This window comes from Paraburkholderia sp. A1RI-2L (assembly GCF_048957375.1).
In the GTDB taxonomy this organism is placed as follows: domain Bacteria; phylum Pseudomonadota; class Gammaproteobacteria; order Burkholderiales; family Burkholderiaceae; genus Paraburkholderia.
The window spans coordinates 229293-285872 of record NZ_JARBTA010000004.1 but is presented as its reverse complement, the minus strand read 5'-3'; the positions used below and the strand labels follow the sequence as shown (position 1 = coordinate 285872).

Sequence of the window (56580 nt, the reverse complement as noted above, 5' to 3'; positions counted from 1 at the left end):
AATCTCGAAGGCGTGCTCACGGCGCTCATCGCGTGGGTTTGCTTTCGCGAGAACTTCGACGCGCAGATCGCGCTGGGCATGGTGGCCATCGTCGCGGGCGGCGTGCTGCTCTCGTGGAACGGGCCGCACGCGGGGCTCGCGCCGGGTGCGCTATTCGTGGCCGGAGCCTGCCTGTGCTGGGCCATCGACAATAACCTCACGCGCAAGGTCTCCGCCAACGACGCCATGACCATCGCCTGCCTCAAGGGCCTGGCGGCCGGCCCCGTGAATCTGGCCGTCGCGTTCTGGCTGGGCGCGCACTGGCCCGACGCCGCGAGCCTCGCCGGCACGCTGGCCGTGGGCTTCGCGGGCTACGGCGTAAGCCTCGTGCTGTTCGTGATCGCCCTGCGCAATCTGGGCACGGCGCGCACAGGTGCGTATTTTTCAGTGGCGCCGCTGTTCGGCGTCGCGCTTTCGCTGCTGCTCTGGCCGCAGCGTCCAGCGCTAACGTTCTGGGCCGCCCTCGCGCTCATGGCCCTGGGCGTCTGGCTGCACGTGCGCGAGCGCCACGAGCACACGCACACGCATGAGGCGCTCGACCATACGCACCGGCACCGCAACGACGCGCACCATCAGCACGAGCACGACTTCGACTGGGACGGCACCGAGCCGCACACGCATGCGCATCGCCATGTGCCGCTCGCGCACACGCATGCGCATTACCCGGATGTGCATCATCGGCATTCGCATTGACGGCACTGACGACGCCCGGAACGGCACAGCAATTTTCCCCAAGCGCGTGAACGAGCGGATGAGCACAATCGCCTGACGATCAACGCCTGAGGCATGGACGAAGGAGACAATGCGATGGTTTCTCTCTACCGTGAAGTTCCCCTCGAAACCGATGCGGCCCGTGCATGGGAAACGCTGCGCGATTCGCGCAACCTCGCGCGGGTGTTTGCGGGCGTGCTAACCGACGTGCGGGTGGAAGGCGACCTGCGCACCGTGACGTTTGCTAACGGCAGCGTGATCGAGGAACGAATCGTGGCCGTGGATGACGCGCACATGCGCGTGGCCTATGCCGTGCGCGGGCCGAACTTCGAGCAGCACGCTGCATCGATGCAAATCGTGGCCGAATCAGGCAGACGCTGCCGCCTCGTGTGGATCAGCGATTTCCTGCCCGACGACCGGCGCGCCGTGGTCGAGCCGCTGATGGACGCGGGCTGCGCCGCAGCCGCACGGAATTTGGCGCGATAAACGCCGCGCCCAAATAAAAACGCGAGCGCCATAGCGCTCGCGTTCCGTTATGTCTTGCGTCAGTGCTGGGCGCTCGCGGTAGCCGAGACGTCTTCTTCGGAGGCCTCGAAGCCCCAGTCGCCGTAATCGAGCCAGTCGTCGCCAAGCAATTCGATGGGGTGCTGGGTGCGCGACGAACCGTTTCCGCAACTGAGCGAACTGGCGGGGCAATAACGGTCGCAGCCCCAGCAGATGCGTTCAGGATGCTTCGGATGCAGCGGGATTTTCTTGGCCATGGTGGTGCGTAAGACGGCAAATTGGCAACGAAATTAATTCTAGGACACGCGTCCGAACGATCCAGAGACGCATTGCCGCATTGCCTCCCTATGCGCCCGCCCTGCAAGACACCTGAATCATCGCGCGCAAATAAAGTCCCGTTTCGTTTTCCCAATTTGCTGATGCCGCGGCGGATTGACAGTTAGTTGCACTTTATGGTGCACGCCGCGCACGCATCGCCATCAATTCGACAACTCGTCCAGCGACACGCCATTGGTGCGCGGGCCGAAAGCGCCTATCGAAACCATCACCACGAGCATGCAAATCGTGATGCCCGCGAACACGCCTTGCACGCCGAAGTCGCGCAGCAGCGCGGCGACAATGAAGCCCGACATCATGGCGCCCACGCGGCTCGCTGAATACACCACGCCGTTCGCGCGGCAGCGCACCGAGGTGGGAAAGAGCTCCGCCTGGTAAGCGTGGTAGCAGACCGAGATCATCTGCCCGGCGAGGCTGACCAGGATGCCGAGCACGATCAGCGCAGCGGTGCTGCGCGCCTGCGCAAAGCCCAGCCCGAAAACCACCACAGCCAGCGCCGAACCGACAATGAGCCATTTGCGCTCGATGCGGTCGGCCACCGGCATGGCGAGCAGCGGGCCGCACGGCAACGCGGTGGCGATCACGAAGGCATAGAGCAGGCTCTTCGTGACGGTCACGCCCTGCCCGATCAGGAGCGTCGGCACCCAGTTAGCGAACCCGTAGTAGCCGACGGCCTGGCACAGATTGAACGCGATCAGCATGACGAGCCGCGCACGGTACGGCGGCCGCCAGAGTTCGGCGAGCGACGCGCGCCGATGCGTGGGCAGCGCGGGCATGGCGGCGCTCGCCGGCAAGTCGCGTCCGCTCTCGCGCAGCGCAGCGCGCTCGAGCCTGGCGATGATCCGCTCGGCCTCCTCCGTGCGCCCGTGGCTGGCGAGCCAGCGCGGGCTTTCCGGCACCGCGCGGCGCACGAACCACACCAGCACGGCGCCCAGCGCGCCGGCCAGCACGACCCAGCGCCAGCCGTCGATGCCGAATGGCGCGCTGGGCACGAGCCACCACGAGAGCAAGGCCGAGGCCGGCGCAGCCGCGAACATGACCGCCTGGTTGAACGCCATGGCGCGCCCGCGCATCTGCTGAGGCACCATCTCCGTGACGTAACTGTCGATCGTGACAATCTCGATGCCCACGCCAATTCCCGTTATGAAGCGCCACAGAATCAGCCCCTCGGACGAATGCTGCATTGCCATCACCACCGAGCCGAGCGAATACCACAGCAGCGAGAATGTGAATACGCTTCGGCGTCCGAATTTATCGGGCAGCCAGCCGAAAAACAACGTGCCCACGAATAACCCGCCAAAGGTCGCGGCGACGAATGCGCCAATGCCATTGAAACCAAAGAAGCTCGCCGTGGTGGTGTGCAGCAGTCCGCTCTTCGCCAAACCCGGTGCGATGTAGCCCGTGAAAATGAGGTCGTAGACCTCGAAGAAACCGCCCAGCGAGATGAGCAGGACGAGCTTCCATATCTGCCTCGTGACGGGCAGCCGGTCGAGGCGCGCTGACAAGGCCTGTGCTGCCGTGTTTCCGGCAGCCAGTCCGTGAGCGGCCGCGTCAAGAGCCACGCTGGATGCCTCGTCCGTGGTGAGGGTGCGTTGCATGTCTGTCTCCATGTCTGCCTTGCGTGCGGCATCGCTCGGGCGATTGCCGCCGCAGGAATTTCGTTATGCAGGCTTGCGCGAGCCGCTGCGGCCCGCAAGATGTCACGGCGAGCCGGCGCGCTATGGCTTCGCTGCAATGCTGCCCAGCCGCGCGAGCACTTCCTCCGTGTGCTCGCCCACCTTCGCGAGCGGCTGGCGCACGCCTGGGCGGCGGCCATCCATCAGGAGCGGAAGGAGCACGACCTCGGTGTTCTCGCCGTCGTCGGTCTGCATCGGCGCGAGTCCGCCGCTTTCCCGCAGATGCGGGTCATCGAACAGCTGGTCGGGGCGCACGATCGGCGCATAGGGAATGCCGGCCGCTTCGAGGCGTGGCGTCAATTCGTTCGCGCGCACGCTCTTGAGCACTTCGCCGAGCCGTGCGAGCAATTCGGGCCGCACAGCCACGCGCGAAGCATTGGTGGCGTATTGCGGTTCATCGGCAAGATCCGGACAGCCCATGACCTCGCACAGCGTCACGAACTGCCTGTCGCTCACCGCGCCGATGAACAGCTGCTCGCCTTCGGCAAGCGTGAACACGTCGTACACGCTCCACGCCGAGACGCGCGACGGCATGGGCGGCGGCGCTTCGTGCGTCATCGCATATTGCTGCATGTGCTGGGCGCTCAGAAACACGCAGTTTTCGAAGAGCGCGCTCTGCACTTCCTGGCCGCGCCCGGTGGCATCGCGCTCGCGCAGCGCCGCCAGCACGCCAATCGCGCCGAACATCCCGCCCATGATGTCGTTGACCGAGGTGCCCGCGCGCAGCGGCCTGCCCGCCGGCCCCGTCATGTACGACAGCCCGCCCATCATCTGCACGACTTCGTCGAGCGCGAGGCGGTTCTCATAGGGGCCCGGAAGAAAGCCCTTGTGCGATACGTAGATGAGGCGCGCAAAGCGCTGCGAAAGCGTGGCGTAGTCGAGCCCGAGCTTGTGCATCAGGCCGGGCCGGAAGTTCTCGAGCATCACATCGCTCTGCCCGATCAACTCGATGGCGGCGGCGCGGCCCTCCTCCGTGTTGATGTCAAGCACGACGCTTTTCTTGTTGCGGTTGAACGACCGGAAAAAGCCGATACCGAGCCCAGGCAGATTGCGTGTCTTGTCGCCGCCTGGCGGTTCGATCTTGATCACCTCCGCGCCGAGATCGGCGAGGATCATGCCGCACGTGGGCCCCATGACCATGTGCGTGAATTCGATGACGCGCACGCCATCGAGCGGAAGCCGCTTTGCTGTGTTCACAATAACCTCAGGATGACGAATTAGTCTACGCAGGCCGCGCGAAAGATCTTCGGCAAGCCTGCTCGCCAAAGTGCGCCGTGCATCGTCTCGTGTTCGAGCCACTGCGCCACTTGTGCGCGCAATGCGAGCAGCGCCTCGATGTCGATGCCGGTCTGGATACCCATCGCGCCCAGCATGAACGCGAGATCCTCGCTCGCCGCATTGCCGCTCGCGCCCGGTGCGTGCGGGCAGCCGCCGATGCCCGCCAGCGAAGCGTCGAAGCGCGTGACACCGGTTTCCAGCGCGGCCACCACGTTGGCGAGCGCGAGGCCGCGCGTGTCGTGAAAGTGCGCACACCAGAGCCGCTCGCCCGCGATGGCGCGCGCGGCGCCGAACAGATCGCGCACGGCGGCAGGGTTCGCGTAACCGACCGTATCGGCGAGGCTCACGCGGTCGGCGCCTGCATCGAGCAACGCCTGCACGTAGTAGAGCACGTTCTGCGCTTGCACCTGCCCCTGCAACGTGCAGCCGAACGCCGTGCCGATGCCGCCTTCGATCAGCGTCTTCGCGCCGGCCGCGTCGCGCGCGGCGCGCATGCGCGCGACTTCGGCCACGACTTCGGCGGGCGTTCTGCGCAGGTTCGCGAGGCTGTGCGCCTCGCTCGCGGAGAGCGGCACGAGCATGAGATCGGCGCCCGCTTCGATCGCGCGTTCGGCGCCCTTGAGATTGGGCACCAGCACCGAGACGGACAGTCCCGGCAGCCGCCGCGCGAAGTCGACGAGTTCGGCCGTATCGGCCAGTTGCGGCAGCAAGCGCGCGGGCACGAACGAGCCCACCTCGATCTCTCGCAAGCCGGCCGCGTGCGCCGCACGCAACCATGCACATTTGCGCTCCGTGGGCAGCACGCTCGGGATGCTTTGCAGGCCGTCGCGCAAGCCGACTTCACGAATAACGGCGCGCTCGGGGAATGAGGGCATGAAGTGTCTCCATCAGCATTCGGGGGCGTTTTCCGGTTCATCCCCAGCTATATGGGGAACCGGCGTTGTGCTAACTTTAGTCATTCCTTGAGATACATAAAGCGGTATTTTGGAACCGTTGACATTCCGATCTGGAAACACTGTGGAGAGAGGCGGAGCAGCGCATGCACGACATCGACCTCAAGACCTTGCGATTGCTGGTGGCCGTGTGCGAGCACGGCAACATGGGCCGCGCGGCACGCGACGAGCACATCGAGCCCTCGGCGATCAGCAAGCGTATCGCGCAACTGGAAGCCAGCCTCGGGGTGCCGCTTCTCACGCGCTCGCGGCGCGGCGTGCAGCCCACGCCGGCGGGCGTCGCGCTCCTCGAGCACGCGCGCAGCGTGATCTTCACGCTAGAACGCGCGCTCGGCGACATCGCGGCGTTCGGCAGCGGCTTGCGCGGCAGCGTGAGCGTGTGCGCGTCAGCCTCGGCGATAGCGGAGGCGCTGCTCGACGACCTCGCCTCGTTCATGCGCATGCCGGCGCACCAGAACATTCGCGTGAACGTGGACGAGCGCACTTCCAGCGAACTGGTGCAGCGCGTGCGCGACGGCATGGCCGCAGTGGGCGTCTGCTGGGACAACGTCGAGCTAGCCGGCCTCGCGTCGCGGCCGTGGCGCGAAGACCGGCTCGCGCTCGCGGTGCATCCCGACCATCCGCTCGCGCGCCGCAAGTCCGTCGCGTTCGCCGATACGCTCGACTACGAACACGTGGGCCTGCCGCCCTCCACGGCGGTGCATACGCTACTGCAGCGCTCGGCGGCGCGCAGCGGGCGCACCATCGACTATCGCGCGACGGTGTCGAATTTCGACGCGGCGTTCCGGGTGGTGGCGGCGAATCTGGGCATTAGCGTCGTGCCGCAAGAGGTCGGCCAGACGTACACGCGCATCATGAACGTGCGCATGATCGCGCTCTCCGACGCCTGGGCGCGCCGGCGCTTTATCGTCTGCTTTCGCGAATTCGATGCCTTGCAGCCCGCCGCGCAGCGCATGGTCGAGCATCTCGTCAAGCGGGCGGGATCCGGTCAGAAGGCGCCGGAACGAAAAGCGCGCGATTCGTGAATGCAGCGCGTGGTTTACACTTCCGGCATTAACGACCCCACGACAGTCTTTCAATGAGGCATCTCCCGCCCCTGAACGCGCTGCAAATCTTCGAAACGGTCGCCCGCTACGGCAGCTTCACGCGCGCGGCGGAACACCTGTGCGTCACGCAAGGCGCGGTGAGCCGGCAGATTCTCGCGCTCGAGGAATACTACCGGCTGCCGCTGTTCCGCCGTTCGCCCAAGGGGCTCGTGCTCACGCCCGAGGGCGAGCAGCTGCTGCCTGCCGTGCGCGACGGCTTTACCCGCATCGAAGAAGCCTCGATGCGCCTCACGCGCCAGCGCACCGAACTGGCGTTGAAAGTCCCCACCTGCGTGATGCGCTGGATGCTGCCGCGCATCATGCGTTTCCAGGCCGAGCATCCCGATCTTCAGGTGCAGATCACGACGACCTGGCAACACGAAGCAGATTTCCAGGCCGAGCCGTTCGACGCCGCCATTGTCTATGCGCAGGCGCCCGGCGCGGGTGTTCACGCCGTTGCACTCTTCGACGAATACCTCACGCCCGTGTGCGCGCCCGAACTGCTGGAGAAGCACCGCTTCGCGCATGCCGATGACCTCGTGCATCAAACCCTGCTGCACCCGACGCGCGACCACCGCGACTGGAAGCTATGGCTCGCGCACGCGGGCGCGCGGCACGTGAATGCGCACGTGGGCCCCACGTTCGAGTCGCTCGATCTCGCCAGCAGCGCCGCGATGCAAGGGTTCGGCGTGGCCATTGGCGACCGTACGCTCGCAAGCGAGGATCTCGCCGCGAACCGGCTCGTGATGCCCTTCGAGCTGACCGTGGCGACGGGCTGGCGCTACTACTTCGTCTATCCCGAGTGCGTCGCCCGGCAACAGAAGGTGCAACGCTTCAGCGAGTGGATAGCGCACGATCGGGAACACCCGGGCGCAGGTTAATCCGCGCTCGAAACGAGGGAGCCGGATCGACGCGGCCCCTCGCCGAGGCGCGAGGCATTACTGCCCCTTCTTCTGCTGCAAGTACTGGCGCACGTCGCTCATGGAAACGCGGCCCGTGTGCGCCGCATCGATCTGATCGAAGTGCTGCGCGATATAGCCGAGACCATTGCTTTGCGCCTGCTCCTTCGTGATCGAAGCGCCGTTGCTCAGCACCGAATTCGCGCCGAGCCTCGCTTCAATGCGCTTTTGCGCCTCGTTCTGCAACTGCGTTCCGGTGGATGGCGTCACGGGCATCGGGCGGTTGGCGGGGAAAAACGGACCGTCCACGCCATGTCCGCCCTGCGGGAGCTTGACGGGCGCCACGGCCTGGGTGGTTCCGTTCGTGGTCGCCTGCGTAGTTGCCCCGCTAGTGGCCTGGGCAGCCGCCTGCGTGCTTCCCGCCACGACAGCGAGGACGACTAGCGGCGCGAGGCGCCGCAATTTATCGAATTCAGACATGATCGCTCGCATTCATTAGGTGTACATGAGGTCAATGCCGGTTACCGCGTGGCCGCGGCCTGTGCAGTGACCGTCGTGGGCGTGCCCGCCGGGCTCTCGTCGGACCACGGCGCCGGCAGCGTCCAGAGCGAAAGCGCCTGCGCAATCGGCTGCCCGGCGTAGTAGTTCACGAGATCGGCCTTCATCTTCGTCCGTGCCACATCGTCCAGATAGATCATGTGTCCGCCCTGGAAGAAGTTGACCTGCAGATCCGGAGCCAGCCCCTTCACCGTTTGCAACCGCGCAAGCTGCTTCTCCGTGTTGAAGAACGGCGTGGCAAGATCGTGATACCCATTCTCGGCCAGCACCTTCAACTGCGGATTCAGCTGAATGGCCGCCAGCAAATCCGGCAGTGTGTCCGGCAACGGCTGGCCGTCGTGCGAGAAGTCCCAGACGTTGATGATGTTGTCGTTCAGCGGCATGTAGGTCGCGTTCGGCGCCCGGTAGCCGAGGTAGCCCGGCAACTGCGTCGAGAGCGCCATCGTGAACGGCAGCGAGATCAGAATATCCGAGGGGTCCCCATCGTTCTGCAGGCGCGGGTCCGAATTGGGCAACGATACGCGTCCGTCGTAACGCCCAATGGTCGTCCCCGGAAGCAACTCGACATTGAAGGGATTCGCATTGAAGTAGCCCTGAAGCGCCTGCAAAGTCAGGCCCGATGGCCAGCGCCACGAGTCGAGCGTGCGCGCGGGCGGAAACACGGGTGTGCCGAGCGCATCGGGAATGCCAAGCTGGCTCAGCACCCACGATTGCGCGTACCGCCCGAAATGGTTGTACTGCCCGGTCGCGAAGACTTCCGACTGATACGCAAACAGCCCCTGATCGATCAGCGGCGGCGATACCTGATTGAAGTACGCGGCCACCTCGGCATAGCCGGGGTAATAGCCCGCGAGTGTATCGGTGTCGAGCGCCAGTCCCTCCGTGGAAGCCGTGATGGCGGTGGCCTCGATCGCATCGGCGAAGTAATTGAGGATCGAAGACTGGAGCACGATGCCGGTGAGCTTCACGCCAGCCGTTTCGAGCGCGAGTGCCAGCATGTCCGTGCGTGGCGTGCCGTACGATTCGCCATAGAGGTAAATAGGCGAGCCGCTACGATTGTTCGCCGCGAGATAGCGCATGATGAAATCGCGCATCACATTGACGTCTGCATCGCTGCCCCAGAAGTCCTGGTTCTTGTACGGCTGAATCGCTTCCGAAAGCCCCGTTCCCGGGGGATCGATAAAGACCATGTCGGTGGTGTCGATCAGGCTATCCGCATTGTCCACGAGCGGGAAATTCGGCCAGTTCGTCATCAGCGGATCGGGCGTGGCGACGCGAGTGGGCGCGAACGAACCCAGGCGCAGCCAGATCGATGACGAACCGGGGCCGCCGTTGTAGATGAACGTGACGGGCCGGGGCGCGCCATTCGCGGCCGGTGCGGTGTAGGCGACGTACGACATCGTCGCCTCAGGCGTGCCGTCTGGATTCGAGGCCGTCAAATGCCCCGTTGTCGTCGTATAGTTGATCGTCGTTTTACCCGCCGTCCACTGATAATGCATGATGGCCGCTTTCTCCGCGACTGTCTTTAGCGGCAGTGCATCGGCGGCATTGGGCGAGTATGCAATCGGGTCGACATAGCGCTGATTGCCGTTTTGCGCCTGCGTGCTGCTGTTTGGCGTCTGTTGATTCGCAGCCACCGCGTTCATCGCGCTCGCGCCGGAAACGCCGGTGCTGCTGTCGCCGCCACCGCATCCCGCGAGCATCAGCACGCCGGCGATCAGCGCGCCGGGCGAGGCCAGCCGCCCCAAACTGCGCCGGCGGCCATGGTTGAAGCTACTTTCTGGGTTCATTTTTGTGCCTGTGAATGGTGAAGTACCGCTACACAAAGGCCGCCTTTCGCCGCAGAGACGCATAGGAAAACGCACCGCACATGCCGGGATCGTCGACGCACAGCGGCTGACAATTAGCTTTCTTGATTCTGACTCTGTTAATCCGCCTGTTCGGAATGGCATTTATTTCGGATTACAAACTAAATAATGCTTAAAAACTCCGGAAATTTATACCGCACGCCTCAAACAGATGCCTGTGAAATATTTAGTAATTAATCTTGGCACAGGAAAAATAGGAGGTATTGCAGCGCGTTGTCAAGGCGGAGTTTCAAGCCTATGCGCCGTGGATCGGCAGTTGAAATAATTCCCGAATATCGGCGGATAAACCGCCGATATTCAGTTATAAATACCGGCCGATATGCGGTTGTATCTGGAAATTGTCGCGGCAAATTCGGCGCGCGCGCCGCGTGACGAAGCGGCGCGCGGCATTTCCTGCGCGTTCAGTGGCTGATATCTTCGAGCGAGAGGCCGCGCGTATTCGGCCCGAGCAGAATCATCACGATACCCACGAACATCGCTATGCCAATAAAGATCGCCACACCCGGCACGCCGTAGTGGTGCAGCAAGATGCCGATAGCGAGTCCCGCGAACGCCGCCGCAATCCGGCTCCACGAATACACGAAGCCCACCGCGCGAGCGCGCACGCGCGTGGGATAGAGCTCGGCCTGATAGCCGTGGTAGGCATAGGACATCACGTTCGATGCAAGCGTGAAGAGCACGCCCAGCACGATCAGCACCGAAGGCTGGGAGGCCTGCGAGAACAGCGCGATCACGACCGCCATGACGAACAGGCCGCCGACGATCTGCGTCTTGCGCTCGATCTTGTCGGCAAACCACACGCCAATCAACGGCCCGAACGGATTGGCGATGGCGATCACGAACGCATAGGCGAGGCTCTGCGTCACGTGAATGCCGCGGTCGATCAGCAGCGTCGGCACCCACGCCGCGAACCCGTAGAAGCCGATCACCTGCGCCATGTTGAAGATCGACAGAATCACGGTGCGACGCAAATAAGGCGGACGCAGCACTTCGCCCAGCGAGCCGCGGCCGCCCTTTTCGACTTGAATGGCGCCGGGCGGCGGCAGTTCGATCGACTTCTCGGCGGCCACGCGGCGCTCGATGTCGGCGACGATCCGCTCCGCTTCATCCACGTGCCCATGGCGCGCGAGCCAGCGCGGGCTTTCGGGAATCTTGCGGCGCAGGAACCACACCACCACCGCGCCCACCGAGCCGATGAGAATCACGACGCGCCAGTAGTCGAGCCCGAGCGGCTGCGTGTCCTTGAGGATGTAGGCGAGAAACGCCACCACCGGCACCACGCTGAAGGTGATGAACTGATTGACCGCGTAGGCCCGCCCGCGCTCTGCGCTTGGGATCAGTTCGGAGATGTACGTGTCGATCGTGACCAGTTCGATGCCGATGCCGATGCCGGCGATGAAGCGCCAGATATTGAGCCCGAGGCCGGTGGTCTGGAACGCCATGATGGCCGTGCACGCGATGTACCAGATCAGCGACCACGTAAAGATGATGCGGCGCCCGAACCGGTCGGCGACCTGGCCAAACACGAGCGCGCCCACCCACAGCCCCGCGAATGTCGAGAACACGAAAGTGCCGAAGCCGGCGACCTTGAGCGGCCCGAGCGCAGAAAAGAAGCCGAGTGATTCGGGCGTGAACAGGCCCGAATGCACCATGCCCGGCGCGACATAACCGGTGAAGAACAAATCATAAAACTCGAACACCCCGCCGAGCGAAAGCAGGACCACCATCGACCAGACCGTGCGCGACGGCGGCAGCCGGTCGAATCGGGCGGCGATTTCCGCGGATTTTTCTATCGACATCGGAATACCTCAACCATTTTTTGTAAGCACAAAGAAAGCAAAAGCCGGTGACTTGCGTGCACAACCATGGTTCACGCATTCTCCCCGGCACAGATCCTTGCGGCCTCTTCATTCTCGTGCCACGGCGCGCGCTCGCGTGAATACGCGGCACAGCATGAAGCTTATTGGCACCGGAGCATCGAGACACCTGGTTGAAACCCAAATTCGAACAGGCGTTTTTTAATTTTTTTCTAATTCACGCCTCACCGAGCAGTTGGCGCGACAGCCCGGATGCATCGAATTCCCTGACCCTGGCCGCGCCCGCCGCGCATTCGCGTTTTTCGAGCCGCTCGGCCAGCAGCCAGCAAAAGGTATCGAGCTCCGCGCTGCCTTGCGCTGCGACGAACTCTTGCATGACCTCACGCACGGCGGCGTCCAGCGTTTCGGCCGACAGCATGCTGGCGATATGCGACGCACCGCGCGCGAGTTCGAGCAACCAGACCGACTCGTAGTGACACCCGCCACCATGCGGCGGCTTTTTCGGATTTTTTTTCATTTTTCCCCGTCCTGCGCAGATCTCGCTGATCTCGCGAATGCCGGCAACTTTGCAGGTGGCGGCGCGCGGGCGCAACGAATGCGAGAGACCAACGGCAAAACCTGTCCATACGTCTCAAATACTTGTTGCGGCGTCTCACGCCAACCCTGCGCGATCCGCGCGATGTGTTCAACGCAGCAAGGTCATCCAGTAGCGCCAGTCGTCCACCGACGCGCCTTGCGCATGCGTGATGCCACCACCACCGCTGAGCGCCAGCATGCGCACCGCGCGTGGAGACAGCCCGATCGAGCGGCGAAATGCCCGCGCAAAATTCGCGGCGTTCGAGAACCCATGCTCCGCAGCAATATCGGCAATCGACACGCCGCTGCGCGCCGGATCGACGAGCAACTCGCGACAGCGGCGCAAGCGCCGCTCGCGCACGTACGTCGCGAAACCACCCTCCTTTTCGAACAGCCGATACAGCGTGGCGCGCGACATGCCGAACGCGAACGCCACCTGCTCCGCGCTCAATTGCCGGTCGCTCAAGTGCTGCTCCAGGTAGCGGCAGATCGAGACGAACACGCTTTGCTGAACCGCCGGAATGTGTTCCGGATTCACGCTCGCATTGATTGCGCACGCCGCGAGTTGCAAGGTCGCGGGCAGGACGGCATGGGCATCCGCCTGCGTCATTTGCGGCGCATGACGATAGAGTTCGCCCAGATGCTCGCGCAGCAGCGCGACCGTGGGCTGCGTGCCGCGCAACACGCGCATGCCGTGCTGATCGGGCGCATTGAGCAACGGAGCGAGCATGCGGCGCGGCACCGCCAGATTGAGGAATTCGCTGCGCGTGGTCTCGGTCGCGAGCGGCTGGGCCGCATCGACGATGAACATGTCGCCGGGCCGCGTGCACAACTCCGACCCGCCGTCGCGCACGCGGCAGCTACCGCCCAGATAAAACTGCAGGACGTACTGCTCGTGGCCGTCGCGCCCGATCTTCGCGTTCGAACGGTCGTAGCGCTGTGCACCGGTGCTGATCGATCCCAGTACCACGTCCGAAAACAGATACGCGTTCACGCGGCTCTGGAACCCTGCATCGCGCGCCTCGGTGGCCTGCGTGTCGAACACCACATTGATCGCCTCTCGCCACGCGGCGAATTGCTGGGAGCGAGGCAAACCGCTGGTATCGAATTGCGAATGTAGCAGCGCGTTCGGCGCCTGGTTCATGAGTCACCTCATGGATCGCCTCGGGTGGAGAAGCGATTTCTGGATTGACCGGGACCCTCCGCCTGGGACTGCCCGTCCGGGACTGCCCGCCTGGCACGAATTGTTCCACTCGACTACCGGGATATCGGCCACATAAAGCCGATACTTTAGATTTCGCCCATGCCGTTGATGACCTCGGCGAGGGCGAAATTCTTCTATAAGACTGGCCGGCTCACCCACTATTTTTGTAAGGGTATTCGCCATATTGACAAATATATTATTTAGTTATTCAAAAACACACGAGCCGCTCCGGGATAACCTTCTTCACCCGCCAAAGCCTTGCGCCACGGGCCTCCTGCGCGACAACGCTTTCAGCACGGGGCCGTGCTCGATGGCCAGATGCGCCTGCTTGAGCGCCAAATTATGTGGCGCAACGCATTTCCATAATATGAAATTGATGGACAGTAAGCCCCCAGGCGCTCCCGAATTGAGGCAAAATTCACGTGTTTCGCCGACTGCGTGCAGCCGGTGGTCTTATCACCCCGTTTTCGGACCCCGCCAAGAAAACCGATGAGCACCCAACCCACCATCATCTACACCCTGACCGACGAAGCCCCGCTGCTTGCCACCAGCGCGTTTTTGCCGATCATCCGTACCTTCACTGCGCCGGCCGGCGTCAATGTCGAAACTAGCGACATTTCCGTTGCGGGCCGCATCCTCGGCGAATTCCCCGAGTTCCTGACCGAAGCGCAGCGCGCGCCGGACAATCTGGCCGAACTGGGCCGCCTCACCCAGCTCCCGGACACCAACATCATCAAGCTGCCCAACATCAGCGCGTCGGTTCCTCAGCTCGTTGCCGCGATCAAGGAACTGCAGGGCAAGGGCTTCAAGGTCCCCGACTATCCGGAAGACCCCAAGACCGACGAAGAGAAAGCGATTCAGAAGCGCTACTCGAAGTGCCTCGGCTCCGCCGTGAACCCGGTGCTGCGCGAAGGCAATTCGGACCGCCGCGCGCCGCTGGCCGTGAAGAACTACGCCAAGAAGCACCCGCACAGCATGGGCGAGTGGAGCATGGCTTCGCGCACGCACGTGGCGCACATGAAGCACGGCGACTTCTACCACGGCGAAAAGTCGATCACGAACGACAAGGACCGTGAAGTCCGCATGGAGCTCGTCACGAAGTCGGGCGAGACCATCGTGCTGAAGCCGAAGGTCAAGCTGCAGGCCGGCGAGATCGTCGACAGCATGTTCATGAGCAAGAAGGCGCTGCTCGCGTTCTACGAAGAGCAGATGGAAGACGCGCGCAAGACCGGCGTCATGCTCTCGCTGCACGTGAAGGCCACCATGATGAAGGTCTCGCACCCCATCGTGTTCGGCCACGCCGTGAAGGTGTTCTACAAGGACGCATTCGAGAAGCACGCGAAGCTCTTCGAAGAGCTCGGCATCAACGTGAACAACGGTATGGTCGATCTCTACACGAAGATCGAAGCGCTGCCGGAATCGAAGCGCGAAGAAGTGATCCGCGACCTGCACGCTTGCCACGAGCATCGTCCGTCGCTCGCGATGGTCGATTCGGCCAAGGGCATCTCGAACCTGCACGCGCCGAACGACGTGATCGTCGACGCCTCGATGCCCGCGATGATCCGCGCCGGCGGCAAGATGTGGGGCGCCGACGGCCGCCCCGCGGATACGAAGTGCCTGATTCCGGAAAGCACGTTCGCGCGCATCTACCAGGAAATCATCAACTTCTGCAAGACCAACGGCGCATTCGATCCGCGCACGATGGGCACGGTGCCCAACGTCGGCCTGATGGCGCAGAAGGCTGAAGAGTACGGCTCGCACGACAAGACCTACGAGATCCCGCAAGACGGCACGGCGCGCATCGTCGACAACGCCACGGGCGAAGTGCTCGAAGCGCTCACGCAGCAAGTCGAGCAAGGCGACATCTGGCGCATGTGTCTCGTGAAGGACGCGCCGATCCGCGACTGGGTCAAGCTCGCCGTCACGCGCGCGCGCAACTCGGGCATGCCGGCCGTATTCTGGCTCGACCCGTACCGTCCGCACGAAAACGAGCTGATCAAGAAGGTCGAGACGTACCTGAAGGATTACGACACGAACGGCCTCGACATCCAGATCATGTCGCAAGTCCGCGCGATGCGTTACACGCTCGAGCGCGTGATCCGCGGCCTGGACACGATCTCGGTCACGGGCAACATCCTGCGCGACTACCTGACCGACCTGTTCCCGATCATGGAGCTCGGCACCAGCGCGAAGATGCTCTCGATCGTTCCGCTGATGGCCGGCGGCGGCATGTACGAAACCGGCGCCGGCGGTTCGGCGCCGAAGCACGTGCAGCAGTTGGTGCAGGAAGATCACCTGCGCTGGGATTCGCTCGGCGAATTCCTCGCGCTGGCCGTCTCGCTCGAAGACCTCGGTATCAAGACGAACAATGCCAAGGCCAAGCTGCTGGCGAAGACGCTCGACGCTGCTACCGGCAAGCTGCTCGACAACAACAAGGGTCCCTCGCCGAAGACCGGCGAACTCGACAATCGCGGCAGCCAGTTCTACCTCGCGATGTTCTGGGCGCAAGAGCTGGCCGCGCAGAAGGACGACGCGGAACTCGCAGCGCACTTCGCACCGCTCGCAAAGGCTCTGGCCGAGAACGAAAAGACCATCGTGAGCGAACTCGCCGCGGTGCAGGGCAAGCCGGTCGACATCGGCGGCTACTACAAGCCCGATTTCGCGAAGCTCGCCGAAGTCATGCGCCCGAGCAAGACGTTCAACGCCGCCCTCGAAGCCGTGGCGAAGTAAGTCCCGCTCGAAGCCGGGAGGCCCTGCCGGGCCTCGCCCGGCACGAGGCGCCCTTGCCTCATTCATGTAAATCGCCCTTGCAGCGTGTGTCGCTGCAAGGGCGATTTTTTTTGGCGGCGGCCGTCTGGAACTCAATCCGGTTTTTTCAAGGACCATAATCGACGCATTTTATGAAAAGTGCTTGCTATCGCACCACCAGTGCAATACATTGGTCTCTCCAAAAACCAATATTGCTAGACTCGCCTGAATCCGCCTGACCTTCCGATTTTCATGAAACCGACCCGCACCATTTCCACCGTCGAAGTCCACACCGGCGGCGAGGCCTTCCGCATCGTCACGAGCGGTCTGCCGCGCCTGCCCGGCGACACCATCGTCCAGCGCCGCGCGTGGCTCAAGGACAACGCCGACGATATTCGCCGCGCGTTGATGTTCGAGCCGCGTGGCCACGCCGACATGTATGGCGGCTATCTCACCGAGCCCGTATCGCCGGGCGCCGACTTTGGCGTGATCTTTCTGCATAACGAAGGATATAGCGACCATTGCGGCCACGGCGTCATCGCGCTCTCGACGGCGGCGGTCGAGCTGGGCTGGGTGCAGCGCACGATGCCCGAAACGCGGGTGGGCATCGACGCGCCCTGCGGCTTCATCGAGGCGTTCGTCAAATGGGACGGCGAGCACGCCGGCAGCGTGCGCTTCGTGAACGTGCCGTCATTCCTGTGGAAGCGCGACGTCACCGTGGACACGCCGAGCTTCGGCAAGGTCACGGGCGATATTGCCTATGGCGGTGCGTTTTATTTCTATGTCGATGGCGCGCCTTTCGATCTGCCGGTGCGCGAATCGTCGGTCGAGAAGCTCATTCGCTTTGGCGCCGAGGTCAAGGAAGCCGCCAACAAGGCCTTCCCGGTGCAGCATCCGGAGATTCCGGAAATCAATCATATCTACGGCACTATCATCGCCAACGAGCCGCGTCATGCTGGATCGACCCAGGCCAATTGCTGCGTGTTCGCCGACCGCGAGGTCGACCGCTCTCCCACGGGCTCGGGAACCGGCGGACGCGTCGCCCAGCTTTATCAGCGCGGCGAGCTCAAGGCCGGAGAGACGCTCGTGAACGAATCCATCGTCGGGACGGTGTTCAAAGGCCGGGTTCTGCGCGAGACGTCGGTTCACGGCATGCCTGCCGTGATTCCCGAAGTCGAGGGCGAAGCGTATATCAGCGGCTTTGCACAATGGATCATCGACGAGCGCGACCCGCTGACGTACGGTTTTCTCGTGCGCTGATCGCGCGGCGATATCGTCGCGCCGGATCACGCCGGCGCGATATCGCGCTGGACGCGGTGAATGTGCTGCTCCACGTAGAACGCGGCGGCGTCCGCGTCGCCGGTTACGATGGCTTCGTAAATGAGCCGATGCTCCGCAACGTAGAGACGGATTCGGGCGGGATCGTAGATGCCGTCGTCCTTGAGGCGCTTCCACAAGGACTGGTCCATTGTGTCGGCAATCTCCTGGGCCAGCTTCACCAGTAGCGCGTCGCCCGTCATCACCGCAAGCTGGCGATGAAACAGGCGGTCGCTATTGTTCCAGAGCGCACGTTCTTCGGGATCCGAAACGTCGGTCAGCGTTTCCATCTGGGCGAGATAGTGCTCGGCGAGCGCATCCCGCTTCTTGTGGGCCGCCGCGCGGCGCGCGATCGCGGGCTCGAGAATCAGGCGGACATCCAGCGTTGCCGACGGGCTGTAATCCGCCTCGACCGAACCGGCTTCCCCGCTGCCCGATAGCGCGCTGCCGCGCGCGAGAACTTCAGGCGCATTCGCCGAGACATACGTGCCGGAGTTTCTGCGCGTGACAACGAGGCCTTCATTCTGGAGCGCCCCGATCGCCTCGCGCACGGCAGGACGCCCCACACCGAACAAAGCGGCGAGCTCGCGCTCCGAAGGCAGGCGCGACTCGGGAAGGTACCTGCCAGCCCGGATTTCCGCGCGGATCTTTTCGGAGACCTGCTCGTAAATCTGTAGAGGGCGAAAGTTCGCGGAGGAATCGATGCGTGCGGAGGCCATGTTGGATCTTTCGATGCGTTGGTTTTCAATATACCACTTCTGAGCCAGAGGCTCGATTCATGGATTGATAATCGCCCAAATCTGGTTTAAATTGAATCCACTTGAATCCAGTTCAGCGACTTCTCCAAAGCCATGACCCCTTCCCCCGTCAAAACCTTCGACGCACAAGCCACTGCCGCGTTGCTCGACTATCCGGCGCTCGTGCAAATGCTGCGCGCAACCATCGTGGAATACGCCGCCGGAAAAATCGTGAGTCCTGAACGTCTGGTCATTCCATTGCAGGAAGGCGGCGTGATGCTCTCGATGCCTTCGAGCGCGAGCGATATCGCGATCCACAAGCTCGTCAATGTCTGCCCCGGCAACAGCAAGCGGCAGCTCCCCACCATTCACGGGCAGGTCATTGCGTGCGATGCGTTCACGGGCGAAATGCTGTTCGTGCTCGATGGCCCCACGGTCACCGGGCGCCGCACGGCTGCCGTTAGTGCGCTGGGCGTCATGTGCCTGCATGCGGGCGCACCCAAGGAGATCCTGATCATCGGGACCGGAAAACAGGCCGTCAATCATGTGGAGGCGTTTGCGGCGCTCTTTCCGCATGCGCGGATGCTCATCAAGGGATCGACGCCGGAACGCACGCAGCGCTTTGTCGAATCATTGCGCGCGATTGCGCCCAATCTCGGCGCGCTCGATGGCGACGTTCCCGATTCGGTCGATGTCGTCGTGACGGTCACGACGAGTCAATCGCCCGTGTACACCGCACCCGCACGGGCCGGGCGGCTGGTAGTCGGCGTGGGCGCATTCACGCCCGCGATGGCGGAAGTCGGCAAGACGACCGTGGACAGCAGTTTCGTCGTGGTCGACGACCCTGCCGGCGCGAAGCACGAAGCGGGCGATCTGATTCAGGCCGGCTTCGACTGGGCAAACGTGCACACGCTTGCCGATGCCATCGAGGGAAGCCTCGCGCCCGCGGCCCCGGTCTTTTTCAAAAGCGTGGGCTGCGCCGCATGGGATCTGGCTGCTTGCCGGGCCGCGCGGGTGCGGATCGGCCACGCGGCGTAAGCCGTAAGCAGCCCTCCCCGATTCCTGATGACGCGCCGTTTGGAGCAGCGTATCGTTATCCCATGCGGGTGGTGCACCTCGCCGCCCGCGTGAGCATGGACACGCTCGTCGGGGAGCGATATGACGATTCGGCAACGTCCACGGGAACATGTTGTGGTGCTGGCGCTGGGTGTCGTGCTGGGCCTCGTGGCCGTAGCGACAGGTGCGGGGCTGTGGCTCCACGCGATTCATCTGGGCACTCACGCCGGCGCTGGCGATCAATCGGCCTCAGTGGCCGCAATTCTGTTCGGCGTCTTTCTCGCAGTCTGTGCGGGCCACGAGATCTGGCGGCGCAAAACGCATTAGCAGCACGCCGCGCCATGGACAGCGCGGCGGCTCAGCGGCAACGCGACGGCTCAGGCCGTCGCGAGCCCTTCCTCTGCAATCATCTCGAACAGCAGCGTCTCGAACGCCTGCGCCGCCACCGTGCGCGAAGCGCGGCGGCGCGCGAGCAGCGCCACGGTGCGCTGCGGCAGCGCGGGCGTCACGGGCACGCTCGCGAGGCCCTTGTGCTCGCGCAGCACCGTCGAAGGCAGCAACGTCGCGAGCGAGCCGTCCTTCACCAGCTTGAGCACGGTGCCGACCGCATTGGCCTGCACGAGGACCTGCGGGCGCAACTGGTGAGCATGAAAGTAGGCGTCGGCGAATTTGCGCACCACGAAGTCGGGGCTCAGCAAGGCGAGTGGAATGTCATCGAGCTGCTCCGCCGTCACCGTGCTGCGCCGCCGCGCCAACGGATGCCCGCTCGCCACGAGCAGCGCAATATGCTCGGCAAACAGCGGCTGGGCCTGGATACTCTCCGAGCGCACGTCGGTGAAGCCGATGCCCAGATCGAGCGCATCGCGCTCGAGGCCGGCTTCGATCTCGTCGAGCGGCCGCTCGCTCACTTCCACGGCAATGGCCGGATGCGTCGCGTGAAAGCGGCGCAGCGCGGGGCCGATCAGGTATTCGGCAAAGGTCGGCGCGTAGGCGAGCCGCAGTAAGCCGCGCGTCAATCCACGCACGTCCTGCAACGCGCGCTTGCCGGCGTCGAGATGTTCGAGCGCCATGCGGGCGTGTTCGATATAGACGCGCCCGAAATCCGTGAGACTGATCGTGCGGCCGCTGCGGTCGAAAAGCGCGCCGCCCAGTTCGGCTTCAAGCTGACGAATCTGCTGTGAAAGCGCCGGCTGAGAAACGTGCAGCACTTCCGCAGCGCGCGTGAAATTCTTCAACTCGGCCACGGTGAGCACGTAGCGGATCGGACGGAGCAACAAGGCGGCGGCCTCCATAAGGCGCACTTATAGCAACGATCGTAATATCGTCTTGGACTCGCTCGTGCGCGATGCGCAGAATGGAATCGATGCAAAGTTGCGCTTAATTGCCGGCATGGCTAGGGCGCTGGCCGGCGCGCCATTATTCTACCGTTTGGGGGACAGGATGTTCGAGGCCTTCACAATGTCCATCGTTACCGTCACGGCAGGCGCCAGCCTGACTTTTCTCTGCGCGCTCCTCATGCCCGAAACATTCGCGCAGAAGAGCGCTGCAAACGGCCCGTTCGCAGGACTGGGCGACGCGCCCACGCGCCAGCGGGGCGCGCGCTCACGGCGCTCGCGCCGCATCCGGCGTGCCGGCCACGCGTTAATGTGAGTTCACGGGTGTGAGTTCACGGCGCAGCCGGCATGATCGCCGCATGCCAGCGTGCGCCAATCGCGGTTAACGCTCAATACACGTCGCGCACGTAGCGGCGTTCGCGCGTCATCTGGCCGACGTACTCGCCGGCCGCATCGTCGCTCATACCGCCATGCTGCGCGACGACCGATTTCAATGCGGCATCCACGTCTTTGGCCATGCGGCTAGCATCGCCGCACACGTAGAAATGCGCCCCCTCCTCCAACCACGCCCATAGCTGCGCACCATGCTCGCGCATGCGGTCCTGCACGTAGACTTTTTCTTTCTGGTCGCGCGAGAACGCAAGATCGAGCCGGCTGAGCAGGCCATCGTCGCGCATGCGCTCCAGCTCGTCGCGATAGTAGAAGTCGGTGGCCGCGTGCTGTTCGCCGAAGAAGAGCCAGTTGCGGCCCGTGTCGCCATGCGCGCGCCGCTCGTGCAGAAAGGCGCGAAATGGCGCGACACCCGTGCCGGGGCCAACCATGATCATCGGCGTATCGCCGTGGCGCGGCGGGCGGAAATGCGTGCTCTTCTGCACGAACACGGGCACGCTGGCGGCCGTCGCACGGTCGGCGAGGAACGTGGAGGCCACGCCCTTGCGCTCGCGTCGGCCATTGTTGTAGCGCACCGCCGAGACGGTCAGATGCACTTCTCCTGCGTGCGCCTTCGGGCTCGACGAGATCGAGTAGAGCCGCGGCTGCAAGCGCTTGAGCATGCCGGTCAATTCCTTCGCCGAGAGATCGATGGGGAACTCGTGCAGCACATCGGCAAGTTGTTGTCCCCACAACCAGTTCTTGAGATCGCCCTTGCGTTCGTCGCGCAGCAGTTCGTTCAGGCCCTGCCCGCGCGTGCGCGATGCGATGAACGCAAGCGCGTCGGGGCCGGGCCGCGCGATCTCGTAGTGCTTGCCAAGCGCGTCCGCCAGACGCATATCGCCCACGCCTGGCACCTCGACTGGCGCGTCGGCGGGAAGGCGCGTGAGCGCGAGCAATTCGTCCACGAGCGCGGGGCAGTTGGTCGGCCATACGCCTAGCGCGTCGCCCACTTCGTATTCGAGTCCCATGCCGTCGCCGCCGCTCGTCGCGAGCGAGAAATAGCGCGTGTCCTTCACCGCGCCCTGCATGTTCAGGCGCACGTTGTGAATGAGGTGCGACGCGGCCGGGCGCGCTTTGGTCGCGGCGCAGCCGGGCAGCACCTCGGGAATCGAGCCGCCCGCAGGCACGGCATGCAGCGCGGCGTCTTCTTCCTTGATGCGGGCGACCACGCGGTCGAGCCATGCATCCGCGCTGTTCTGGTAATCGGTGTCGCAATCCTGGCGCGCCATCAAGCGCTGCGCGCCCAGCGCTTCGAGACGCGCGTCGAGATTGCGGCCATGGCCGCAGAACGAGTCGTAATTGCGATCGCCTAGCGCGAGCACCGCGTAACGCAACGCGGCAAGGCGCGGCGCACGCTCCGCTTTGAGCGCCGACCAGAACGGCTCGCCATTGTCGGGCGCGTCGCCGTCACCGAAGGTGCTGGTCATCAACAATGCGTATTGTGCTTTCTCCAGATGCGCGAGCGAGTAGTCGGCCATGCACGCGGTGCGGATCTCGAAGCCCGACTCCATCAGTTGCATGGCGTAGCGTTCGACGAGCGACTCCACATTGCCCGTTTGCGAAGCCCACAGCAGAACCACCTTCGGGCGAGTATGGGCAATCCGCACGGCGCCTGGTTTTTCGACCGGCTTGTCGTTATGCACATGAACCGCTTCGAGCGCCGGCTCGATGCCCGATTCACCCCGGCTGAACAGCCCCGCCAGCAGACCGTCGACCCACGCGCGCGTGCTCGCGGGAAACGGCGCGTGTGCGGGCAGCACGGGCACCGCTACGACGCGGCCCTGTGCCTCGGTCGTCGACGAACGCAGCCCGCCGACGAAACCCGCGAGATAGCGCCGCTCCGTATCGTTGAGTTCCGGCGCGGCCACCGCGCCGAGGTCGAGTAGATTCGCAAACGCATCGATTCGGGACATGTCGAGTTCCTGAGACGGATGAGCCGCGCCGGTATCGTGCTTGTCTGTCACGAGACGGTCAGGCTCAGGCGCCACGCGCGCAAGCGCAACGGCACAAAATTTCAATTCGGGCTGCTGAGAAAGCGCATCGATCGCATCGCTCGTGACCGCGTTCACGCAAAGCTCTTCGCCGAATACGTCGTTCCAGTGCATTGGCGCGAAACAATTGCCAGGCTGCACTCGGTCGGTCACCACGGCGGGCAGCACCACGCGCCCGCGCCGCGAACGCACCTCCACGCGGTCATTGGCGGCGATGCCTAGCGCGCCCGCATCCTCGGGGTGGATCTCGACGAACGGCGCAGGATTAAGCTTGTTGAGCATGGCCACCTTGCCGGTCTTCGTCATGGTGTGCCACTGGTGCTGCAAGCGCCCCGTATTGAAGACGATGGGAAACGTTCCATCGGGCAACTCGGCAGGTGCCACGTGAGGCCGCGCGAAGAATACGCCCTTGCCATGCGGCGTGGGAAAAACGATGCGCGGGCGGCTGCCGCGTTCGTCCTCGCGCAGGGTTTGACCGACGCCATCGTTCAGATAGCGAATCGGATTGCGGTCGCTTTGCGCAGCGCCTTCCTCCGGCGCACAGGGCCATTGCAGCGGCGTCTCGCGCAGCTTCGCGTGGCTCGCGCCGCGCAGGTCGTAGCCCGTCTTCGGATTCGAAAACGCCACGATCTCGTCGAACACCTCCGTCGCGCTCGTGTAGCTGAACGCGCCCTCGTAACCCATCGCACAAGCCACGCGCGCGATGATCTGCCAATCAGGCAGGGCCTCGCCCGGCGGCTCGGTCGCCCGCTGCATGAGCGTCATGTTGCGTTCGGAATTGATCATCACGCCTTCGGCCTCGGCCCAGAGCGCGCCGGGCAGCAGGACGTCGGCGTACTGATTCGTTTCGGTGTCCAGAAAGGCGTCTTGCGCGATCACGAGTTCGGCGGCGCGCAAGCCCTCCACCACCGTGCGCCGGTTGGCGACCGAAGCCACGGGGTTCGTGCAGATGATCCAGCACGCCTTGATCTCGCCCGCCGCCATGCGCGAGAACATGTCGATGGTGCCGCCGCCAAGCCGCGTCGTGAGCGTGCCGTGCGGCACGCGCCAGAGGTCCTCTACGAACGCGCGGTCGTCTTCCGAGAGCACCGAGCGCTGGCCCGGCAAACCCGCTCCCATATAGCCCATCTCGCGCCCGCCCATCGCATTGGGCTGGCCCGTGAGCGAAAATGGCCCGCTGCCGGGGCGGCAGATCTTGCCCGTCGCCAGGTGCAGATTGCAGATTGCGTTCGTGTTCCATGTGCCGTGCGTGCTCTGGTTCAGGCCCATGGTCCAGCAGCTCGTCCACTCGGGCGCTTCGCCGATCATCCGCGCGGCGCGGCGGATATCGTCCTGCGCCAGCCCCGTGATGGCCGACACTTTCTCCGGCGTGTAGTCGCCGAGGAAGGCTGGCATCGCATCCCAGCCCTGGGTGTACTGCTCGATGAACGTGGCATCGGTATGGCCGTTCTCATGCAGCAGATGCAACAGGCCGTTGAGCAGCGCGAGATCGGTGCCTGCCTTGATCTGCAGAAACAGGGAGGCTTTCTCCGCCGTCGCGGTGCGGCGCGGGTCCACCACGATCAGCTTCGCGCCCGCTTTCACGCGGTCCATCATGCGCAAAAACAGAATCGGATGGCAGTCCGCCATATTCGAGCCGATCACGAGGAACAGGTTGGCGCGATCGAAATCCTGATACGAGCCAGGCGGCCCGTCCGCGCCTAGCGAAAGCTTGTAGCCGCTGCCCGCGCTCGCCATGCACAAGCGCGAATTCGACTCGATGTTGTTGGTGCCCACGAAGCCCTTTGCGAGCTTGTTCACGAGGTACTGCGCCTCGATCGACATCTGGCCCGACACATAGAACGCGAGCGCATCCGGGCCGTGTGTATCGAGCGTCTCGCGCAGGCGGCGTGCCGTATCGGCAATGGCCTGCGCGAGCGGCAGCGGCACGGGGTCTTCGTCGCGCGCGTAACGCACGAAAGCGCGTTCGAGCCGCCCGGACTTGCGCAGCGCCACGTGCGCCGACGAACCTTTGGTGCACAGACGCCCGAAGTTGCTCGGGTGCTCGGTGTCGCCGGAGATCTTCGTGACTTCACCGTCCTGCACGTGCAACACCATCCCGCAGCCCACGCCGCAGTACGGACAAACGCTCTTGACGGTTTTTTCGGTCATGTGCGGCTCGAATCCGTGGCTATAAAAGAGTCAGGCCGAAACCCAGACCTGGCCGTTTTCCACGCGTGCGGCAAACGCATTCACCGAACGCACGGGGTCCTCGAGGCACTCGCCGGTCGAGAGATCGAAATGGTGCTTGTAGATGGGCGACGCCACGACGATGCGCTCGCCCAGGCTGCCCACGAGTCCGCGCGAGAGCACCGCGGCCTGCGAGTTCGGGTCGTAGTTGCCGATGGCGAACACGCGCGCGTCGCCGTCGTCGACATGGAACACGGCGATCTGCTCGCCCCCTACGAGCGCGCACACGCCCGTGTTGGGCACAATGTCGTCGAGTTGGCAAACGGGAACCCAGGTGTTATGCGCGATTGCATGGCTGGCGATGTGGCTCATTTCGTACTCCTCGTAAGTGAAGGGACTCGGTAACACTCAAACCGCTTCGATGACAACGGGAATTTCGGCAAGCGCCTGGTGCTGCGCACGCACCGGAATGTGCTGGCGCTCCTCGGGCGTGGCGGGGCGAATCTGGCCGCGCTCCTCGACGAAGGTCACGTGCTGGTCGCCCGCGTCGCTATTGACGAAGTGGCGGAAGCGCCTGCGCGTTTGCGGATCGGTCACGGCCTTCTTCCACTCGCACTCGTAGGTATCCACCACGAGCTGCATCTCCGCTTCCAGTTCCGCAGCGAGGCCCAGCTTGTCGTGCACGACCACATCGACCAGATAGTCGAGGCCGCCTTCGAGGTTGTCGCGCCACACGCTCGTGCGCTGCAGGCGGTCCGCCGTGCGCACATAGAACATCAGGAAGCGGTCGATGTAGCGGATCAGCGTGGCGCGGTCGAGATCGGACGCGAGCAGTTCGGCGTGACGCGGTTTCATGCCGCCGTTGCCGCACACATAGAGATTCCAGCCGCGCTCGGTGGCGATGATGCCGATGTCCTTGCCCTGCGCCTCCGCGCATTCGCGCGTGCAGCCCGACACGCCGAACTTGATCTTGTGCGGCGCGCGCAAGCCTTTGTAGCGGTTCTCCACTTCGATCGCGAGGCCGACCGAATCGCCCACGCCATAGCGGCACCACGTCGAGCCCACGCACGACTTCACGGTGCGCACGGCCTTGCCGTAGGCATGCCCCGATTCGAAGCCCGCGTCGATCAACTCCTCCCAGATGAACGGCAGTTGTTCGACACGCGCACCGAACAGGTCCACCCGCTGGCCGCCCGTGATCTTAGTGTAGAGGCCATACTTCTTCGCCACCATGCCCACGGCGATGAGGCCCTCGGGCGTGACTTCCCCGCCCGGCATGCGCGGCACGACCGAATAGGTGCCGTCGCGCTGAATATTGGCGAGGTAATAGTCGTTCGAATCCTGCAGGCTCGCGTGCTCCTTCTTGAGCACGAACTCGTTCCAGCACGAAGCCAGAATGCCGCCCACCACCGGCTTGCAGATATCGCAGCCGAGCCCCTGGCCGTGCTTCGCGAGCAACGCGCCGAAGGTTTTGATGTTCTCCACGCGCACGAGGTGATAAAGCTCCTGGCGCGAATACGGGAAGTGCTCGCAGAGGTGATTGTTGACGGCCACGCCCTGGCGCCGCATCTCCGACTTCATGATCTGCGTGACGAGCGGCACGCAACCGCCGCACGACGCGCCCGCGCAGGTCGCGGCCTTCATCGCGCCGATGCTCGTCGCGCCTTCGCGCACCGCCTCGCAGATCCGCGCCTTCGAGACGTTGTTGCACGAGCAGATCTGCGCCTCCTCGGGCAGCGCCTCCACGCCGAGCGCGGGCTTGGCCTTGCCATCGGCTTGCGGGAGGATCAGAAACTCGGGCGATTCGGGCAGTTCGATGCGGTTGAGCATCATTTGCAGCAGCGTGCCGTATTCGCTTGCATCGCCCACCATCACCGCGCCGAGCAGATGCTTGCCGCATTCGGACACCACGATCTTCTTGTAGACCTCGCGGCGCTCGTCGGCGAAGCGGTAGGAGCGGCTGCGCGGCGTCTTGCCGTGCGCGTCGCCAATACTCGCCACGTCCACGCCCATCAGCTTGAGCTTCGTGCTCAGGTCCGCGCCTTCGAACGCGCTTGCCGCGTCGCCCACGAGCGTCTTTGCGACGATGCGCGCCATATCGTAGCCCGGTGCCACGAGGCCGAAAATCTGGCCTTGCCACAGGGCGCATTCGCCAATCGCGTAGATATCGGGGTCGCTCGTGCGGCAAGCGTCGTCGATGACGATGCCGCCGCGCACGCCCACTTCGAGCCCGCAGGCCCGCGCGATCTCGTCGCGCGGGCGAATGCCGGCCGAGAACACGATCATGTCGGCTTCGAGATGCGTGCCATCGGCGAACACCATGCGGTTGGCGGCACTTTCGCCATCGACGATAGCGGTGGTGTTTTTCTGCGTATGCACGCTCACGCCCAGCGCTTCGATCTTGCCGCGCAGCATGCGGCCGCCGTCTTCGTCGACCTGCACGGCCATCAGGCGCGGCGCGAACTCGACCACGTGCGTATCGAGCCCCAGGTCGCGCAGGGCCTTCGCGCATTCGAGCCCGAGCAGACCGCCGCCCACCACCACGCCCGACTTCGCGCTGGCGCCACGCGAGCGCATCGCCTCGAGGTCCTCGATGGTGCGATAAACAAAGCAGTCCATACGATCGTTGCCTGCGATCGGCGGCACGAACGGCGACGACCCCGTCGCGATCACGAGCTTGTCGTATGAAAGCGTCTCGCCGTTGGACACTCTTAAGGTGCGCGCCGCGCGATCGATTGCAACAGCCTTCGCGTCCAGCACGAGGCGCACACTGCGGCGAACATCGTCGCGCTCGAAGAATCCGTCGCTCACGAGCGAGAGATCCTCGGCGGACTTGCCGGCGAAGAATTCGGAGAGGTGCACGCGGTCATATGCGGGACGCGGCTCTTCGCAGAGCACCGTCACGCGCAGGTTCCGCACGCTTGATGCTGCGGCGTCGGCGAGCACGCACTCCAGAAATTTGTGGCCCACCATGCCGTGACCAATGACGACGATGTCCAGACCGTCCACTGCGAGCGTTGATTGCGTCATGCCTGTAGCCCCTGCCCAATAAAAAGGCGTCCCGCGAATCTGGCTCGCGAGAAGCCAGACTCGGGGGACGCCGTTGCCCTGAGATTGAATCGATTTGCACTGCCACGCTGCAACATGGCAGCCGGATCGCCGGCCGCCGGATCGCCATTGATCCTGTTCGCGAATCGTTACGCAAGCACCGTGCCAATTCGCGCAAAATCTCCACAAGCCCCGCACGGCGGGGCGCACGCGAATTTCTACGCGGCCTGGTTCCCACGAACCATGGTGCGCCGCGACGGGGCCCGGCACAAATTTGGTGCCCTGCAGCACGCTTGCTGTGCGCGTTCGGTGCGCCACGGCGATGCATTCGCATAGCTTGTCAATCGGTGCACGCCCGCGAGAGGCGGCGAAGGGGAGGGGCATCGACCGATTCGTTGCGCGCTGGTCTGGAATTTGCGTGACGGCATCAACGAACAAACTGAACCAACGCGAAAGGACAAACATGAATCCGACGGGCAAGGTCACCTTATTGAGCGCAGGTCCCGGCGACCTCGACCTGCTGACCCTGAAGGCGGCCAGAGCGCTCGCATGCGCCGACGTCGTGCTGCTCGACGACCTCGTGAATCCCGAGATTGCGTCGCTCGCCCCGCAGGCGCGCGTGGTCAAGGTCGGCAAGCGCGGCGGCTGCCGTTCCACGCCGCAGGCGTTCATCGAGCGTCTCATGCAGCGCCATGCGCGCAAGGGCCTTCACGTGGTGCGCGTGAAAGGCGGCGAGGCGCTGCTGTTCGGCCGCGCGGGCGAAGAACTCGCGGCGCTGCGACGAGCGCAGATTCCTGTGGAGATCGTGAACGGCGTGTCGTCTGCATTTGCGGCAGCGGCGGGCCTCGGCGTATCGCTTACGCATCGCGACCACTGCCAGGGCGTGATTTTCGTGACGGCGCATTTGCGCGACCACAGCGAACCGGACTGGCGTGCGCTCGCCGCCACGCGCATGACGCTCGCGATCTATATGGGGATGAGCCGCATCGAAACGCTGTGCGCGACGCTCGCACAAGCACTATCGAGCGAGACGCCGGCTGCGGTGGTGCAATGGGCCGGCACTGCGAACGAGCGCCGCGTGACGGGCACGCTCGGCACCATCGCCGCTGCGGCGACGCAAGCGGGACTCGGCAGCCCGGCCATCATTCTCGTGGGAGATGCGATTGGGGAGGCGATTGGGGAGGCGGTTACGCTGGCTGCGTTCGACGCGCAGGTGTCGCTATTGCGCAGCGCGTAGCGAGGAAGCGATCGCCCTATTCGCCGAGGTTGAGAAGATTCGAAATGGCCCGCGCCAGACCATCGGGGTTGTCGTACGCAATCATATGCTCGGTGTTGGCCACGAGTTCAACGGTACAGCCGGCTTGCTCGAATTTCGCAATCTCGTCGCGCGTTGCCGCACCGGAAAGGACCACGCCTTTTATCGCGTTCAGCCTGGCCAGATCATCGAGCCAATGGCTCGAATTATCTTCGATGGCCGACTGGGCCCATTGATGGATGGCATAAGGCGACGCCACGGAAAATGGCCCCAGCCACGCATCGTTGCCGCCTTGGGTTTTCAGTTGCGCCAGCAAATGCGCAAACCCGCCGTCGACGAATTGCTCTTCTGTCTGCGACGCAATTTCGGACAACATAGCAATGCCGTATTCGGTCAGCCCCGGTTCGCACAGAATAAGCGTGCGCATCTGAATCGGCAGCATCTGTGCGAGTTTCAGTGCAACGAATGCACCGGCGCTGTGGCCGAACAGGTTCACGCGCGAGCAACCGTGGCTCTCGACAAAGTCCGACAAGACTGCTGCCTGCGCTTGCGAATGGTAATGTCCGTCCCGTGGCTTGTCGCTAAAGCCCGAGCCCATGAGATCGGCCAGCAACGACCTGCGCTTCGCGTACGAATGAGCGCTGACTACGGGCGGGTAATCGCTGCTCGAGGCGCACCCCAAACCGTGAATATAAACGAGCGGCTCAAAAGCCTCACGCCCGGAATGCAGATCGAAATAGCGAAGAACATTGCCTCTTTCGTCGATAACGAACTCATCCATCCTCGGTCCTTGGTCCTGATACCCACGCGCCCGCTACGCCGTCTCCCTGCGCCCCAACACTCTTTTTGCCGCAAGCAAAGGCAGCCGCAAGCCGAAGCCGCCCAGAAGCCGCAGATGCATCCCCGTCAGCAGCAGGTTGTCGCGCACGTAATTGAAATGCGAAACGCCGCCCTCGTGCGCACTGAAGTAGCGCACCGGCGCCTCGATCTGGATAGGCTGCACGCCGGCCCAGCAAAGCCGCACCGCCGCTTCGGGATCGAAATCGAAGCGGCGCATCCACGCATGGCGCTGCATGATCGTCTTGAGCGGCTCGATCGGATAGACGCGAAAGCCGTAAAGCGAATCGCCAATCCCGGCCCACAGCGTTTCGATATCCGCGAACAGATTCGAAAGGCGTCGCCCCTGCACGCGAACCCACGGCGCGCTCGCGTCGAATTTGGGCCGGCCCAGCACCATCGCATCGGGCTGCGCCTGCGAAGCGGCCATGAAGCGCGGAATCAATTCGGTCGGATGCTGGCCGTCGGAATCCAGCGTGAGCACGTGCGTGAAGCCGCACGCCGCCGCGGCCTCGACGCCCGCGAGCACGGCGCCGCCCTTGCCGCAATTGGTGGGCAGCACCATCACGCGCAGTCCCGGGTCGTTCGCCGCCATTGCCTGCAGGCGCTCGGTGCTGCCATCGGTGCTGCCGTCCACGACCACCCAGACGGGGTTCCAGCACGCGCGCGCAGCGCGCACGGTCTCGTCGACCTTGAAGCCCGGGTTGTAGCTCGGAATCAGGACGAGATGCGTGGACGAAACGGCCGGCGTGGACATGGAAGCGAGCGATTGCATGAAACGAAATACGGACAAGGCGATGCTGCCCCTCGAGCGGCATCGAGCGCGTTCAGCGCACGCGATTGGCCTCCACGCAGGCGGCCAGCGCGCCCAGCGTCGCGAAGATCTTTTCGTTATCGGGATTGTCGGAGCGCAGTTCGAAGCCGTACTTCTTCGAGATCAGCAGCGCGATCTCCAGAATGTCGATGGAGTCGAGCCCAAAGCCCTCGCCATAGAGCGGGGTGTCTGCGCTCACGTCGTCGAGCGAGACGTCCTCGAGATTCAGTTCGCCGACGATCAGCGCGGCAAGCTCTTTTTCCAGTGCGTTCATCATGCGTGCCCGACAGTTGGCGCACAGGCGGCGCGCAACCGGCGACACGGCGCACGCATCGCACGTGCTCCCCGCCGCCCCTCCCGGCGCCTGCCCGGTGCCCCACCTGTCTGATTTTGGGGTTCGTTTAGTAAAAGTTACGCGGATTCTAGACGATGGGTATCGGGGCGTATACGGTGCTCGCCGCTGAAAGGTTACAAGGGGTCGGACGCGCGCCGCGCCAATTCAGGGACGCGAACGCGCCAGACGCTTGCGCGGCATTGCGCGCATCCGGTTCGGACGCCCGCACAGCCGCGCGCGAGGACATACAAACGGTTACAAACCGGGGGCGCGCCATTCCGGCGATGGTCCGTCGCCATCTTAAAATATGCGTGTCGCCCTCGTGCGACCAGCTATTCCTATGACATATATGTTGCGCGCGGGCACCAAAGTGCGTGAATAACCGTCCGCTACTCGTCATGAGAGAACTGACTGGTCGCATTCCCACCCATGGAGCCGAACTCGTCGTGCCGCACCCGCCCTGTTGCTTTCGCCTCGAACCGGACCCCGTTCCGGTAAAATTGCCGGTTCGCCTCGCGTCCGCCGGCGAGGCCGGCGTGCGGGGCGCGCATCGTGGACAACACGTGCGCGAGGCTCATGGCCGGCAGCGCCGTCCCGGAGGACTGCGATGAGCACGCTCGCAGGCTTCGCGCGCGCGGCGCTCGCGGTTGGGGCGGTGGTCGCGTACCAGATCCTGGCTCATCACGCGGTGGCCACACCCGGCGAGCACGGTTTCGGGCTCGCCATGGCGCTGGTGCCGCCGCTGGCCATTGCGCTGGTTGCGGCGGCCCGTTCGCCGCGCCGGGGCTGGCTGCTGCCGCTCTGGGCGCTCGCGGCCGCCGCGTTGTGGGCCGCGCGCATGCCGCTGGCGCGCCATTTTGAATGGGGCCTGTACATCGAGCACGTGAGCTTCAATCTCGGGATGGCGCTGGTGTTCGGCCGCACGCTCGCCAAGGCGCGCGTGCCGCTTTGCACGCAGTTCGCGACGATGATCCATGGCTCGCTCACGCCGGCTGTCGCGCGCTACACGCGGCAGATCACGGTCGGGTGGACGGTGTTCTTCGTCGCCATTGCCGCGGTTTCGACGCTGCTGTTCGCCGCCGCGCCGACCGTCGCCTGGGCGACCTTCGCCAATTACCTGGCGTTGCCACTGGTGGGGGCGATGTTCGTCGTCGAGCACGCGTGCCGGCGCCTCGTGCTGCGGGGCGAGCCGTCCGCCCGCATGCTCGATGCGATTCGCGCGTACCGGCAATCGTCGGCTCGCGGTTACGCCGGGCATCCGAACCACGCGGGCCGAACGGTCCACCCGTGCCATGAGTGAATCCCCGCGCGACTGGCGGCGCGCAGCAGCGCCGCCCCCTGTTTCCGGTTCAACTGAAGTTATGTCGACTTATCCGCTCGTTTTTCACGCTTCGCCCCGCCAGGTCATTGCCTGGCGCGACGGCTCACCGGTCACGGCGCGCGCGTTCCTCGCCGAGGTCGCGCGAGTGGCCGCTGCACTGCCGCCGGGCGCACACGTGTTCAACGTCTGCCGCGACCGCTACCGCTTCGCCGTGAGCCTGTGCGCAGCGCTGGTGGCGGGGCGCATCAGCCTGCTGCCGTCCACGCAGACGCCGGAGATGGTCCGCCAGCTCGCCTCGTTCGCACCCGACGCGTTCTGTCTGCACGACAGCGCCGATTGCACCATCGACCTGCCGCGCTTTGGCTACCCCGACGCCGCGCCAGCCGCCTCCGACATCAGCTCGAACCACGACGCTCAGGACGACGCGCCCTTCGATGTACCGCAGATCGACGCGTCGCGCATCATGGCCTGCATCTTCACCTCGGGCTCGACCGGTGCGCCAGTGCCGCATCGCAAGACCTGGGGCTCGCTGGTGGCCAACGTGCGCGCGTCGGCCAAACGCCTCGGGCTGCCCGAGGCGGGCGCCGCCACCCATACCGTGGTGGGCACGGTGCCGCCGCAGCACATGTTCGGCTTCGAATCGACCGTGCTGCTGGCGCTGATCGGCGGCCTTGCGTTCAGCAACCGGCAGCCGTTCTATCCGCTCGATATCCGCGCCGAACTGGAGGCCGTGCCGCAGCCGCGCGTGCTCGTGAGCTCACCCATCCACCTGCGCGCGCTGCTCGCGAGCGACGCGGCGCTGCCGGAAGCGGCGCTCGTGCTCTGCGCCACCGCCCCGCTCGCCGAAAAGCTCGCCCGCGAGGCCGAGACGCGTCTGCACGCGCCGCTCGTGGAGATCTATGGCAGCACCGAGACGGGCCAGATCGCGACCCGGCGCACTGCGCAGGGCGCGACGTGGGAACTGATGCCGCACATCCGCCTGGAGGCGCGTGCAGCGGCAAGTAACGAGCGCGACGATAGTGACGAAGGGCCGACGTTCTGGGTCTCGGGCGCTCACGTGGAAGAACCCATGCCGATGGGCGATGCGCTCGAACTGCTCGACGAGCGCCACTTCCTGCTGCATGGGCGCAAGGCCGACCTCATCAACATCGCGGGCAAGCGGACTTCGCTCGCCTACCTGAATCATCAGCTCAACGCGATCCCGGGCGTGGCCGACGGCGTGTTCTTCATGCCGGACGCGGCTGCGCTCGCCAATGCCAATGCCGACGCGCGCGCCGATCGCGAAGGCACAGGCGCGGTCACGCGCCTCGCCTCGCTCGTCGTCGCGCCCACGCTCACGGCCGCCAGCGTGCAGCGCGCGCTGCGCGAGCGCATCGACGCCGCATTCATGCCGCGCCCGCTAGTGTTCGTCGAGTCGCTGCCCCGCAACGAAACCGGCAAGCTCCCGCACGACGGGCTCGCGGCGCTCATCGCACAGCACGCGCGTGAAACAGCGGCGGCGGCAGCGGCACAGGCAAGCCGCGCCAGTTGCAAAAGCAGCACCGCCTCTGCGCGCTCCTTCACGATTCCCGCCGATCACCCCGCGCTGCCTGGCCACTTCCCAGGCCATCCGATCGTGCCTGGCGTCGTGCTGCTCGACCACGCCATCGACGCCATCGGCGCGGCCCTGAACCGCCCGATGCAAGCGTGGCGCCTGAGCGCCGCGAAGTTCCTGAGCCCGGCCTGGCCCGGCGAGGCGCTCGATCTCGACTTCGACGCCACGGCCAGCGGCGCGATCCGTTTCACCGTGCGCGCGGGCCAGCGCGACGTGGCGAGCGGGACGCTGTCCACCGAACCATCCCCCGTCCCCAGGACGGCCGCCTCACCAGCGTGCGCCACGCGCGCAGGCTCGCAGGAAGGGCTTCAACCATGACCAGGCGCACCGACTGGGCCCAACGCCAGGAGCGCGGCAGCGCGCTGCTGCTGCGCGCCATGACCTGGCTTTCGCTGCGCCTCGGCCGCACCGCCGCGCGCGGCCTGCTGCATCTGATCGCCGTCTATTACGTGCTGTTCTCGCCGCGCGCGCGCGCCGCCTCGCGCGACTACCTGCGCCGCGCGCTGGGCCGCCCCGCCCGCTGGAGCGACATCTACCAGCACGTGTTCACCTTCGCGACGACGATCCACGACCGCATCTATCTGATCAACAATCGCTTCGATCTGTTCGACATTCGCCCGCAGGGGCACACGCTCGTCGACGCCGCGCTCGCGAAAGGACGCGGCGCGTTCCTGATGGGCGGCCACCTCGGCAGCTTCGAGGTGGTGCGCGCGCTGGGACGCACGCGGCCCGGCATGCGCGTAGTCGTGACGATGTTCGACGAGAACGCACGCAAGATCAACGCGACGATCGGCGCCGTGAACCCGACCGCGCAGCCAGAGGTGATCGCGCTCGGGCAAGTCGATTCGATGCTGCAGGTGAACGAGCGGCTCGACCGGAACTGCCTCGTGGGCATGCTCGCCGATCGCACGCTGCTCGCCGACGCCGCCAGCTCCACGCGCCGCATGGCCTTTCTCGGCGATCCCGCGGCGTTCCCGCTCGGGCCGCTCTACATGGCCGCGATGCTCAGGCGTCCAGTGATCTTCATGACCGGTTTGTATCGCGGCGGCAACCGCTACGACGTGCACTTCGAGCTGGTCGCCGACTTCACCGATACGCCGCGCGAAGCGCGCCGGGCCGCCGTCGATGCGGCGCTCGTGCGCTACGTCGCGCTGCTCGACAAGCATTGCCGCGCGGCGCCGTATAACTGGTTCAACTACTTCGACTTCTGGCAGACCGCGCAAGCGGACCAGGCCGAGAAGAAGCCGCAACCGGCCCAACCGGCGCCGGCCACCCAGGCGGCAAAAGCAACGCCGGCGCATGCGGACATTGCCGCGCGCGTCGCCAGAAACGCCTATGCGACGAACCGCGCCGACACCGCTCGCGCGCGACGCAGCGCAGCAGCGCACGCGGGCCTTGCCGCCCGGGAGACTTCCGACGCATGAGCGCCATCCGCAGTTTCGTCCGCCCGTTCATCGGCCAGCGGCTTGCGCGCCGCGTCGTCGCGTGCGCGATGAGCGCAAGCGCCGTGACCGCGCTTACGTTCGCGCCCGCCGTGCCGGCGCTCGCAACCCAGGCAGAACAAGCGGTACAAGCGGTACAAGCGGCACAAACAGGACAAACGCCCGACACCTCCGCCTGGACGCTCGACCGCCTCATGTCCACGCTCGCCCAGCACAAGTCGGGCCGCGCCGCGTTCACCGAGACCAAATACCTCGCGATCGCCTCGCAGCCGATCGAATCGTCGGGCGAGCTGGTGTTCGTCGCGCCCGACCATCTGGAGAAAAACACGCTCGAGCCCAAGCCCGAGCATCTCGTGGTGGACGGCGACATGCTCACCGTCGAGCGCAACCAGCGCAAATACACGCTCGCGCTCGCGCGCTATCCGGAGCTGGGCGCGTTCATCGAGAGCATCCGCGCCACGCTCACGGGCAACCGGCCCGTGCTCGAACAGACGTATCAGGTCGCGCTCGCCGGCAGCGGCCAGAACTGGACGCTCACGCTCACGCCGCGCGATTCGCGCATGCTCAAGGCGGTGAGCGCGATCACGCTCGAAGGCGCCGGCGACGCGCTGCGCAGCGTGGCGATCCAGCAGGCGGGCGGCGATCATTCGCTGATGCGCCTGCGCCCGCTGCCCGCGTCGACGGCGAATTGAGCTCTGAATTGAGCCCAACCCACCGGTAAGCAGGCAGCCGCGCGCATGGACGATCGCACTTCGCCAACCTCGCCAACGCAGCAAGCCCGAGGCTTGCGCGCGCTCGCACAGGCGCTGCAGCGCCACGCAGTGCTCGTGTGGCTGCTGTTCCTCATCGCCTGCGCGGGAATCATCGCGCGCACCCATTTCAGCACCGACCTTTCCGCGTTCCTGCCGCGCTCGCCGAGCGCCGGCCAGCGCGTGCTCGTCGATCAGTTGCGCGACGGCGTGGTCTCGCGGCTGATTCTCGTCTCCATCGCCGGGGGCGTTCCCAACGGTTCCAACGATCCCAGCAACAACGCCGATGCCGCCGCGCGCGCCCAGCTCTCGCGGCAAGTTGCGGCCCGGCTGCGCGCCGACCCGCGCTTCGCGGCGGTCCACAACGGCGAAGCCGTGAACGACGCGCGCGATCAGCAATTCGTGTTCGCGCACCGCTACGCGCTGAGCCCGGCGGTCACGCCGCAGCGCTTCACGGCCGGAGGCCTGCATGCGGCGCTGGGCGAAAGCCTCGACTTGCTGAGCTCGTCGGCGGGCCTCGTCGCCAAGGACTTGCTGCCGCACGACCCGACCGGCGAAGTCGCCGCGCTGGTCGGCGAGCTCGACAGCGCCGCGCAGCCGGCAAGCCGCGACGGCGTGTGGGCCTCGCGCGACGGCACGCGCGCCGTGCTGGTCGCGCAGACCGCCGCAGCAGGTTCCGATACCGACGCTCAGGCCGGCGCCATCGATGCGATCCGCAGCGCGTTCGACGCGGCCACGCGCGCGCTGCCGAAAACCTCGGCTGCTTCCGCTGTTTCCGCCTACCGGCTGGAAATGACCGGCCCCGGCGTGTTCTCGGTGGATACGCGCGACGCGATCCGCCACGACGTCCAGCGCATCTCGGCCCTGAGCCTCTTGCTGATCGTCGCGCTGCTGCTCACGCTCTACCGCTCGCCGCGCACGCTCGCGCTCGGCCTCGTGCCCGTGCTCTCGGGCGTGGCCGCGGGCATCGCCGCGGTGAGCCTCGCGTTCGGCACGGTCCAGGGGCTCACGCTCGGCTTCGGCACGACGCTGATCGGCGAGGCCGTCGATTATTCGATCTATCTGTTCGTGCAGTCCGCCGAGACGCGTTCCGGGCGGCGCTCGCGCGATACCCTGCGCGCCTGGGTCGCCGCTTACTGGCCGACGATCCGGCTTGGCGTGCTCACCTCGGTATGCGGATTCGCATCGATGCTGTTCTCCGGCTTTCCGGGCCTCGTGCAACTGGGCGCGTATTCGATCGCGGGGCTCGTGACGGCGGCGCTCGTCACGCGCTTCGTGCTGCCGCGCCTGCAAGGCGGCGCCGTGACGATTCGCGACACCTCGCGCGTCGGCGGCTGGCTCGCCTCGGCTGCTCAGGCCGCGCCGCGTCTGCGCTGGCCCCTGCTGGCGCTGACGCTGGCCGCCGTCGCGGTGCTCGCCATGCATCGCGGCGATCTGTGGAGCCGCGAGCTCGCTTCGCTGAGCCCGGTCCCGGCAGCGAGCCAGGCGCTCGACGCGCGGCTGCGCGCCGACGTGGGCGCACCCGACGTGCGCTATCTGGTGGAGATTCCCGCCGCCAGCGAGCAGGCCGCGCTCGAAGGCGCGGAGAAGATCGGCGCGCAACTGCAGCCGCTCGTCGACCAGGGCGTGCTCGCGGGCTTCGAAAGCCCGGCGCGCTATCTGCCGAGCGATGCCGCGCAGCGCGCGCGCCTCGCGAGCCTGCCCGAAGCGGCCACGCTCGCCGCGCGCATGCGCGAGGCCGTCGCGAATCAGCCGATCAGCATCAAGCCCGAGGTCTTCGCGCCGTTCCTCGCCGACGCCGAGGCCGCGCGCAACGCGCCCTTGATCACGCGCGCGGACCTGCGCGGCACCTCGATGGCGCTGGCCGTCGATGCCTTGTTGACCAAACGCGAAGGCCGCTGGAGCGCCATGCTCGCGCTGCGCGCGCCCGAGGGCGCGGCGGCGCGCGCGAGCGGATCGAGCCTCGACACCGCGCCGATCAGCGCCGCCGTCACGCGCGCGGGCGTGCCCGGCGCGCTGTTCGTCGACCTCAAGGCGGAGGCCGACGGTCTCTATGTGAACTACGTCCACGAGGACATCCGCCTCTCGCTCGCAGGCTTCGCGGCGATTGCCGTGCTACTGGCGTTCGCGCTGCGCTCGCCGCTGCGCGCGGCACGCGCGCTCGCGCCGCTCGTCGCGGCGGTGCTGGTAGTGGCCGCGTGCTTCGCGCTCGCGGGCGTGCCGATGACCATCCTCCATCTGGTCGGCATGCTGCTGATCGTGGCAGTGGGCTCGAACTATGCGCTGTTCTTCTGCAAGCCCGAGGCCCGCGCGGCGAACGAACCGGCGCATGGACCGTTGCATGAACCGGCAAGCGCGCCGCACATCACGCCTCAGACGCTGGTTTCGCTGCTGGTCGCCAATCTTGCAACGGTCGCGGGCTTCGGCCTGCTCGCGCTCTCGCGGGTGCCGCTGCTCGAAACCTTCGGCCTCACAGTCGGCCCCGGCGCGATGCTCGCGCTCGCCTTCGCCGCGATTCTCGCACCGCAGCCACGCTCGTCTGCCACGGGACTGCGAGGCCACGAGGCATACCGCGCATGAACACGCCTTCGACACTCGCACCGCAGCCGGGCGCGCCGCGCCGCTGGAAACCCGCGCCGCTGATCACGGGCTCGGCGGCGCTGCATGTGGGCGCGGCGGCGGCGCTGCTGGCCCAGCCGTCGACCTGGCCCTGGGCGGTGGGCGGCGTGGTCGCCTCGCATCTTGCGCTGACGGCAGCGGGACTCTGGCCGAGGAGCGCGCTGCTCGGGCCCAACTGGACGCGCCTGCCGCACGCAGCGGAGGGCGGCGACGACCGCCGCATCGCCCTCACCATCGACGACGGCCCCGACCCCGAAGTCACGCCGCACGTGCTCGACCTGCTCGACCACCACGGCGCGCGCGCGACGTTTTTCTGCATCGGCGATCTGGCACGGCGGCACCCGCGCTGCGTGGAGGAGATCGTGGCGCGCGGCCACGCCATCGAGAACCACAGCCAGCGGCACCGGCACAACTTCTCTGTCTGCGGGCCGGGCGCGCTGCGGCGCGAGATTGAAGCCGCGCAGCGCACGCTCACCGAGATCAGCGGGACGCGGCCGTACTTTTTCCGCGCGCCGGCCGGCCTGCGCAATCCGTTTCTCGAACCGGTGCTGTGCGAGTTCGGCCTGCAACTGGCGAGCTGGACGCGGCGCGGCTTCGACACGCGCGAGCACGACGGCCACAAGGTCGCGCAGCGCCTGCTGGACGGCCTGGCGCCGCGCGACATCCTGCTGCTGCATGACGGCCACGCGGCGCGCGGCCCGGGCGGCAAGCCCGTGGTGCTCGATGCGCTGCCCGAGGTGCTGCGCGCCGCCGCGAGCGCGCAGCTACGCTGGACGACGCTGCGCGACGCCCTCTCCCTCACCCCGGCGACGCTGAACACCGCAGCGAACCCAGCGGCGGCGGCCGACGGCCGCCCGCCAGCCCGGCTCCCCGGCCGAAACGGAGCCGGCCCATTTGATAAAATTTGATAAGAATCAATACCCGAACGGGCTCCCGTTTGAGACCTGCGCTTCAGCCACCGGATTCGACCTTCGTGAAACCACTTCTGCTCTCGCACTTCACCGCCACCAGCTGCCTCGGGCGTGGGCTCGACGCGACGCTCGACGCACTGCGCCGCCAGCGCGGCGGCCTCGCGCCGTGCGATTTCGAGCGCGCGGAACTCGATACGTGGATCGGCGCGGTCGAGGGCGTCGACAACGAGCCGCTGCGCGCCGATCTCGCCGAATACGCGTGCCGCAACAACCGGCTCGCGCAGCTCGGCCTCGTGCAGGACGGCTTCGCCGCGAACGTCGAGGCGGCGGCCGCGCGATATGGCGCGGACCGTGTCGGCGTGTTCATCGGCACGAGCACGAGCGGGATTCTCGAAACCGAGCACGCGTACGTCCAGCGCGACCCGCAAACGGGTGCACTGCCCGCGGGGTTCCGCTACGCGCAAACGCACAACGCCTACTCCGTGGCCGCATTCGTGCGCGCGTATTTCGCGCTGCGCGGCCCGGCCACGGCGATCTCATCGGCGTGCTCGTCGGGCGCGAAGGTGTTCGGCACAGCGCGGCGCATGATCGAAGCCGGGCTCATCGACGCGGCGGTCGTGGGCGGCGTCGACTCGCTGTGCCTCACCACGCTGTACGGCTTCAACTCGCTCGAACTGCTTTCGCGCCAGCCGTGCCGGCCATTCGACGTGACGCGCGACGGCATCTCGATCGGCGAAGCGGCGGCGTTCGCATTCATCGAGCGCATGCCCGAGGACCGCAGCCTGCTCGATCGCGATGCCGTGCTGCTGCTCGGCGTGGGCGAATCGAGCGACGCGCATCACATGTCCTCGCCGCACCCGGAAGGGCTGGGCGCACGCGCGGCTATCGAGCAGGCGCTCGCGACGGCGGACATCGCACCGCACGAAATCGGCTACATCAACCTGCACGGCACCGCGACACCGAGCAACGACGCCGCCGAGAGCCTCGCGGTGCGCGCCCTCTTCGACGGCACGCCGTGCAGCTCGACCAAGGGCGCGACTGGCCACACGCTGGGCGCGGCGGGCGCGCTGGAAGCGGTGATCGCCGGGCTCGCGCTGCGCCACCGCTTCGTGCCCGCGGGCGTGAACACCACGCAGCCCGATCCGGCGCTGGGCTTCGCCAACGATGGCGCGCACCGGCTTGACTATGTGCTGCAAAGCCGCGACGCCGACCTTTATGCTGTCCTGAGCAATTCGTTCGGCTTCGGCGGCACGAATTGCAGCCTGATCCTGGGCCGCGCCGACCGTTTGCCGGGCGAGCGGCACGAACCGCAGGAACCGCGGAACCCGTCATGAAATTGCGCGCTTCCATCGAAAGCATCGGCCTGATCGGGCCTGGCCTCGCCAACTGGCCAAACGCCGCCGACGTGCTCGCGGGCCGCGCGCCGTGGACGAGCGCGCGCACCGCGCCGCCCGCGCCCGAAGGCCTGCCCCCCGCCGAGCGGCGCCGCACCGGCACGATCGTGAGAATCGCGCTCGCCGCGGGCCACGAAGCCCTGGCCGCGAGCGGCCGCGACGGCGCGACGCTCGCGACCGTTTTCGCCGCATCGAGCGCCGACGGCGAGAACTGCCACGCCATCTGCGCAATGCTTTCGAGCGACGACCGCCATCTCTCGCCCACGCGCTTTCACAACTCGGTGCACAACGCGGCGGCGGGTTACTGGAGCATCGCGGCGCGCTCGCGGGCCGCGTCGAACGTGCTGTGCGCGCACGATGGCAGCTTCGCGGCGGGCCTGCTGGAGAGCCTGTGCCAGATCGTCGTCGATGGCGCGCCGAGCCTGCTGATCGCCTACGAGAGCGCCTACCCCGAGCCGCTGCACGCGGTGCGCCCGATCGACAACGGCTTCGGCGTGGCGCTCGTGCTTGCGCCGCTGGCCGAAGACGCTCATGCGACCGGATTGGCATGCATCGAGGTGAAGCTGACCGACGCGCCGGCCACGACGCTTGACTCCCCTGAACTCGAAGCCCTGCGCGTGGAGAATCCCGCCGCGCGCGCGCTGCCGCTGCTCCAAGCGATTGCGACGGGCCGCGCGGCGAGCGTGGTGATCGACTACCTTCCCGACACGCGCGTGCGCATCGACGTCACGCCGTCGCAGGGAACGCAAGCGGAGGGCGCGCGATGACGCAAGACGTACAAGACGTTGCGCTGCGCGTCCCGCTCGACCGCGCGTGGATCGCCGCGCACATTCCGCACAGCGGCGCGATGTGCCTGCTCGACAGCGTCGACGCATGGGACGACACGCACATCCGCTGCACAGCCACGAGCCACCGCGATGCGCACAACCCGCTGCGCTCGCAGGGCCGGCTCGCCTCGGTGTGCGGCATCGAATATGCGGCGCAGGCGATGGCGGTGCATGGCGCGCTCGCCGGCTCGCAGGACGGCGGACAGAACACCACCCATGCGTCAGCAACGCCGGGCCGCCCGCGCGTGGGCTATCTTGCGAGCGTGCGCGGCGTGCAAGCCCATGTCGCGCGCCTCGACGCGTTCGACGCGCCGCTCACCGTGGAAGCCGAGCGCATAGGCGGGGACGGCAACAACGTCCTCTACGGCTTCACGATTCGCTGCGGCGACGAGGTCCTGCTTGGCGGACGCGCAGCCGTCATGCTCGACGCGTCCGGCGCGCTGGCCCGGACCACCGATAACCGTTTCAAGGGAGAACCCACGTGAAAACACGCCACATCGTTTTAGCCGCGCTGCTGGCCGGCATGGCGAGCTCGGCGGCCTACGCCGATCTCCACGACGTGAAGGAAAACATCAAGCAGGACTCGAAAGAGGCTGCGACGAAGACCGGTCACGCCGCGCGTGACTTTGGCCACGCTACTGCGGACGCGGCGAAAGCGGTCGGCCACGGCATCGCGCATGTGTCGCGCGAAGGTTGGGAAGGTACCAAACATGCCACGCGCGAGGGTTGGGAAGGGACCAAGCGCGCCACGAAGCGCGTGTTCCACACGGACTCGAGCAGTAGCAGGGAAACGCAGAAGACAGCGGCGTGAGGGGCGTCGGGATGCGCGGGTAACGAGTGCGATTCGTTAACCCGTTGCGCGCGCAATCATCGTGTTGTGAGCGAACGCGCGGCCATGGGCAAGGTCCCCGCAGCGGCCTTGTGCCAATCCGTCTTCGCATATGAAAGAAACACCCGTCCTCACCCTGGTTATCGCCGCCGCTCCTCAGTCTTTGCTCCTGCTCCCGTTTTCCGTCGTACACGCTACCGGGAAACGCCCCCGACAAATCAGTCACCGGACGATCTACTTGCTATCGCCACTTCAGGCCGAATGCGCCGAGCCAACTCTATCACGTTGTGATATAAATACGATACGGGCCGTGACCCCGGGATTCGGCTAGCCCCACGATGTCAAGGAGTGGATCAACGTGGGGAGTGTCGCGCGCCGGACACGCGACCTATACAGAAGGAGGAACGTTGTGAGTGACACAAGAACCTTCGAAATTTTCCGCTACGATCCAGACAAGGATGCTACCCCGTACATGCAACCGTACGAGGTAGAGGTGACTCCGAATGACAGGATGTTGCTTGACGTGCTGGTCCGCCTGAAAGCACAGGACGAGACGCTGAGCTTCCGGCGCTCGTGCCGCGAGGGCGTGTGCGGCTCGGATGCGATGAACATCAATCGCAAGAATGGGCTCGCCTGCATCACCAACCTCAACGACATCCCCCGCCACACGGTCCTGCGGCCGCTGCCCGGGCTACCGGTCGTCCGCGACCTGATCGTTGACATGACTGCGTTCTTCAAACAGTACCACTCGATCAAGCCCTGGCTGATCAACGATACGCCCCCACCCGAGCGGGAAAGGCGCCAGACGCCGGAGGAACGCGATCAACTCGATGGCCTCTACGAGTGCATTTTGTGCTCGTGCTGCTCCAGCGCATGTCCCTCGTACTGGTGGAATCCGGACAAATATGTCGGGCCTGCCGGCCTCCTGCAGGCCTATCGCTTTCTGGTGGATTCCCGCGATGAAGCCACCGGCGAGCGGCTCGACAATCTTGACGATCCGTACCGCCTCTTTCGTTGCCGGACGATACTGAACTGCACGGACGTCTGCCCAAAGGGCCTGAATCCGGCCAGAGCGATCGGCGAGATCCGCACCATGCTTGCGCGCCGGACGGTTTGAGTACTGCAAAACAACATAGCGAGGCCGTTATGGCGATGCCACGGGCGACACAGGGCGAACTGATCGACGTTCGCCCCCTCGGCGATGCACTGCGAGTTTCGAAATCTGTCACCCTCATGCGCTCGGAGCACATGGAAGTCGTTCGACTCGTGCTTCCAGCGGGCAAGCATATCCCCGAACACCGGGCACCCGGTGAAATAACCGTGCAGTGCCTGGAAGGCATCGTCAAGTTCGGCACCAGCGCGAGAACACAGGTGATGCGCAGCGGAGATTTGTTGTTCCTGCTGCCCGGGGAGCCCCATTGGCTCGAGGCCGTAGAAAACGGCTCAGTGCTCGTGACCCTTTACCTGCCGCATGCTCACCAGACGACCCCGGCAGACGTCCAGCAAGGAAGCTCGACAAGCCAGACCTGAAAAAGAACAGCGAGACGAGAATGAGCGAGCGGGCGCGCATTGAGTTTCTCATTGAACGTGACGGGTTGCCTGAGGCCACCGAGTGGGTGTGCCGCACGATGCACATCTACCGTCGTGCGATCCTCAACAAAGGACATTTCGCGCACGCCCATCGCTACCGGCATCGCTTCATCGTCGCGTATCTGGAGTTCAAGCGATGGTTACAAACGCGTTCCGCACCCCGGCCGTCATGACGGCCGCGCCCGCCGGAACCTCAGTTCCTGGCGGCGCGGTCAGCGCCCGGCACGTCCAGCACGACGATGTCGACCTCGAACGTCCGCGTTTTTGCAATCAGATAACGAAATCATGGAGGCGAACTGGGTCGCGGCCGAAATGCGTGCAGGCGCGGCTTGCGCACATTCGGTGCTGGCGCTCGACGTAATGAAGGAAGAGGCGCAGTCGCGCCAGGCCCGCCATGACGAGCATCATTGACAGCCTGATCGCCGAGCACCGGCGTCTTGAGCGACTCGTGCGCCTCCTCGAGCGTCAATCGATGCTCCGCGACGCGCGGGCAGCGGCGAACAGCGCGCTGCTCGTGGATGCCCTGTATTACCTGACACGGTTTCCTGACGTGAACCACCACGCGCTGGAGGACCGCATTATCGGCAAGCTGCTCGAGAAGAAGGCGTTGGCCCGGGAGCTGGCAAGCGAGCTGTCGGCACAGCACGCGACGCTGGCGCTTCAGGGCCACCAACTGATTCAGGACCTCGAATCGATGGTACGTGATGAAAATATGTCCGCAGAACTCCTCGAGTTCCGTGTCCGGCTGTACGCGGAGCGGCTGCGCCATAACATGGCCGTTGAGGAACTCACGATGTTCCCCATCGCGACGCGTCATCTGGATTCCGGCGACTGGTCTTCCATTGCGCAGGCAAGCCCCGATCGGTTGGCCGACCCGCTTTTCCAGACGCCGGTCCATGAGCGCTTTGTGCAACTGCGCCGCGTGATCGCGACCGAAGCGGGTTGCGGATGCCCGGAGGACGACGCGTAACGCCTCCGGACAGGCAAACGGGAGGCAGCCAAGCTGGTGCCCCCGCCTTCAGCACTTGATCTATACCGGGGTTCCTGCCGGCGTGACCCTGGGGGTCGCACGGGTCGTGACGCGCCAGGAGTCCGGATGGACGGCGGGAGGATCGCTTGCCGGGAAGCTCTCCGCCCCCGCCTCGTCAATCAGGGCTTCGAGGTGATCTGCGCACGAATGGTCCGTGCGTATGGTGTCAGGAAGCGTTTGCATGACGTGCCTCAATGATGGCCTGAACCGGGCTAAAGGATTCAAGACGCGATTTTCGATGCCTGCTGCGTCGCCCTGCAAAGCCGGACAACGAGATGCTCGCCCAACGGCGTCACCTGAGGTTTGCCCCGGCACCTGTCAAGGCTGACCAGATCGCCGGTCAACAAGGGCAGCAGGTCGGGCCGCTCGATGCTGACCTGCCCGGGGGTATGGGCGACGAGCATGAGCGTGGCGATCTCGTGCGGCGTCAACATCGGGAAATTCGTGGCGCAAGCGGGTGCCGCCATGCTTTCTGATGTGGTGCGGCTCGAAGGCCGTGCGTGCCTCACGCCCGGGTCTCCGCTATGTTCGACCTGTCGGGATGCAAGGCTTTCGACTTCGTGTAACGTGTTCATCCATGTCCTCCAGGCCGACGCTCTGATAAACGAGCCTCAGGCACGCAGTCCATATGCCTGCTGCTGCGGTTGACCCCGAAAGGGAGCCGGGGCAGCGTCCGCCGCCAACTCTCGCAACCCGTCAATATCAAGAATCCGGAGATCCTTGCCACACGCATGAATCAGCCGGCGCCGCTGCAATTTCGTTACTGTCCGGCTGACCGTTTCAAGCTTCAACCCGAGGTAGCAGCCCATTTCCTCGCGTGTCATCTTCAGCGTAAATTCAGCGGCGGAATAGCCGCGCGCCTGCCAGCGCCGCGACAGGTCGGCAAAAAAGAAGGCTACCCGCTCCTCCGCTGTCATGGTGCCGAGCAGCATCATGAGTGTGGACTCACGCACGATCTCGGCACCCAGCATCTGGTGCACATGATGCTGAATTGCGCTCACTTCCCGGCACAGCACTTCGAGCAGATCGAACGGCATCACGCATACCGAGCTGTCTTCCAGCGCGACCGCCTCGCAGCTATGCCTGCCATTGGCAATGCCATCGATACCAAGCGTATCTCCAACGATGCCAAAACCCGTGACCTGCTCATGCCCTTCGCGATGCATGACCACAGTCTTGAACGACCCCGTTCGGATCGCATAGATGCTCCGGAACGCGTCGCCCGGGCGGTACAACGCGTGGCCGCGATGGACGATGCGCACGCACTGGACGGCATCGTTGATCCGCTCGTGGGTGGAGGTGTCAATGCGGCTATGGGTGCACAGTCCCGCCATTGCGCAGGTTTTGCAGCCGACATTCATCATTCGTACCCGCTGGTCGCCTGGCTGCACGGGCAACTCGCGAACAGGAACCGAAGGGGCGCTTCTCCCGGTTAAGGTTGTGGTGAACATGCTTCCCTCTGCTCATGAATATCCAGCTAAACGCATGACCGCATCGGGCCCGCGTTTCAATCCGGAGTCTTCACCGTGAAGTCGATCACGATGTTGCCCGGCTCGCGAGCAACATATCCGATGCCCACGCGCGACCCGAAGTGCTGCCTGATCTGTGCGAGAAGCGGCAGCGGGTCATGGTCGTTGACAAAACGCATCACCTCGCCGGGCCCCAGTGCATTGAGCGCGCCGAAAATGGCAGCGTGACGGAAACGTCTGGCGACGCCGCGGGCGTCGAAGGCGTGCGGTTCGGAAAGAATCGGAAAGACCTCAGCTGGATCTTGCATGGCGGTTTCTTCTGAAAAGGTGGTTGATCGTGGGCGTCACTAAGGCGTAATGGTGCGGCGTGACACCATGTTGGCGCTTAGCCTCGCCAATTGCTGTCGATCGAGACATGCTTGAGCAAACGGGAAAATCTCACGTTCCTCAAGCGCGATATGGCTGCGGTAAGCGTCGACAAAGTCGGACGCCAGGACCGGTTCGAGCAGCCTTGTTCTCCCTTCGGCGATGTCGGCCAATACTGTGCGCAATTGCGCCCACGACGCCTCCAGATTCCGATGCTCGTCAAGCAGGGATGCGATTCGCTCACCCACTGGTGAGTGCAGGCGCTCACTAGCCTCGATCAACACCGGAAAGAGATCCTGTTCCTCGTCGGCATGATGATGCGGCCCTGCGATGTCGAAATAACGCATGATGGTTCTGGCTGCCTGCTGCGCCTGCGTATCCGCGCCGTGCGAAGGCAGGTATGCAGCAAGCTTCCCGAGCGTCGCGCACTGCGCTGCAATGCGTTCATGACACGCCTTCAGCATTTCAACGGGTTCGTCGAAAGACGGTGCGGCTTTGGTCAGTAAACTGTTGGACTTCATTGTGTGCTCACATCGTTTCGTGTCAGCCCGCCTTGCCGTCGATTCGACACGCCTTGCCGCGCGCCAGGCCAGACCAGCGTAGCGAGCACATCGCGCTGCAGAGATAAAACGGTCGGAGTCCGAGTCTCAGTACGGGCCACTCCAATGCAGCTGACCCGAAAGAAAAACGATGCGGGAGATGTGTTTTCATGACTGGACTCCTGCCCTGTGCCTCGTGCCACCGTGCGGTCTCGACACGGCCACCGGTACCCGTTCGCGACCGCCGGTCACGCCCAGAACGGAAGCCGCAACGGCGGGCGCAACAATGGCATCCTGCAACGTCATGGTGTCGAGTTCATGGAGAAAGGCATCGACCGCCCTGTACAGCCTGCGCCTGAGATTGCAGGCGGGAAAAATCGCGCAGTCGTGCGCGACGCTCATGTCGTGGCAACGCACCACGGAGAAGTCCTTCTCGGCCACGCGCACGATTTCCCCCACCGAAATCTTCCCGGGCGCGCGCGCCAAACGGGCGCCACCGGCCCGCCCGCGCGCCGTCTCGATGAGACCGAGCTGACTGAGTTCGTGGATGATTTTCGTCAGGTGATTGCGCGAAATCCCGTAAGCCCCCGCAATCTCGTCGATCGTCGCGACGCCACCATCCGGATACTTCAGAGCAAGGTACATCATCACCCGAAGCGTGTAATCGGTGTAGACGGTGAGATGCATGGCAACTCCTTGCCTGAGGCGGTCTGGCTGGACCCGGGGTGCGCGGCCGTTCAACGCGGACCGGCAATTAACATGCATTCACGATACATCATTTATTCAGAATTTACAATGCCGTCGAAAAATTGGTTCGCATAACAAATCAACTGTGGTACCCGATAATTTCAGAAACCTGCCTGTCGCTTCAGCCCCCGGCGGGCAACGCTTCTCTTGGTGCGACAAATTGACATCGTCGCGCCGGATGGCGCCGTGGTGATGAGCTATGCCGGGCGCCATTGATTCAGATCGAGTAGATTAGCGATCCTTACGAGTCGATCCACACAAGGCGAAACGGGGGCCGTCACGTTCGACAAGACCTTCTCGCTCGAGCTGGGCCAGCGTGCGATAGAGGGTCTCGTGTGCCATGCCGAGCGTGCGCGCCCATTGCATGAGGGTCCCGGGCAGCGTGAATGTGCCCCGCGCGTCGGCTTCGAGCCGCAGGCACTGCAGGATGCGCTCGCGCGGTGATCGGAGGGTAAGGCGCTCTGCGCGTGCACGCGATTGCATCAATTGCTGCGACAGCAGACGGATCCAGTCGATCGCAAAGGTCGAATCGGCCCGCAGAGATGCCAGTACCGCTTCTTTAGGCAGAACCAGCAATTGACTGGCCACCGGGCACACGCCATCGCAGTGGTACCGCGCACTGAAGAGGCTTGCTTCGGCCACGAAGTCGCCCGGTTCGGCAGTCTGTAACGTAATGGACTCACCGCCGGCTTCGTCACGCCTCAGCAGCAAACGCCCCGAAAGAACCTGATAGACGGCCTGCACCGACTGTCCGCGATGGAAGACGGTCGCGCTGGCGTCGTAGTGTCTTGGCTTTGCGGCCAGACGCAGGGTTTCGGGCCAGGAAGACGGGAGACTGGTCCCGCACGGGGCTGCGTTCGAATCGGACGTGACCATGGGGCTTCTTTAGCGCGTTGGCATTACCTGGAAGTCCCTGTACCAGCCGCATGGTGATGCATCATGTCCGGGCTGTGTCCTGCCATCGCATCGTGACCATGGTCGGACAATTGTGCGTCGAACCACTGGTGCAGCGCGATAACCAGCGCGGGCTGAGCGCTCCGATAGGCAATTTCGCCGCCTTTTGGCAGGTCGCGGTAAGTGATTGTCAACTCGCCCGGCTTCGCGGCGCGAAGGGTAGCCAGGCCCGGCATGTCTTCCCCATGGATATGCTCCGGGCCTTCGAAGTCGCCGACGGCAAACTGTTGCGCGATCATCGCGAGATGCTGGCGGATTAACGTGGCCTGTCCGGGATCGTTTCGCGTGGTTACGACCTGCTGGATGCCACCGTCCGCGGTCTTCGTAAAGATGTGGGTGGTCGCCGTGAGGGAAAACGGCATAACGTCATGTCCCCGTTCGGCAACGTCTTTCTGCCTCGCTGTCGCGTCGGCAACGGCGGAAGAACAGGCGACTGCTGCCGCGACGGACGCGGCAAGCAGGAAAACGGAGGCGATGCGTGCCATGGATGTCCCCGGTCATCAATGCGCGTGCAGTGTAGCGCGCCCTGTCGCCAGTTAACTATGACTGGAATCATATCTGTCAGGTGCGCGCAGAGCGGGTTTTTTGCAACCGCGACGAGCGGCGAAGCACCCCGCACGCTAGCCCCGTAACCGGCGCCCTGCATGACTTACCCTGCATGACTTACCCTGCATGACTTACCCTGCATGGCGTCTCAGCTTGCGTCATAGTCTTTCGCGGCAAGATGGCGGAGCTAACGGGAGTAAGTAGGCAAGTCCCGCAGTCAAGCCGATATCGACGCTCCAGGTACACCGCCGGTCGCGTTCCGGCAGGCGCAAATGCGCGGCCAACGGCCTGCGGAACCGCTAATTCCCTCCCCCGAACGGCCAAAATACCCGTCTCGCGCCCGCGACAAGGCAAAATACGGGTTTTGAGCCCACGTTTGATCCCATGCAGGGCTCATGTTTTTCCTGCCGGCTGCCGCCTGTGGGGCCTGAACAGCCCCCGCCGTCACACGATGGACGTCCCGAAGAGGTACTGTGAACACCTCGACGCGAAGCCGGCCGGACCGCTCGCCCAGACCGGCGAGCCCACTGGAGTTGTTTTGATGACCGAACCCAAGATTTCTTTCGCGGGCAGGCTCTCGCTTGCCTTCGGATCGTTTTTTGCCATTCTCGGCAATGCCGAACTGGCCGCCGGCGTGCGCCGCCTGCGCGACGGCGAGACGCCGGTATCCACGCCTGCGCCCGCCTCCGCACCGCAAGCCGCCGCTCCGGCTCCGGCTCCGGCTCCGGCCGCCGCGCCCGTCGCCAAGCCCGCGCCCGCGGCCGCCATCGAGGAAGCCAGCCCGCAGTCGGCGCTGCAACTGCTCGGCCTGCTCCAGCGCAACGCGCGCTTCGTGGACTTCGTCGAGGAAGACATCGCCAACTATGGCGACGCCGACATCGGCGCTGCGGCGCGCCTCGTGCACGAAGGCTGCCGCGCCACGCTGCGCGAGCACTTCACGATCCGCCCGGTGCGCACGGAAGCCGAGGGCAGCCGCGTGACCATCGCCGAAGGCTTCGACGCTACCGCCATCCGCCTGACCGGCAACGTGGTGGGCGCGGCGCCGTACCACGGCACGATCAGCCACCGCGGCTGGCGCGTCGAAGACGTCAAGCTGCCCAAGCTCGTGAAGTCGAACGACGCCAAGGTCCTCGCACCGGCAGAGGTGGAACTGTGAGCGATCCGCGTTATTCCATCGGCGTCGACCTCGGCACCACGCATTGCGCGCTCTCTTACGTCGACCTCGCCGGCAGCGATGGCGAAAAGGCCACTCAGGGCGTGCTGCCTGTCACGCAATTGACCGCGCCCGGCGCGATCGAGTCGCCCGAGCTGCTGCCCTCGTTCCTCTACTTGCCCAACGCGGGCGAACTGACGCCGGGCGACCTCACGCTGCCCTGGACCACCACGCGCGAATACGCCGTGGGCGAGATGGCGCGCAGCCGCGGCGCCGGCACGCCCATCCGTCTCGTGTCGAGCGCCAAGAGCTGGCTCTGCCATCCCGGCGTGGACCGTCGCGCCGCGATCCTGCCCAACGACGCGCCGCCCGAAGTCGCGCGCATCTCGCCGCTCGAAAGCTCGATTCGCTACCTCACGCACCTGCGCGAGGCATGGGACCACGCGCACCCCGAAGCCCCGTTCGCGGAGCAGGACATCACCGTCACGATTCCGGCCTCGTTCGACCCGGCCGCGCGCGAACTCACGGCCGAGGCCGCGCAGGCCGCCGGCTACGCGCGCATGACGCTGCTGGAAGAACCCCAGGCCGCGCTCTATAGCTGGATCCAGAAGAGCAACGGCGCGTGGCGCAAGGAAGTGAAGGTCGGCGACGTGATCCTCGTGGTGGACGTCGGCGGCGGCACGACCGACCTCTCGCTGATCGCCGTGGTCGAGCGCGAAGGCAATCTGGAACTGCACCGCGTGGCGGTGGGCGAGCACATCCTGCTCGGCGGCGACAACATGGATCTCGCGCTCGCCCACGTGGTCGCGCGCAAGCTCGCGGCGCAAGGCACCCAGGCCGATCCGTGGCAACTGCGCGCGCTCACCTACGCGTGCCGCTCGGCCAAGGAGACGCTGCTCTCCGACCCGAGCGTGGAGACCGTGCCGCTCGTCGTGCCGAGCCGCGGCTCGAAGCTGATCGGCGGCTCGATCCGCACCGAGCTCACACGCACCGAACTCACGCAGATCATCCTCGAAGGGTTCTTCCCGCAAGTGGACGCGGCAGCGCGGCCCGTCACGCGCGCCCGCGCCGGCCTCACGCAGCTTGGGCTGCCCTACGCGCAGGACGCGGGCGTGACGCGCCATCTCGCGGCGTTCCTCGGCCGCCAGGTGGGCGCGCTCGCGGAACTCGAAGGGTTTGCGGGATCGGCCGATCAGGCCGGAAACGGTGGACGCGCCAGCTTCCTGCACCCCACGGCCGTGCTGTTCAACGGCGGCGTGTTCAAGTCGCCGCTGCTCGCCGGGCGCGTGCTCGACATTCTCAACGGCTGGCTCGCCGCCGAAGGCGCGGCCGCGGCACGCCTCTTGGGCGGCGCCGACCTCGACCTCGCCGTGGCGAGGGGCGCGGCGTACTACGGCTATGTGAAGCGCGGCAAGGGCGTGCGCATTCGCGGCGGCACGGCGCGCGCGTACTACGTGGCGATCGAATCGGCCATGCCGGCGGTGCCCGGGCTCGAGCCGCCGGTCTCGGCGCTGTGCGTCGCGCCGTTCGGCATGGAGGAAGGCACGGACGCCGCGCTGCCGTCGCAAGAGTTCGGCCTCGTGGTGGGCGAGCCGGTGCACTTCCGCTTCTTCGGCTCATCGGTGCGCCGCCAGGATCAAGTGGGCACCCTGCTCGACTACTGGTCGCCGGAAGAACTGCAAGAGCTCGAAGAGATCCAGGCCACGCTGCCCGCAGATGGCCGCACGCCCGGCGAAGTCGTGCCCGTCAAGCTGCACGCGCGCGTGACCGAAGCCGGCACGCTGGAACTCGAAGCCGTGCCGAGCGGCAGCAGCGAGCGCTGGAAGGTCGAGTTCGACGTGCGCGGCGGCGTGAGCGCCTGACTCCGGCCAACCCTCTCTTGAGCTCCATGAAGCGATACGTCGTAGGCATCGACCTCGGCACGAGCAACACGGTCGTTGCCTACGCAAAGGCAGGCGCGGACGAGATCCGCGTCTTCGATATCGAGCAGCTCACCGCGCCCGGCGAAGTGGGCGCGCAGCCGCTCCTGCCCTCGGCGCGCTATCACCCGGCGCCGGGCGAACTCGCGCCCGGCGCGCAACAATTGCCGTGGCCCACGCCCGATGTTTCGGATTCCACAGCAACTGTGCCGGTCATCGGCCGGCTGGCGCGCACGCTCGGCGCGCAGGTGCCGGGCCGGCTCGTCGCCAGTGCGAAAAGCTGGCTCTCGCACGCTTCAGTGGACCGGCTCGCGCCGATCCTGCCGTGGGGAGCGCCCGACGACGTCGGCAAGGTCTCGCCTGTCGACGCGAGCGCGAGCTACCTCGCGCACGTGCGCGCAGCGTGGAACCACCGTTTCCCGCACGCGCCACTCGAACAGCAGGACGTGGTGCTCACCGTGCCCGCCTCGTTCGACGACGGCGCACGCGCGCTCACGCTCGAAGCCGCGCGGCGCGCGCAACTGCCCGCGCTGCGCCTGCTCGAAGAACCGCAGGCCGCGTTCTACGACTGGCTGTTCCACCATCGCGAAACGCTGCAGACCGAGCTCGCGCAGACGCGCCTCGTGCTGGTGTGCGATGTGGGCGGCGGCACGACCGACCTCACGCTCATCAAGGTCCACGTCGAGAACGGCGAGCCGCAACTGAGCCGCATCGGCGTGGGCAACCACCTGATGCTGGGCGGCGACAACATGGACCTCGCGCTCGCCCATCTGGCCGAAAGCCGGCTCGCGGGCGAGAACGCGCGCCTGAGCGCCGCAAGCCTCTCGCAACTCGTGGAGCGGTGCCGCGTCGCCAAAGAACAATTGCTGGGCGAAGCCGCGCCCGAGGCCGTTGGCGTGACGCTGCTCGGCGCGGGCTCGCGGCTGATCGGCGGCGCGCGCACGACCCAGCTTGCGCGCGACGAAGCCGAACGCATCGTCGTGGATGGCTTCTTCCCCGCAGGCGGCCCCGACGACCTGCCGCGCCGCTCGCGAGCGGCCATCGTCGAATTCGGCCTGCCCTATGCCGCCGACGCGGCGATCACGCGCCATATCGCGGCGTTCCTGCACCGCTTCGCCGCGCAGTCGCGCGAGGCGCTCGGCGATGCGGGAAGCGGGGAAACCGCCCTGCCCGCGCCCTTGCCGGTACCCGACACGCTGCTGCTCAATGGCGGCGTGTTCCGCGCGAAAGCGCTTTCCTCGCGGCTGCGCGAAACGCTGGGCGCGTGGCGCGAGCAGCCGCTCACCGTGCTGCAAAACGACCAGCCCGACGTGGCGGTCGCGCGCGGCGCGGTCGCCTTCGCGCTGGCCCGCGCGGGGCGCGCGCCGCGCATCGGCGGCGGCTCGCCGCGCAGCTACTTTCTCGTGCTGGACGAAGCACACGGCAAGCGCGCCGACGATGACAACGCGAAAACACGCGGCGTCTGCCTGTTGCCGCGCGGCACCGAGGAAGGCCACGAGGTGCGCCTCGACGAGCGCGTGTTCGCGCTGCGCCTGGGCCATCCGGTGCAATTCCATCTGGTCTCGACGGTCGCGGACACGGCCTGGCGGCCCGGCGAAATCGCCGATGTTTCGTCGGCGGACTTCGTGCGCTTGCCGCCGCTCTCCACGGTGGTGCAACGCCAGGAAACCAGGGGCGCACCCGGCGGCCACGCGGAACAAGAACGGCCGGTCAGGCTCACTGCGCAACTGACCGAAGTGGGCACGCTGGAAGTGCGCTGTATCGCCACCGACAACGACGCGCAACGCTGGCTGCTCGAATTCCAGCTGCGCCGCGACGAAGCCTCGGGCGCCGCGGCGGACCAGAGCGCGCGCCACGCCGGGCTCGATGAAGCGATTGCCTTGATCGACCGGGTCTTTGGCCCGAAGTCGGCGAAGGTCGATCACAAGGAAGTGAAGCGCCTGCGCGCGCAACTCGAACACTGCCTCGGGCCGAGACAGAACTGGGACGGCCCCCTGCTGCGCGAGCTATTCGGCGCGCTGTGGGAGCGCGCGGCGCGCCGACGCCGTTCGCCCGATCATGAGCGGCTGTGGCTGAACCTTGCGGGTTTTTGCGTGCGCCCTGGCTTCGGCTATCCGCTTGACGAGTGGCGCGTCGAACAACTCTGGACGCTCTTCGACGACGGCATACAGCACGTCAATGAAGGCCAGGTCTGGTCCGAGTGGTGGACGCTGTGGCGGCGCACGGCAGGCGGCCTCGACGAAGCTGCGCAGGAGCAGGTGCTCGAAGCGATGCGCTGGCTCGAGGAAGCGGCGAGCTCGAAGAAGCACAAGCTTCCATTCGATCCCGCGAAGCTCGGGCATGCAGATATGGTGCGGCTTTATGCTTCGCTGGAGCGCATTGGCGCGGAGCGAAAGATCGAGATCGGCGAGCAGCTGTTGGCGCGCTTGCAGAAGCCTGCGGAGAATCATCAGAGTTGGTGGGCCGTGGGGCGCATTGGTGCTCGCTTGCCTTTTTATGGCAGTGCGCATGGGGTTGTAGCACCCGAGGTGGCTACGCGCTGGCTCGACGCGATTCTCGCGCTCGACTGGAAGAAGGTCGAGCCGGCCATGTTCGCCGCGGCGCAGATTGCGCGCATGACGGGGGACCGGTCGCGCGATCTGGAGCCTGCTGTGCGCGAAGCGGTTCTCAAGCGGCTCGAAGGCGCGAATGCGCCGGCCACGTGGATCCAGATGGTGCGCGAGGTCGTGACGCTCGACAGCGCCGATACGGGACGCGTATTTGGCGAAGCGTTGCCTGCGGGCTTGAAGTTGATGGTGGAGTGAGCGGTTCGTGGCGGAATTCCGGACGCTTTTATCTGGTTCCGATCACCATCGAATCCGGGCCGGCGAGCGGCTCGACGCGCACCTGGGAGAAGCCGGCCTCCCTCATCCATGCACAACACTGCGCACCGGTATAGTCGAAACCGCCCGGCGTCTCGATCAGCATGTTCAAGCTCATCAGCAGGCCGAATGCATTCTGCCTGC

53 protein-coding genes and 1 pseudogene (2 of these 54 running past the window's edge) are annotated in these 56580 nt (G+C 65.4%); 28 read left to right on the top strand and 26 right to left on the bottom strand.

Annotated features, from left to right (window positions below):
- Together PWP93_RS29775 and PWP93_RS29770 are read left to right on the top strand one after the other, a co-directional pair.
- A protein-coding gene (locus tag PWP93_RS29775; protein ID WP_421047230.1) for a DMT family transporter crosses the window boundary here: on the top strand, positions 1 to 732 show its 3' portion. The gene continues 330 nt to the left of window position 1, outside the view; only the last 732 of its 1062 coding nucleotides appear in the window; the start codon falls outside the window, past its left edge; its stop codon occupies positions 730 to 732.
- Positions 733 to 846: 114 nt separating this feature from the next.
- Positions 847 to 1236 (top strand): SRPBCC family protein, encoded by a 390-nt coding sequence (locus PWP93_RS29770; protein ID WP_421047229.1) that lies wholly within the window; start codon positions 847 to 849, stop codon positions 1234 to 1236.
- 59 nt (positions 1237 to 1295) lie between these two features.
- On the opposite strand, the gene PWP93_RS29765 is transcribed toward PWP93_RS29770, so the two are convergent.
- From PWP93_RS29765 to PWP93_RS29750, 4 genes are all read right to left on the bottom strand, one after another.
- A complete protein-coding gene (locus PWP93_RS29765; protein ID WP_421028486.1) occupies positions 1296 to 1511 on the bottom strand; it encodes a DUF3079 domain-containing protein in 216 nt (71 codons plus the stop codon).
- Between the two features lie 222 nt (positions 1512 to 1733).
- On the bottom strand, positions 1734 to 3188 hold the full coding sequence (locus PWP93_RS29760) for an MFS transporter (protein ID WP_421047228.1): 1455 nt from the start codon (positions 3186 to 3188) through the stop codon (positions 1734 to 1736).
- A 120-nt stretch (positions 3189 to 3308) separates the two neighbouring features.
- Positions 3309 to 4463, bottom strand: coding sequence for a CaiB/BaiF CoA transferase family protein (locus tag PWP93_RS29755; protein WP_421047227.1), 1155 nt, complete (start codon positions 4461 to 4463; stop codon positions 3309 to 3311).
- Between the two features lie 20 nt (positions 4464 to 4483).
- Positions 4484 to 5419: a hydroxymethylglutaryl-CoA lyase gene (locus tag PWP93_RS29750; protein WP_421047226.1), complete on the bottom strand. Its 936-nt coding sequence runs from the start codon at positions 5417 to 5419 to the stop codon at positions 4484 to 4486.
- A gap of 164 nt (positions 5420 to 5583) precedes the next feature.
- Here PWP93_RS29750 and PWP93_RS29745 point away from each other — a divergent pair, with 164 nt between their 5' ends.
- Entirely contained in the window at positions 5584 to 6522 is a 939-nt protein-coding gene (locus PWP93_RS29745) for a LysR family transcriptional regulator (RefSeq protein ID WP_421047225.1), read from the top strand.
- Positions 6523 to 6575: 53 nt separating this feature from the next.
- Positions 6576 to 7463 carry a LysR substrate-binding domain-containing protein gene (locus tag PWP93_RS29740; RefSeq protein ID WP_421047224.1) on the top strand — a complete coding sequence of 296 codons (888 nt, stop codon included), beginning with the start codon at positions 6576 to 6578 and terminating at the stop codon, positions 7461 to 7463.
- Between the two features lie 57 nt (positions 7464 to 7520).
- Here PWP93_RS29740 and PWP93_RS29735 read toward each other — a convergent pair whose 3' ends face one another.
- The 5 genes from PWP93_RS29735 to PWP93_RS29715 form a co-directional block, all read right to left on the bottom strand.
- Positions 7521 to 7961, bottom strand: coding sequence for a 2-oxoglutarate dehydrogenase (locus PWP93_RS29735; RefSeq protein WP_421028480.1), 441 nt, complete (start codon positions 7959 to 7961; stop codon positions 7521 to 7523).
- Between the two features lie 41 nt (positions 7962 to 8002).
- Positions 8003 to 9829, bottom strand: coding sequence for a S10 family serine carboxypeptidase-like protein (locus PWP93_RS29730; protein WP_421047223.1), 1827 nt, complete (start codon positions 9827 to 9829; stop codon positions 8003 to 8005).
- A 479-nt stretch (positions 9830 to 10308) separates the two neighbouring features.
- Entirely contained in the window at positions 10309 to 11706 is a 1398-nt protein-coding gene (locus PWP93_RS29725; protein ID WP_421047222.1) for an MFS transporter, read from the bottom strand.
- A gap of 235 nt (positions 11707 to 11941) precedes the next feature.
- Positions 11942 to 12316, bottom strand: a complete 375-nt coding sequence (locus PWP93_RS29720; protein ID WP_421047221.1) for a hypothetical protein — start codon at positions 12314 to 12316, stop codon at positions 11942 to 11944.
- Between the two features lie 93 nt (positions 12317 to 12409).
- Positions 12410 to 13444: a helix-turn-helix domain-containing protein gene (locus PWP93_RS29715; protein ID WP_421047220.1), complete on the bottom strand. Its 1035-nt coding sequence runs from the start codon at positions 13442 to 13444 to the stop codon at positions 12410 to 12412.
- 549 nt (positions 13445 to 13993) lie between these two features.
- On the opposite strand from PWP93_RS29715, the gene PWP93_RS29710 reads away from it, so the two are divergent.
- Positions 13994 to 16234 (top strand): NADP-dependent isocitrate dehydrogenase, encoded by a 2241-nt coding sequence (locus tag PWP93_RS29710; RefSeq protein ID WP_421028475.1) that lies wholly within the window; start codon positions 13994 to 13996, stop codon positions 16232 to 16234.
- Positions 16235 to 16504: 270 nt separating this feature from the next.
- Positions 16505 to 17512 (top strand): trans-3-hydroxy-L-proline dehydratase, encoded by a 1008-nt coding sequence (lhpH, locus tag PWP93_RS29705; RefSeq protein ID WP_421047219.1) that lies wholly within the window; start codon positions 16505 to 16507, stop codon positions 17510 to 17512.
- Between the two features lie 26 nt (positions 17513 to 17538).
- On the opposite strand, the gene PWP93_RS29700 is transcribed toward lhpH, so the two are convergent.
- The gene (locus PWP93_RS29700; protein WP_421047218.1) at positions 17539 to 18288 is read right to left on the bottom strand and encodes a FadR/GntR family transcriptional regulator; all 750 of its coding nucleotides are present in this window, start codon (positions 18286 to 18288) and stop codon (positions 17539 to 17541) included.
- A 132-nt stretch (positions 18289 to 18420) separates the two neighbouring features.
- Between PWP93_RS29700 and lhpI the strand changes: the two genes are divergently transcribed.
- Together lhpI and PWP93_RS29690 are read left to right on the top strand one after the other, a co-directional pair.
- Complete coding sequence (lhpI, locus tag PWP93_RS29695; protein ID WP_421047217.1) at positions 18421 to 19344, top strand: bifunctional Delta(1)-pyrroline-2-carboxylate/Delta(1)-piperideine-2-carboxylate reductase; 924 nt, start codon at positions 18421 to 18423, stop codon at positions 19342 to 19344.
- Positions 19345 to 19464: 120 nt separating this feature from the next.
- Complete coding sequence (locus PWP93_RS29690; RefSeq protein ID WP_421047216.1) at positions 19465 to 19689, top strand: hypothetical protein; 225 nt, start codon at positions 19465 to 19467, stop codon at positions 19687 to 19689.
- 50 nt (positions 19690 to 19739) lie between these two features.
- Here PWP93_RS29690 and cynR read toward each other — a convergent pair whose 3' ends face one another.
- Positions 19740 to 20639, bottom strand: coding sequence for a transcriptional regulator CynR (gene cynR, locus PWP93_RS29685; RefSeq protein ID WP_421028470.1), 900 nt, complete (start codon positions 20637 to 20639; stop codon positions 19740 to 19742).
- 49 nt (positions 20640 to 20688) lie between these two features.
- Here cynR and PWP93_RS29680 point away from each other — a divergent pair, with 49 nt between their 5' ends.
- Positions 20689 to 21012: a hypothetical protein gene (locus tag PWP93_RS29680; RefSeq protein WP_421047215.1), complete on the top strand. Its 324-nt coding sequence runs from the start codon at positions 20689 to 20691 to the stop codon at positions 21010 to 21012.
- 73 nt (positions 21013 to 21085) lie between these two features.
- Here PWP93_RS29680 and PWP93_RS29675 read toward each other — a convergent pair whose 3' ends face one another.
- The 3 genes from PWP93_RS29675 to nirB are packed head-to-tail and all read right to left on the bottom strand — an operon-like array spanning position 21086 to position 28288.
- Positions 21086 to 25270, bottom strand: a complete 4185-nt coding sequence (locus tag PWP93_RS29675) for a molybdopterin-dependent oxidoreductase (protein ID WP_421047214.1) — start codon at positions 25268 to 25270, stop codon at positions 21086 to 21088.
- Positions 25271 to 25300: 30 nt separating this feature from the next.
- A complete protein-coding gene (gene nirD, locus PWP93_RS29670; RefSeq protein WP_421047213.1) occupies positions 25301 to 25660 on the bottom strand; it encodes a nitrite reductase small subunit NirD in 360 nt (119 codons plus the stop codon).
- Positions 25661 to 25696: 36 nt separating this feature from the next.
- Positions 25697 to 28288 (bottom strand): nitrite reductase large subunit NirB, encoded by a 2592-nt coding sequence (gene nirB, locus PWP93_RS29665; RefSeq protein ID WP_421047704.1) that lies wholly within the window; start codon positions 28286 to 28288, stop codon positions 25697 to 25699.
- Between the two features lie 511 nt (positions 28289 to 28799).
- Here nirB and cobA point away from each other — a divergent pair.
- Positions 28800 to 29573 (top strand): uroporphyrinogen-III C-methyltransferase, encoded by a 774-nt coding sequence (gene cobA / locus PWP93_RS29660; RefSeq protein ID WP_421047212.1) that lies wholly within the window; start codon positions 28800 to 28802, stop codon positions 29571 to 29573.
- A gap of 16 nt (positions 29574 to 29589) precedes the next feature.
- Here cobA and PWP93_RS29655 read toward each other — a convergent pair whose 3' ends face one another.
- From PWP93_RS29655 to PWP93_RS29640, 4 genes are all read right to left on the bottom strand, one after another.
- Positions 29590 to 30372 (bottom strand): alpha/beta fold hydrolase, encoded by a 783-nt coding sequence (locus tag PWP93_RS29655; RefSeq protein WP_421047211.1) that lies wholly within the window; start codon positions 30370 to 30372, stop codon positions 29590 to 29592.
- 33 nt (positions 30373 to 30405) lie between these two features.
- Positions 30406 to 31185 (bottom strand): glycosyltransferase family 2 protein, encoded by a 780-nt coding sequence (locus PWP93_RS29650; protein WP_421047210.1) that lies wholly within the window; start codon positions 31183 to 31185, stop codon positions 30406 to 30408.
- 70 nt (positions 31186 to 31255) lie between these two features.
- Positions 31256 to 31516, bottom strand: a complete 261-nt coding sequence (locus tag PWP93_RS29645) for a phosphopantetheine-binding protein (RefSeq protein WP_035529598.1) — start codon at positions 31514 to 31516, stop codon at positions 31256 to 31258.
- 449 nt (positions 31517 to 31965) lie between these two features.
- Entirely contained in the window at positions 31966 to 32154 is a 189-nt protein-coding gene (locus PWP93_RS29640; protein ID WP_421047209.1) for a hypothetical protein, read from the bottom strand.
- A 29-nt stretch (positions 32155 to 32183) separates the two neighbouring features.
- Here PWP93_RS29640 and PWP93_RS29635 point away from each other — a divergent pair, with 29 nt between their 5' ends.
- The 15 genes and pseudogenes from PWP93_RS29635 to PWP93_RS29565 all read left to right on the top strand — a co-directional run bounded on the left by PWP93_RS29635 (position 32184) and on the right by PWP93_RS29565 (position 45822).
- Positions 32184 to 32876 carry a hypothetical protein gene (locus PWP93_RS29635; RefSeq protein ID WP_421028463.1) on the top strand — a complete coding sequence of 231 codons (693 nt, stop codon included), beginning with the start codon at positions 32184 to 32186 and terminating at the stop codon, positions 32874 to 32876.
- Between the two features lie 61 nt (positions 32877 to 32937).
- Positions 32938 to 34809 (top strand): AMP-binding protein, encoded by a 1872-nt coding sequence (locus tag PWP93_RS29630; RefSeq protein ID WP_421047208.1) that lies wholly within the window; start codon positions 32938 to 32940, stop codon positions 34807 to 34809.
- A pseudogene (locus tag PWP93_RS29625) lies at positions 34806 to 35747 on the top strand (acyl-CoA synthetase); the annotation flags it as partial. The gene PWP93_RS29630 and the pseudogene PWP93_RS29625, both read left to right, overlap by 4 nt.
- Positions 35748 to 35911: 164 nt before the next feature.
- Entirely contained in the window at positions 35912 to 36625 is a 714-nt protein-coding gene (locus tag PWP93_RS29620; protein WP_421047207.1) for an outer membrane lipoprotein carrier protein LolA, read from the top strand.
- A gap of 45 nt (positions 36626 to 36670) precedes the next feature.
- Positions 36671 to 39262, top strand: coding sequence for an MMPL family transporter (locus tag PWP93_RS29615; RefSeq protein WP_421047206.1), 2592 nt, complete (start codon positions 36671 to 36673; stop codon positions 39260 to 39262).
- On the top strand, positions 39259 to 40209 hold the full coding sequence (locus tag PWP93_RS29610; RefSeq protein WP_421047205.1) for a polysaccharide deacetylase family protein: 951 nt from the start codon (positions 39259 to 39261) through the stop codon (positions 40207 to 40209). The genes PWP93_RS29615 and PWP93_RS29610 overlap by 4 nt, the downstream gene beginning before the upstream one ends.
- Before the next feature lie 65 nt (positions 40210 to 40274).
- Positions 40275 to 41546, top strand: coding sequence for a beta-ketoacyl-[acyl-carrier-protein] synthase family protein (locus PWP93_RS29605; RefSeq protein ID WP_421047204.1), 1272 nt, complete (start codon positions 40275 to 40277; stop codon positions 41544 to 41546).
- Positions 41543 to 42373 carry a beta-ketoacyl synthase chain length factor gene (locus PWP93_RS29600; RefSeq protein ID WP_421047203.1) on the top strand — a complete coding sequence of 277 codons (831 nt, stop codon included), beginning with the start codon at positions 41543 to 41545 and terminating at the stop codon, positions 42371 to 42373. Before PWP93_RS29605 ends, PWP93_RS29600 begins: the two co-directional genes overlap by 4 nt.
- Positions 42370 to 42918, top strand: a complete 549-nt coding sequence (locus PWP93_RS29595) for a hotdog family protein (protein WP_421047202.1) — start codon at positions 42370 to 42372, stop codon at positions 42916 to 42918. The genes PWP93_RS29600 and PWP93_RS29595 overlap by 4 nt, the downstream gene beginning before the upstream one ends.
- Positions 42915 to 43244 carry a hypothetical protein gene (locus tag PWP93_RS29590; RefSeq protein WP_421047201.1) on the top strand — a complete coding sequence of 110 codons (330 nt, stop codon included), beginning with the start codon at positions 42915 to 42917 and terminating at the stop codon, positions 43242 to 43244. Before PWP93_RS29595 ends, PWP93_RS29590 begins: the two co-directional genes overlap by 4 nt.
- 427 nt (positions 43245 to 43671) lie before the next feature.
- Complete coding sequence (locus tag PWP93_RS29585; RefSeq protein WP_421047200.1) at positions 43672 to 44379, top strand: succinate dehydrogenase/fumarate reductase iron-sulfur subunit; 708 nt, start codon at positions 43672 to 43674, stop codon at positions 44377 to 44379.
- A gap of 29 nt (positions 44380 to 44408) precedes the next feature.
- Positions 44409 to 44792 (top strand): cupin domain-containing protein, encoded by a 384-nt coding sequence (locus PWP93_RS29580; protein WP_421047199.1) that lies wholly within the window; start codon positions 44409 to 44411, stop codon positions 44790 to 44792.
- Positions 44793 to 44812: 20 nt separating this feature from the next.
- Entirely contained in the window at positions 44813 to 45025 is a 213-nt protein-coding gene (locus PWP93_RS29575; protein ID WP_421047198.1) for a hypothetical protein, read from the top strand.
- A 112-nt stretch (positions 45026 to 45137) separates the two neighbouring features.
- Complete coding sequence (locus PWP93_RS29570) at positions 45138 to 45263, top strand: hypothetical protein (RefSeq protein ID WP_421047197.1); 126 nt, start codon at positions 45138 to 45140, stop codon at positions 45261 to 45263.
- On the top strand, positions 45247 to 45822 hold the full coding sequence (locus tag PWP93_RS29565) for a hemerythrin domain-containing protein (protein WP_421047196.1): 576 nt from the start codon (positions 45247 to 45249) through the stop codon (positions 45820 to 45822). Before PWP93_RS29570 ends, PWP93_RS29565 begins: the two co-directional genes overlap by 17 nt.
- Positions 45823 to 46103: 281 nt before the next feature.
- On the opposite strand, the gene PWP93_RS29560 is transcribed toward PWP93_RS29565, so the two are convergent.
- From PWP93_RS29560 to PWP93_RS29530, 7 genes are all read right to left on the bottom strand, one after another.
- Entirely contained in the window at positions 46104 to 46457 is a 354-nt protein-coding gene (locus PWP93_RS29560; RefSeq protein WP_421047195.1) for a hypothetical protein, read from the bottom strand.
- A 36-nt stretch (positions 46458 to 46493) separates the two neighbouring features.
- Complete coding sequence (locus PWP93_RS29555) at positions 46494 to 47333, bottom strand: helix-turn-helix domain-containing protein (RefSeq protein ID WP_421047194.1); 840 nt, start codon at positions 47331 to 47333, stop codon at positions 46494 to 46496.
- 56 nt (positions 47334 to 47389) lie between these two features.
- Positions 47390 to 47659: a DUF2249 domain-containing protein gene (locus tag PWP93_RS29550; protein WP_421047193.1), complete on the bottom strand. Its 270-nt coding sequence runs from the start codon at positions 47657 to 47659 to the stop codon at positions 47390 to 47392.
- A 39-nt stretch (positions 47660 to 47698) separates the two neighbouring features.
- A complete protein-coding gene (locus PWP93_RS29545; RefSeq protein WP_421047192.1) occupies positions 47699 to 48238 on the bottom strand; it encodes a hemerythrin domain-containing protein in 540 nt (179 codons plus the stop codon).
- 186 nt (positions 48239 to 48424) lie between these two features.
- Positions 48425 to 48943, bottom strand: a complete 519-nt coding sequence (locus PWP93_RS29540) for an Rrf2 family transcriptional regulator (protein ID WP_421047191.1) — start codon at positions 48941 to 48943, stop codon at positions 48425 to 48427.
- A gap of 291 nt (positions 48944 to 49234) precedes the next feature.
- The gene (locus tag PWP93_RS29535; RefSeq protein WP_421047190.1) at positions 49235 to 49879 is read right to left on the bottom strand and encodes a Crp/Fnr family transcriptional regulator; all 645 of its coding nucleotides are present in this window, start codon (positions 49877 to 49879) and stop codon (positions 49235 to 49237) included.
- Positions 49880 to 49902: 23 nt separating this feature from the next.
- The gene (locus tag PWP93_RS29530; RefSeq protein WP_421047189.1) at positions 49903 to 50442 is read right to left on the bottom strand and encodes an aspartate carbamoyltransferase; all 540 of its coding nucleotides are present in this window, start codon (positions 50440 to 50442) and stop codon (positions 49903 to 49905) included.
- A gap of 602 nt (positions 50443 to 51044) precedes the next feature.
- Here PWP93_RS29530 and PWP93_RS29525 point away from each other — a divergent pair.
- Genes PWP93_RS29525 through PWP93_RS29515 form a run of 3 tightly spaced genes read left to right on the top strand, consistent with a single transcriptional unit; the run spans position 51045 to position 56379 of the window.
- Entirely contained in the window at positions 51045 to 51659 is a 615-nt protein-coding gene (locus tag PWP93_RS29525; RefSeq protein WP_421047188.1) for a DUF2760 domain-containing protein, read from the top strand.
- Positions 51656 to 53518, top strand: a complete 1863-nt coding sequence (locus PWP93_RS29520; protein ID WP_421047187.1) for an Hsp70 family protein — start codon at positions 51656 to 51658, stop codon at positions 53516 to 53518. Before PWP93_RS29525 ends, PWP93_RS29520 begins: the two co-directional genes overlap by 4 nt.
- 26 nt (positions 53519 to 53544) lie before the next feature.
- On the top strand, positions 53545 to 56379 hold the full coding sequence (locus tag PWP93_RS29515) for an Hsp70 family protein (protein WP_421047186.1): 2835 nt from the start codon (positions 53545 to 53547) through the stop codon (positions 56377 to 56379).
- 28 nt (positions 56380 to 56407) lie between these two features.
- Here PWP93_RS29515 and PWP93_RS29510 read toward each other — a convergent pair whose 3' ends face one another.
- Positions 56408 to 56580 carry the 3' portion of a methyltransferase gene (locus PWP93_RS29510; protein ID WP_421047185.1) on the bottom strand. 889 nt of this gene lie beyond the right edge of the window, so the window shows 173 of its 1062 coding nt (coding positions 890-1062); the start codon falls outside the window, past its right edge; its stop codon occupies positions 56408 to 56410.

What these genes read in the sequence shown, in the direction of transcription:
- PWP93_RS29560 (WP_421047195.1), bottom strand. Translation starts at nt 46,457, where the DNA reads ATGAACACGTTACACGAAGTCGAAAGCCTTGCATCCCGACAGGTCGAA.
- PWP93_RS29580 (WP_421047199.1), top strand. Translation starts at nt 44,409, where the DNA reads ATGGCGATGCCACGGGCGACACAGGGCGAACTGATCGACGTTCGCCCC.
- lhpH (WP_421047219.1), top strand. Translation starts at nt 16,505, where the DNA reads ATGAAACCGACCCGCACCATTTCCACCGTCGAAGTCCACACCGGCGGC.
- lhpI (WP_421047217.1), top strand. Translation starts at nt 18,421, where the DNA reads ATGACCCCTTCCCCCGTCAAAACCTTCGACGCACAAGCCACTGCCGCG.
- PWP93_RS29600 (WP_421047203.1), top strand. Translation starts at nt 41,543, where the DNA reads ATGAAATTGCGCGCTTCCATCGAAAGCATCGGCCTGATCGGGCCTGGC.
- PWP93_RS29595 (WP_421047202.1), top strand. Translation starts at nt 42,370, where the DNA reads ATGACGCAAGACGTACAAGACGTTGCGCTGCGCGTCCCGCTCGACCGC.
- PWP93_RS29610 (WP_421047205.1), top strand. Translation starts at nt 39,259, where the DNA reads ATGAACACGCCTTCGACACTCGCACCGCAGCCGGGCGCGCCGCGCCGC.
- PWP93_RS29750 (WP_421047226.1), bottom strand. Translation starts at nt 5,419, where the DNA reads ATGCCCTCATTCCCCGAGCGCGCCGTTATTCGTGAAGTCGGCTTGCGC.
- PWP93_RS29515 (WP_421047186.1), top strand. Translation starts at nt 53,545, where the DNA reads ATGAAGCGATACGTCGTAGGCATCGACCTCGGCACGAGCAACACGGTC.
- PWP93_RS29725 (WP_421047222.1), bottom strand. Translation starts at nt 11,706, where the DNA reads ATGTCGATAGAAAAATCCGCGGAAATCGCCGCCCGATTCGACCGGCTG.
- PWP93_RS29735 (WP_421028480.1), bottom strand. Translation starts at nt 7,961, where the DNA reads ATGTCTGAATTCGATAAATTGCGGCGCCTCGCGCCGCTAGTCGTCCTC.
- PWP93_RS29760 (WP_421047228.1), bottom strand. Translation starts at nt 3,188, where the DNA reads ATGCAACGCACCCTCACCACGGACGAGGCATCCAGCGTGGCTCTTGAC.
- PWP93_RS29565 (WP_421047196.1), top strand. Translation starts at nt 45,247, where the DNA reads ATGACGAGCATCATTGACAGCCTGATCGCCGAGCACCGGCGTCTTGAG.
- PWP93_RS29655 (WP_421047211.1), bottom strand. Translation starts at nt 30,372, where the DNA reads ATGGATGAGTTCGTTATCGACGAAAGAGGCAATGTTCTTCGCTATTTC.
- PWP93_RS29730 (WP_421047223.1), bottom strand. Translation starts at nt 9,829, where the DNA reads ATGAACCCAGAAAGTAGCTTCAACCATGGCCGCCGGCGCAGTTTGGGG.
- PWP93_RS29630 (WP_421047208.1), top strand. Translation starts at nt 32,938, where the DNA reads ATGTCGACTTATCCGCTCGTTTTTCACGCTTCGCCCCGCCAGGTCATT.
- PWP93_RS29545 (WP_421047192.1), bottom strand. Translation starts at nt 48,238, where the DNA reads ATGAAGTCCAACAGTTTACTGACCAAAGCCGCACCGTCTTTCGACGAA.
- PWP93_RS29620 (WP_421047207.1), top strand. Translation starts at nt 35,912, where the DNA reads ATGAGCGCCATCCGCAGTTTCGTCCGCCCGTTCATCGGCCAGCGGCTT.
- PWP93_RS29710 (WP_421028475.1), top strand. Translation starts at nt 13,994, where the DNA reads ATGAGCACCCAACCCACCATCATCTACACCCTGACCGACGAAGCCCCG.
- PWP93_RS29745 (WP_421047225.1), top strand. Translation starts at nt 5,584, where the DNA reads ATGCACGACATCGACCTCAAGACCTTGCGATTGCTGGTGGCCGTGTGC.
- PWP93_RS29645 (WP_035529598.1), bottom strand. Translation starts at nt 31,516, where the DNA reads ATGAACGCACTGGAAAAAGAGCTTGCCGCGCTGATCGTCGGCGAACTG.
- cobA (WP_421047212.1), top strand. Translation starts at nt 28,800, where the DNA reads ATGAATCCGACGGGCAAGGTCACCTTATTGAGCGCAGGTCCCGGCGAC.
- PWP93_RS29765 (WP_421028486.1), bottom strand. Translation starts at nt 1,511, where the DNA reads ATGGCCAAGAAAATCCCGCTGCATCCGAAGCATCCTGAACGCATCTGC.
- PWP93_RS29700 (WP_421047218.1), bottom strand. Translation starts at nt 18,288, where the DNA reads ATGGCCTCCGCACGCATCGATTCCTCCGCGAACTTTCGCCCTCTACAG.
- PWP93_RS29740 (WP_421047224.1), top strand. Translation starts at nt 6,576, where the DNA reads ATGAGGCATCTCCCGCCCCTGAACGCGCTGCAAATCTTCGAAACGGTC.
- PWP93_RS29550 (WP_421047193.1), bottom strand. Translation starts at nt 47,659, where the DNA reads ATGCAAGATCCAGCTGAGGTCTTTCCGATTCTTTCCGAACCGCACGCC.
- PWP93_RS29690 (WP_421047216.1), top strand. Translation starts at nt 19,465, where the DNA reads ATGACGATTCGGCAACGTCCACGGGAACATGTTGTGGTGCTGGCGCTG.
- PWP93_RS29575 (WP_421047198.1), top strand. Translation starts at nt 44,813, where the DNA reads ATGAGCGAGCGGGCGCGCATTGAGTTTCTCATTGAACGTGACGGGTTG.
- PWP93_RS29650 (WP_421047210.1), bottom strand. Translation starts at nt 31,185, where the DNA reads ATGTCCACGCCGGCCGTTTCGTCCACGCATCTCGTCCTGATTCCGAGC.
- PWP93_RS29540 (WP_421047191.1), bottom strand. Translation starts at nt 48,943, where the DNA reads ATGCATCTCACCGTCTACACCGATTACACGCTTCGGGTGATGATGTAC.
- PWP93_RS29555 (WP_421047194.1), bottom strand. Translation starts at nt 47,333, where the DNA reads ATGTTCACCACAACCTTAACCGGGAGAAGCGCCCCTTCGGTTCCTGTT.
- PWP93_RS29570 (WP_421047197.1), top strand. Translation starts at nt 45,138, where the DNA reads ATGGAGGCGAACTGGGTCGCGGCCGAAATGCGTGCAGGCGCGGCTTGC.
- PWP93_RS29715 (WP_421047220.1), bottom strand. Translation starts at nt 13,444, where the DNA reads ATGAACCAGGCGCCGAACGCGCTGCTACATTCGCAATTCGATACCAGC.
- PWP93_RS29615 (WP_421047206.1), top strand. Translation starts at nt 36,671, where the DNA reads ATGGACGATCGCACTTCGCCAACCTCGCCAACGCAGCAAGCCCGAGGC.
- PWP93_RS29770 (WP_421047229.1), top strand. Translation starts at nt 847, where the DNA reads ATGGTTTCTCTCTACCGTGAAGTTCCCCTCGAAACCGATGCGGCCCGT.
- PWP93_RS29535 (WP_421047190.1), bottom strand. Translation starts at nt 49,879, where the DNA reads ATGGTCACGTCCGATTCGAACGCAGCCCCGTGCGGGACCAGTCTCCCG.
- PWP93_RS29675 (WP_421047214.1), bottom strand. Translation starts at nt 25,270, where the DNA reads ATGACCGAAAAAACCGTCAAGAGCGTTTGTCCGTACTGCGGCGTGGGC.
- PWP93_RS29525 (WP_421047188.1), top strand. Translation starts at nt 51,045, where the DNA reads ATGACCGAACCCAAGATTTCTTTCGCGGGCAGGCTCTCGCTTGCCTTC.
- PWP93_RS29640 (WP_421047209.1), bottom strand. Translation starts at nt 32,154, where the DNA reads ATGAGCCTCGCGCACGTGTTGTCCACGATGCGCGCCCCGCACGCCGGC.
- nirD (WP_421047213.1), bottom strand. Translation starts at nt 25,660, where the DNA reads ATGAGCCACATCGCCAGCCATGCAATCGCGCATAACACCTGGGTTCCC.
- PWP93_RS29530 (WP_421047189.1), bottom strand. Translation starts at nt 50,442, where the DNA reads ATGGCACGCATCGCCTCCGTTTTCCTGCTTGCCGCGTCCGTCGCGGCA.
- PWP93_RS29635 (WP_421028463.1), top strand. Translation starts at nt 32,184, where the DNA reads ATGAGCACGCTCGCAGGCTTCGCGCGCGCGGCGCTCGCGGTTGGGGCG.